A 50,774-nucleotide genomic window follows, 5' to 3' on the forward strand; every position below is an offset into this window, starting at 1 on the left:
GGCGTGTTGCGCGCCGTCGAAGGAGGGCGGGGGGCTGGCTCACAGCCCCACGTCGTGACAGCGAACACGGTGACCAGGACGAGGCGGAGCCGCGGGGTGCCCTGGCGCGCCACGGTGTCACGTTCCGAGCTGGCAGACGGGGCCCGCCGGTGAAGCCACGCACCGCCGGCTGCCCGGGCAGTCGCGGTCCGTCGCGCAGGGCACCGTGCAGGCTCCGCTGACGCAGCGCCCTCCGGGCAGCCCCAGCTCGTGGCAGCTCGCGTCGTCGGTGCAGGGCGCGTCCATCCGCCGCAGGGCATGGCAGCCCGCGAAGTTCGCGGCATCCGGCAGGCACCGTCCGGACTGGCAGGTGAAGCCCGGCGCGCACCGCGCCGGGCAATCGTCGTCCGGCAGGGCCTGGGTCGTGGGGTGGCAGTCGTCATCTTCGTCGCCGCCACAGCGGGCCACGCACGCGGCGCTTCCTTCGGGCAGCACCTCGCAGTGCGTCCCCGCGGCGCATTGCCAGTCGCCCGTGCAGGGCGCGCACAGGGGGCCGGGGCCCTCGCAGCGGTTGCCCCTGCACGTCAGGCCCGCGCCGCAGTGCGAGTTGCCGAAGCACTCCAGGCACTTCTTGTTCGGCGCGCACACCAGGCCTTCCACACAGCCAATCTCCTGGCAGCCCTGTTCGAGGAGCGACTCGTCCACCTCCAGGTCGACGTTGAGCTCCTTCTTCTCGCCAGGGCCCGCGCAGTCCTCGACCTGGGTGGCCGGAAAGCCCAGGGCCGTCACCGTCACCGAGTAGCAGCCGTCCGGAAGAGGCCCCACGCGCAGCCGCCCCTGCGCGTCCAGCAGCAGCCGCTGGAAGGGCGTGCCCGCCACGGACACCTCCGCCGCCGACAGCCGGAAGCCGTTGGTCGTCTTCACGCGCAGGTCGAGGAAGCCCGCGGGGGTGGGCGCCACCGGCCGCACCTGCACGGACTGGCCTCCCAGCACCCGCACCTGGACGCGGGCGGCCTTTTCGGCCGTGGCGACGATGAAGAGCTCCGCCATCCCCGTGGGGACGTCCTCCAGGGTGAAGCGCCCGTCCGCGTCGACATGGCTGCTCACGCCCGGCTGGGACACCAGCGACACCAGGGCCACCGCAGGGTCGCTCTCCGTGAGCTGCCCGTGCACGGTGCCCACCCGGAAGGGCGCGTTCTCCAGGTTGCCGCAGCCCGCGGCGCAGCAGGCCACGAGGGTGGCCACCGCGATGTGAAACGTTGAGCGCATCAAAAGCGATATCCCGCGCCGGCCCAGCCACCCGTGAAACCCACGGCCTGCCCCTGCCCATCCACAACGACATACGTCAGCATGAGCTGGGCCTGAGACATCAGCTCCAGCCGCTCACCCACCCGCCACACGATGCCGCCCACCACGCCGGGGCTGACGGTGAAGAAGCGCTGCCCGGTGACGGCAGCCTCTACGTCAAAGGACCGCCTGAGGTACAGGCCGGCCACACGCGGCCCCGCGAACAGCGTCAGCCGCTCCCAGCGCCACAGGTAGGGGAGGGCCGCGCCCGCGGAGACGGTGGTGTAGCGGAAGGGCACCTCGCTGCCCGGCGTCAGCCGCAGGGCCCGGTTGCCGGTGCTGAAGGCCACGTCGAAGAGCAGGCCGAAGTCCTGGAGCGGCCGGTCCTCCAGCCGCAGTGACAGGGCGACTTCGGGGGACAGGGGCAAGAGCTCGGTGCGGCTGCGGGCATCCGCGAAGCTGAACAGGCCGCCCAGCAGCGACAGCGAGCGCCGCGGGAAGGCCTCCGCCAGCAGGCGCTCCAGGGGCAGGCGGTCCCCCAGGCCCACCTCCACGTCGCGGCGCATGAGGACGGCGTCGCCCTTGGTCAGCTCCACCGTCCGCATGCCGGGCGTCACCGCCGCGCCGCCGGGCAGGTCCGTGCGCGCCTCGCCGTCCACCTTGAGCGTGAAGCCGTCCAGGCGCGGGTTGTAGGAGAACAGCTCGGGGCGGCCCGTCCGGGTGATGCTGCCGGAGAGCACCACGGGGTCCGCGCCCACCTCCAGGATTTCCGCCGACGGCCGCTGCCGCCCCTCGGTGAAGGCGAAGGTGCGGCGGCGTGCATGGTCATGCGCCTCGGTGGCCGTGACGGCGCCGTCACCATTGCGGTCCGCCGCGCCGCTCAAGCCGTCGATGAGGAAGTGGGTGTAGATGTCGTTGCGCAGGCTCTCGTCCTCGCGCGCCGTCTCGCCCCAGTCGCAGGCGGCGAACACCATGGACGCGCGCGACGACTCCTCCAGCGGCCGGGTGTAGAAGCCGGCCTTGATGCCCTCCAGCTCCGCCTTCAGCTCCTTGGGCAGCAACGACTTGCCGCTGCCGCTGTGGCAGGTGGCCAGCACCAGCATGCGGCGCCGGCTGGCCAGCCCGTCGAACTCCGCCTTCAGCGCGTCCATGCTCAGCGCCGTCTGGGGAATGTCCCGGTAGGCCGCGTCGCGGGTGACCAGGTAGCGCCGCAGCTCGCCCTTCGCGTCGCGCGCCAGCGTGCCGTGCGCGGAGAAGTAGACGACCACCACGTCGTCGGGCCGGTTCGCCTCCTTCTTGAGCCGCCGGAGCGCCCCGAGGATGGCCTCGCGGGTCGTCTCCTCGCGGCGGGTGAGCACGCGCACCTGGTCGAACCCGCCGCGCGCGGGGTCCCTCAGCGCGGCGCCCAAATCACGGGCGTCCTTGCCGGTGTAGCGCAGCCCCTTCCAGCGCGGATCGTCAAACGAGGCGATGCCCACCAGCAGGGCCATCCGGCGTGGCTTGTAGGCGCTGGACAGCGACGCTTCATCCAGCTTCAGCGGCACCAGTCCGCCCTTCTCCCCGGAGGAGGAGGGCGTCGCGCACGCGGCCAGACAGGCCAGCAGGATGGGAAGGAGGCGCCTCACGTGGAACCGTTCAGGGACGATTCTGGCTGCTTCTCACGCTCACGTCGAACCGGATGATGGCCAGCGGGCCCTGGGAGCCCGCACCGCTTCGCCCCGCCAACATTTCACCGACCGCCTCGGCGTCGGGCGGCGAACCGGCGGAGCCCACCAGCCACAGCGTCACCGGGCCGGCCTCGCCCGCGAGGCTCACGCCCGCGAGCCCCTGCGGCCCCTGCAGGTCATGGGTGCCCGCGACCAGGGGGAAGTGGCCCAGCAGCGCCGGCGCCGCGCCCTGCCGTTGCTCGAAGAGCAGGGCGGTGCCCGCCTCGGTGGCGTGGTAGCGCAGGAGCAACACCTCCGAATCCTTCACCGGGCTGCCCGGGTCCAGGCGCCGCAAGCCTCCCGCGCTGTCGCGTGCCACCACCGACAGCTCCAGGGGGATGCGCGCCAGGCGCCCCTTCTCACCCGTCCATTCCGCCGCGGTGCCTCCCTGGCTGGAGGGGGCCTCCGCCCGCATGCGGGGCAGCAACACCACTGCCAGCAGGCACGCGGCGAGCCCTCCGGCGACCATGCCCCAGCGCCCGGCCGCGGACCGAGGGGCTCGCAGCGCGCGCCGCACGCGGGCCAGCCCCACTTCATCCAGGGGCGGGGCGGACGCGCCGGGCGGCGCGAGCCCCAGCAGCAGCGCGTCCACGTGTCCGTCGAGCAGGCCCGGGCCCGGGTGCGCGGCGAGGAACGCCTCGCACGTCTCGCACGGGTGCGCCAGGTGTCCGGCGAAGTACGCCACGGCCTCGGGCTCTCGGCGGGAAAGGGCGCTCAGCGCGCCGTCGTCCAGGTGTTTCATGAACACTCACTCCCACCGGCCGGCGAGCACTCGCCGCAGCAGCTCGCGCTTGATTCGAGACCGGAACCGCTCCAGTCGCATCGTCACCGCGCTTTTTCCCACGCCCAGCTTCTCCGCGATCTCCCGCGCGGACAGCTCACCCTCCACGTAGAAGAGGTGCACCGTCCGCTTCTCCTCGCCCTCGGGCAGCTCCGCGATGAGCCGCCGGACCACCTCGATGTCACGCTCCAACTGCAGCGCCTCGGGAAGGTGGGGGACCGTCTCCGGTTCCGGGTCCGCCACGTCCTCCTCCAGCCGCCGGGTGCTGGACTTCCGCTCCAGCCGCGTCCGGGCCCGGTTTCGGGCAATGGACAGCAGCCACGACTCGAAGGCCCCCGGCTCCTTCAGCCGGGGGAGCGCCCGGAACGCCCGGACGAAGGTCTCCTGGATGACGTCCTCCACCTCATCCGCGTCCAGCTGGGAGAAGCCGCCCACCAGCCGTGTCACCAGGGGACGCGTGCGACGGTAGAGCTCGCTGTAGGCAGACGCCTGCCCTTGCGATGCCCGCCGCACCCACTCCGTCAGTCCCTCCGACGCACCCACCTGTCCTCCAGACCTTCGTGAACGCCCACCGGCCACGGGGCCGGCCGCTGCCATGTCGTCCCCCAGCGGGCAGGCGGGCGGGCTTCTTCCCGCTGGCACTCAGGGGGCCGGTGGGGAGAAGAATGCCTCCACGGCGGTTCATCTCCCTAAAGGACACTTCCATGCGCGTCATCAACTTCAATCCTGGCCCCGCGAGCCTCCCGCTTCCGGCGCTCGAGCGTGCCCGCGACGAGCTGCTCGACTTCGAGGGGTCCGGAATGTCGGTGATGGAACAGAGTCACCGGGGCCCGGAATACCTGGCGGTGCACGAGGCGGCGCTCGCCCTGATGGCCCGGCTCCTGGAGGTCCCCGCCACCCACCAGATTCTCTTCCTGTCGGGGAGCGCCTCCCACCAGTTCGCGCAGGTGCCCATGAACTTCCTGCCGCCCGGCGGCAGCGCGGACTACCTCATGACGGGGGTGTGGAGCGAGAAGGCCTTCGACGAGGCGAAGTACTACGGCGCCCCGAGGATGGCCGCCAGCACGGTGCGGCCCGACAAGCGCTACACGCGCATTCCGCGCCAGGACGAGCTGCGGCTGGACCCGAAGGCCGCCTACGTCCACCTGACGAGCAACAACACCATCTTCGGCACGCAGTGGCACGACTTCCCGGAGGTGGGGAGCGTTCCGCTGGTGGCCGACATGAGCTCGGACTTCCTCTGGCGGAAGTTCGACGTGCGGCCCTTCCGCTTCCTCTACGCCGGCGCGCAGAAGAACCTGGGCCCGTCGGGCGTGACGGTGGTGATTGCCGACAAGGACTACCTCGCCAGCGGGCGCAAGGACATCCCGAAGATCTTCCGCTACACGACGCACGCGGAGAACAACTCGCTCTACAACACGCCGCCGTCCTTCGCCGTCTACCTGGTGCGCAACGTGCTGGAGTGGATTGACTCCGTCGGCGGTCTGCCGCGGCTGGAGCAGTGGAACCGGGAGAAGGCGGCGCTGCTCTACGGGGCCGTGGACCGCAACCCGGACTTCTACCGCGCGCCGGTGGAGCGCGAGTCCCGTTCAGTGATGAACGCTGTCTTCCAGTTGCCCACGGAGGCGCTGGAGGCGGCCTTCGTCGCTGACGCGAAGCAGCAAGGCATGGTGGGCCTCAAGGGGCACCGGACGGCCGGAGGAATCCGCGTTTCCATGTACAACGCGGTGAGCGTGGAGAATGTGCGCACGCTGGTCGCCTTCATGGACCATTTCGTGAAGACGCGCGGGTAGGCTGCGTCCAATCGCACGGATTACCCACACCCGGAGGATTCATGAAAGCCACGCTGACCACCGTCGTGCTGTCCCTGATGCTCGCAGTCCCGGCCTTCGCCAAGGACGTCGCGGGGGTGAAGTACCCGGAGACGGCCACCGTCGCCGGCAAGGAGCTGAAGCTCAACGGCGTGGGCCTGCGCAGCAAGTTCGTGTTCAAGGTCTACACGGCGGGACTCTACCTGGAGACGCCGTCGAAGGACGGCGCGGCCATCATCAGCTCGGACCAGGTGAAGCGCGTGCGCATGTACATGCTGCGGGACCTGGACAAGAAGACCATCGTCGAGGCCATTGGCGACGGCTTCAAGAAGAACGCCGGCACCAAGCTGGCGGAGCTCCAGCCCAAGCTGGACACCTTCAACGCGGCCATCCCGGACGTGAAGAAGGGTGACGAGCTCATCCTCACCTACGTCCCCGGCCAGGGCACGCAGGTGTCCAGCAAGACGGGCAAGGAGATCTCCGTGGAGGGCAAGGACTTCGCCGACGCGCTGTTCTCCGTCTTCGTGGGCAAGAACCCGGTGGACGGCGGCCTGCGGGATGGGATGCTCGGCAAGGACTGAGTGTCGTCACGCGCGCGAGTCCGAAGCGCCGCGGCTGCCCCGTGTCTCCCCGGGAGGCACGGGGCGTCGCCGTTTCAGGGGCCGGAGGCAATGGTTCCGGGGCCCGTGCGTACACGAGGAAGACGGCCGGCCGCTGCGCGAGGGCGGGAGGTCTGATAGCAACCGGAGGGCACGAAGGAGGTCGTCATGGGTATCTGTACGTGGTTGGTGCTGGGTGGCATCGCGGGCTGGCTGGCCAGCATCATCAAGGGCACGAACGCCCGCATGGGCATGTTCGCCAACATCGCCACCGGCATCGTCGGGGCCATGATTGGTGGCTGGGTCTTCAGTCTGATGGGCGGCACCGGCGTGACGGGCTTCAACCTGTGGTCGCTGCTGGTGGCGACGGTGGGCTCCGTCATCCTCATCACCATCGTCCAAGTCATCCGGAAATGACGCCCGCCGCCCGCGTGCGCGCTCAGAAGAGACTGAGCTGCGGCGTGGGCGGCGGCTTGCGCTCCGGACGCCGGAAGGTGTCCGGAGCGTCCTCGGTGACGTAGGAGGCGCGGATGCCCACCTTGCGCGCCGACGTGTGGAAGAGGCGGTGGAGGGTCTCCGCGTAGAGGCCGTCACCGCGCATGCGGTGCTTGAAGCGGCTGTCGTTGAGCGCCCCGCCGCGGGTCTCCCGGATGCGGTGGAGCACCCGCTCCGCGCGCAGGGGAAGCTTCGCGCGCAGCCGCTCCGCGAAGACGTCCTGCACCGGGCCAGGCAGCCGCACCAGCGTGTGGTGCGCGCGGGTGGCGCCGGCCTCACGCGCCGCGGCCAGCACGCGGTGGATGTCCTCGTCGTTGAGGCCCGGAATGATGGGGGCCACCGACACCGCCACGTCGATGCCCGCCTCGGTGAGCCGGCGGATGGTCAGCAGCCGGCGCATGGGGGAGGCGGCATGGGGCTCCATGGCCCGGGCCAGCTCCGCGTTGTGGAAGGGGAGGCTGATGCTGACCCACAGGCGCGCGTCCCGGGCCAGCCGTTGGAGGACGTCCAGGTCCCGCTCGACGAGCACGCCCTTGGTGATGATGCCCACCGGGTTGCGGTAGTCCGCGCAGACCTCCAGGCAGGCGCGCGTCAGGCGCAGTGAGGCCTCCAGCGGCTGGTAGCAGTCGGTGACGCCGCTGAAGACGACGGTTTCACCCTTCCAGGAGGGCTTCTCGAAGGCCTCGCGGAGCAGCTCCGGCGCCCGGGGCTTCACCACCAGCTTCGTCTCGAAGTCGGTGCCCGCGCCCAGGTCCAGGTACTGGTGCGTGGGCCGCGCGTAGCAGTACGCGCAGGCGTGGAGGCAGCCCCGGTAGGGGTTGACGCTCCAGCTGAACCCCACGTCCGGGCTGTCGTTGTGGGACAGCACCTGCCGGCTGTGGTCCTCGAAGACCTCCAGCTTGGACGGCGGGATTTCGTCCAGGTACTCCACCGCGGTGCTCGCCCACGGGTTGGGCGGATTGTCGATGGGACGCGCCTTCATGGGCGCACCGTGGGCCTGAATGCACGTTCAGTCAAGGCCGGGCGGACGTGAAAAGGGGAACCCCCTGCAGAGGGCTCCCCCCGTACGCCATCCGGATGGCGGGGCTACGTGGCTCAGTACGTGGTGACGTAGAGGCGCTGGTTGCCGGTGAGCGTGCCGTTGTTGCGGACGTACAGGCGCGCACCGGGCCAGTTGCACATCAGGCTGCCGGTGATGGTCGCGCCCGCGGCGACGGTACCGGAGGTGGAGTTGCCACCGCAGTACGCGTAGTAGGGCGTCGAGTGAGTGCTGGACAGGTTCTCGATGATGAACGGCGTCGAGCCGAACAGCCACGTCGAGAAATCACGCGTCTGCATGGCGTCGATGGTCGCGTACTCCGCGGCCTGCGCCACATCGCCCAGCTCCGGCTGCTGCATGGCCTGCTCTTCCTCCGGCGTGTACTCCCCACCGCAGCCCACGGCGGCCAGAGACAGCAGACCCACAACTCCCAACGTATTGAACTTCTTCACGACTTCCCCCTCATTGCGAGTTGTCCCCGAATTGGGGACGTGCGCTGTGTATGAGGGTTTTTACGTATTGTAAATGGTGTGTTTTTGACACCCGGTGGGTTGGGATGGATTGCGTCGCCGGATGACGCATTGCGCCGCCTTCGGCATTCCTGGATGGCCCCGGCTCTGGGGGGGCCGGGCGCCGGAGGGGCACGGAGACAAATGCAGCGAACGGCAGACGGATAGGATTCATTGTCGCAGAAGGGCAGCGCATCCTCGCGTGAATCTTGGACTGGCACGTCATCGAGGTGGGGCGTGCGCACTCACGGAGCCGGCGTGGACGTGCTCGCCCCGCGGCTCACTCGCGCCTGCCATGATGCCTCTTCAATCCTGAGAATTGAGAGTCATTGCTCGAGCTGGCGCGGAGGCTTCGGCCTTCATGTCCAGGATGGATGTCGCGTGCCGTTCGTCGCGGCGGCATCTGGCGGAAATGCTGTTCAATGGCATGCGAGTTCCGGGATGGCATGCGTGTGTTTGAGCTGCATCTGGGGGCTCGTGCCTAGCTTGGTGTTGGCGGCCTCGTTTCGTTGTCTGCTTGTCACGCCGCCATCCCCCAGTACAAATCGAATGGAGCAAGACAATGAATGGCAGTCGAGTGGCCCCCGGTTGGCGATGGATGTTCATGGCCCTGACGTTCGGAGTGATGGGGGCGTGCGGGCCCCAGGTGGAGGGGGAGTCCCTTTCCTCCGAGGAGGCGCAGTCGGAGGTCGAGTGGACCTCGAACAAGGTGTCGAAGGCGAATGACCCCTACGCCAACGCGGTCGTCCCGAGCGGTGTCTTCGCGGTCATCAATCCCAACAATGCAGTGGGTCCGCCGGATGGAAACGTCGCCAGCTTCCTGGGCCTCCTGGGGGGCTCGCTGTTGCTGGACATGGGCGAGGGAGAAGAAGGCACGGGGCCCCTGCGGATCTACTACCGGGGGCTGTTGGTGGCGGTGATTGCCCAGGTGGAGTTCCTCGCCGCGGACATGAGCATCATCAGCACGGGACAGGCGAACCTCGTGGACCTGGGCATTGGTACGCACTCCGTGCTGGTGCCCTTCAGCGACGCGACGCCCTACCGGTACGTGCGGCTGCGTGGCGGGCTGGCCTCGCTGTTCAGCGTGGACGCCGTGGAGGACACGGGCTTCGGTGGCGGCGCCCTCTGTGGCAATGGCGAGCTGAACGCAGGGGAGCAGTGTGACGATGGCAACGTGGCGCCGGGAGACGGCTGTGGCGCGAGCTGCCAGGTGGAGCCGGGCTACACCTGCTCCGGAGCGCCCAGTGTCTGCACCGACGACGACGAATGCACGAATGGCACCGCGCAGTGCTCGGTGAACGCGAGCTGCACGAACACGCCGGGCAGCTACGTCTGTACCTGCTTGCCGGGCTACTCCGGCAATGGCTGGACGTGCGATGACATCGACGAGTGCGCGAACGGGACCGCGGTGTGCCTGCCGGGCCAGCTCTGCGTGAATACGCCTGGGAGCTACGAATGCGTGGGCGGCGCCTGTCAGCCGCCCGAGGTGCAGTGCGGCACGCAGTGCGTGGATTTGTCGTCGGATGCGTCCAACTGCGGCGCCTGCGGCAATGTCTGTGGCGGGGGGGACACCTGCTCGGCGGGCGTCTGCGTGGAGGATGGTCTCCGGCTGCAGATCGCCACGTCGTGGGCGCGCTTCGGCGATGGGGACCTCGTCGTCCGGACGCCCACGGGGAAGGTCATCCACGCCGGCAACCCTGGGCCCGACGCTGGGACGGACTTCGGAGCATTGGACCTGACTGCGTCATCTGGGTGGGGGCCGGAGCGGGTCATCTGGAACGCTGGCGCCATCCCGCCGACTGGCACGTACGACGTCTGCTTCAAGGCGGCCAGCTACTCGCCTCCGCCCAGCGTAATGGACCCCGTCTCGTATACCGTCACCGTGCTGCGGCTTGACCAGCCGTACCTCATCTACTGGGGCGCTGTCGTCAGCGCCGACACGGGGACTGACTGCTACCCGGGCCACCCGTCGCATGTCGCGTCCTTCACGTACCCCGGGGTGCCGTAGCTGACGTCATGCGTTGATGGCCTCCGGTCCCTCGCCGCGCCACGTGTCGCGGCGAGGGGCCTTCCCGGGCTGCCCGCGCTTCGCTTGGCATTGTCTATTGATTGAGGATGCGCTGAGATGTGCGGCTCCATTTTCCAAGGAGGCACACATGAAGGCGCGTCTGGTCATGTTGGTGGCTGGCATGTCGTTGGGATTGTTCGCCGCATGCGGGCCCGTGGAGGCCGAGCAGGAGTTGGCGCGGTCGGAGGCCTCGCTCGACTTCTGCGGGGATCATGTGTGCTCCGGGCGCGAGACCTCCCGCAGCTGTCCTCAGGACTGTGGGGTGCTCATCTTGTGCGGTGACGGTCTCTGCGACACTCGCACGGAGACTGCGGACACCTGTCCCGAGGACTGTGGCCTCCCCATCTGCGGGGATGGCGCTTGCAACGGCGCGGAGACGTCCAACACCTGTCCCCAGGACTGCGGCATACCCGCCTGGTGTGGAGATGGCATCTGCGGCGGCGGCGAGCACACCGCGAACTGCCCCGTGGACTGCGGCTCCGAGTGCGGCGACGGGGTCTGCAACGGGCGCGAGCTGCCCAGCACCTGTCCCCGGGACTGCTACCCCTCGGCCGACTGCGGTGACGGGGTCTGCGCTCCCTTCGAGGAGCTCACCTGCCCCCGGGATTGCTGAGCGGGTGGACGCTGCTCCGTCCTCGCCCCGTAGCTCGGGGGACTGCTCCTTCTGTTCGCGAGCATCCACCGAGCGCGGGGGGGATTGAGGCTATGCTGTCGCATCATGATCTGCCAAGTCTGTGCCCGGCTCCGCGACGTGGCCTCGGGTGCCATGTGTCAGGAGTGCGGTTCCCCTCTCGAGCCCGCCACCGCGCCGCAGCTCGACGCGCTCGTGAGGGAGACCCTGCGGCGGCACATCGAAGGCTGGCAGGCCAGCGCCGTCATTGATGGCGTCACCGCGGCCCGGCTCGCCGAGTCCCTGGCGCCTGCCGCGAACGACCTTCACGTCGGGACGCCGGCCGACCTCCCAACGCCGGTGGCCGTTCCTCTCGTGGACGCGGCGACGCGCGCGGAGGCCTGGGCCGACAGCGTCGCGAGCTCGCTTCGAAACGCGGGAGGCTCGCGGCTGTGGGGCTGGGGCGCGGCGCTCGCGAGCTCGCTGGACGAAGCCGCGAAGGAGGAGCGGGCGCGGAAGGAGCGCAAGCGCCGCGGGCACCCGCATGACCCGGAGGCGGGGGCGGATGACCTGGGGGCCGCGCTGGACTCCGGGCAGACGTTCTTCACCCGGGATTCGTCGAGCCCACTCGGCGGAGGGCTCGAGGCCGTCGTGGCGCTCGATGCCCAGCCGGACAGCGCGCCCCGGTTCCAGGAGTTCATCTGGTGGTTCCTCGGCGCGATGCTCGTGCTGGGCGGCTCGCTCATGGGCGTGCGCGAGGCCTGGCACGCGCTCGGAGGGGTTCCGCGCCAGCTCCTCGTCACGGGCGCCCTGTGGGGCTATCACGCGGGCTTCATCGGGTTGGGGGTGTTCCTGTCCCGGCGCTCCATGCCCGTCGGCCGGGTCCTCGCGGGCATCGGCCTCGCGTTGCTTCCCGTCTCCTTCATCGCGCTGTCATCGCTGTTCGCGCTGTCACCCGGGTTCGGCTCCGCGGTGGCGCTCGGTGTCGCCGCGCTGGGCCTGGTGCCGCTGCGGTCGGCGGGACGGCTGCTGCATGGCACGCCGGTGACGGCCCTGGCGGTGGCGCTCCTGCCCTCGCTGCTCGCCGGGCTGCCGCTGATGGTGCTGGACGACGCGCCCTGGCTGCGCGCGCTGTGTGCTTGCATGGGCGTGGTGGCACTGGGGGCCACGGCCTGGCGCGCACGCGGGCCGACTTCGGGAAACACGGCGCTCGTCGGCGCGAGCGCCGCGCTCTATGGCGCGCTGTGGCTCGCCGTCTTCGGCGTGGCGAGCGCGCCGTCGGGCTTCGACGCCTTGGAGCCGGGCAGCGCCCTGTTCGCGGGCTTCACGCTGTGGGCGCAGGCGCTGGCCACCGTCATCGCCGTGGCCGCGACCACCGACGCCGCGCGCGAGGCCCACCCACGCGTGAGCCCGGTGCTGGAGGTGGTCGCCTTCGCGGTGCTCGCCAGCGGCGCGCTCGCGGGGGCGCTGGGCGCGTTCGCCGTCCAGCCGGGAGGGGACTTCCAGGTCGACTTCGCCTCGGCGCTCGCGCCGCTCCTGGCGGCGGGGGTCTTCTTCCTGCTGGAGCCCCGGCGGCGGGCCCTGGTCCACCTCCTGGTGATGTCGACGCTGCTCGCCGGAGCCCTGTTCGCGCGCACACTGGCGCCCGCGGACCCGGGCTGGTGGGTGTTCGGCGGCACGGTGGCGGCCTCGGGCTTGATGCTCCTGGCGCGCTGGAGCGCCTTTCCCGGGCTGCGCATCCGCCTGCTCGCCTGGACCGTCCTCGGCGCGCTGGTGGCGATGCCTCTGGTGACCCAGGTGGGCTGCTCCGACTCGCCGTGGGCCCGGGTGATGACGGGGCTCGTCATCGCCGGGGCCGCGCACGTCGCTGGCGGCTGGCGCTGGCGGGGCCTGCACTACCTGGGCGGCGTGGGCCTCCTCTTCGGTGCGCTGGCCTGCGCCCAGGGGACTCCGGGCCTGGAGGGGAACTGGGGCCGCCTGGCCGTCTTCGCGCTCGTGAGCGGGCTCTACGGTGCCGTGGGACTCGTCCAGGCCGCCTGGGCCCGGCGGGGCTCGCGGCAAGACGGACTGCTGCCCCTGGATGACCTGTCCCTCGGCCTGGCCGCGGCGGGAGTCCTGCTGGCTGTGGACGCCGCCCCGGTGGCTCCGGACGTGCTGGTGTCTGCCTTGGGGCTGCCTGGCGGCGTGCTCGCCGCGCTGCCCACGGCCGTCATCACGGCCTGGCTGCTGCTGCGTGTCCGGCGGGACGGAAGCCGGCTCGTCGGGTTCCTGGCGGCCTCGGGATTCGCGCTCGCGGTGTCCCAGGTGGCGGGCACCGTCTCCGACTTCGCGTCCGCCCGAGCCGCCCTCGTCGCCGCGTCCCTGGCGCTCGGCTTCGCGGCCTTCGCGGCGCTTCGCGGACGCACGCCCGTCCCCGCTGACGCGGCGGGCGACGCTCCCAGCCCCTGGAGCAGGCGGGTGTTCGACCTCTTCCGGCTCCCGTTCGGGGCACGAGGGCTGCCGCTCTTCACGGATGGCTTCGCCACGGTGGCGCTGGTGCAGGTCTTCGTCGCCACGCTCACGCTGGCTGCGTGGATGTCCAGGCCCACGGACGCCGAGCGCGCCACGTGCCTGCTCGCGGCCGGTCTGCTCCTCCTGGTCGCGCTCGTGGCCTTCGTGTCGCGCGGCTTCGAGGCTTGGCACCTGCGCGGCTCGGTGGTGACGCTCGCGTCGCTGGGCTTGCTCATCGCGCTCACCGCCCTGGTCAACCGCGCGGGCCGACCGTCGCCGCCGGACGTCGCCGCCCTGCGGACCTCGCTCATCGGCGTCGCGCTCTGGGGCGTCGCGCTGGCGACACGGCGCTTCGGTCCTTGGGTCGCCAGGTTCCTGGAGAAGCCTCGTCACGGCACGCTCTACCACTGGGTTCCCCATCTGGGCGTGGCGGTGCTGGCCTGTGTGCTCCTGAAAGGCGCGCTCCTCGTCGGCCTGCCCCGTCCGTCCCGTGCGCTGGCCCTCATTCCGCCCCTGATGTTGCTGGGGCCCGCGATGCTGATGTTGCTGCTCTCGGTGTCCGCGCGCTCGGTGCGGCTCGCGAGCGTGGGGCTTTGGCTCGGCCTGCCTGGCGCGGCGCTCTGGGCCGCGAGGCAGTCGCTGCTCGGGCCCAGGCTCACGCCCGCGGGGTCGTCCGAAGGCATGTGGGTGCGCATCGGCGCCGAGTCTCTGCACTGGCTCGACAAGGCCGCGTGGCTCGCGCCAGGAGACACGGTGTTCCTGCTGTGGCAGCGGGCTTTCGCGGGCATCGCCGCCGCGGGGCTCGTCTACGCCGTGGCCTCGCTCCGGGGGCTGCCCGAGCCCTTCCAGCGCCTCTTGCGGCGCCACGTGGTCATCAGCGTGGGCGCGGTCTTCCTCGCGGCCCTCTTCCAGCCCGGGCTCACGGCGGCGGGCCTGGTCTGCATCACCGGCCTGGTGCTGTTCCTCGGTGGGGCCAGGGCGCAGGGACGCGGTGTGCTTGGCGCGAGCATCCTCCTGCTGGTCCACGCGCTGGCGCACCGCGTGGACATCTTCGAGGTGTGGCCCGGCCCGGTGCTCGCGCTGGTGGGGCTGGCGGTGGTGACGCTGGGGCCCTGGCTGGTCCGGCGCCGGGGGCTGCCCGAGAGCGCCGCGCGCGTGCGCATTCACCAGGCCATGGCCATCTACCTGCTGGCCGCGCTCGTGTACGCGCTGGCGACGAATGGCACGACGTCGTCGATACTCGCCGCGCTCAACCTCCTGGGGGAGATGCTGCTGAGCCTGGGCGGGAGCTGGATGACCTTCCCCGCGCTGCCCGTGACGCTGGCGCTCGTCGCCGCGTCGGTGCTCGTGGCGGCGTTCCAGTGGAAGGGCACGCTCGCCTCGCTCGTCGCGACGCTGGGGGCCTGGGTGGTGGGCGGCACTTTTGTCGCCTCGCTCATGGCCGTCCTCTCGATTCGCGCGGGCCGCGTCGGTCCGACGCTGCCTTATGGCCAGCTCTTCATCGTCCATGGCGCGGCCCTGTCCCTGGCCGCCTCGGTGGGCGTGCTGGCCCTCCATGCCGCCCAGGAGTGGGTGCGGAGGCGCCGGCCGGACGTCGCGGGCGGCCTGGCGTGGGGACGTGACACCGGGCTCGTGGTGAGTGGGCTGATGCTCGCGGCCCTGGCGGTGGGGGGCTCCGCCTCCGACAGCGCCCTCCCGCTGGCCGCCGCCTCCATCGGCACGCTGGTGTTGGTGGCGCTGCACTGCGCCTGGAGCCAGCACACCGGCCGGCACGTCTACTTCGTGCAGACCGCGGTGGTCGGGGTCTACGCCCTGGTGCGCAATCTGTATGCACCGGGCCTGCGCGCCGAGCACGACGCGCTCTTCGCGCTGGCCCTGGGCTTCATCCTGGTGGGCGTGACGGTGCTGGCCCGGCGGGCAGGCGTGCAGCCCGTGGAGGCGGCGACCCGGCGCTTCGCGGCGCTGCTGCCCATCGGGATGGCGCTGGTGCTGCCAGGCGAGGCGACGCAAGAGGCGGCGCTGCTCGCGGGTGGCTCCGGCCTCCTGTACGCGACGCTGGGGGCGGTGGAGCGCAGCCGGCTGTTCGGTGCGTTCGCCGCGGCGGCGTGCAACTTCGCGCTGCTCATCTCCGCGCTGGCGTTTGGGTTGGAGGGCCTGGAAATCTACCTGGCGCCCATGGGGTTGCTGTTGTTGATGCTGGGCCAGCTCTTCGCGGAGAGCCTGCCGCACGCCGCGCGCAACACGGTGCGCATCCTCGGGGGCATGTTGCTGTATGTGCCCGCGGCCGCGCGCATGGCGGTCCAGGTGGGTCAGTCTCCCGACGGCATGTATGCGCTCGTCTTTGGCGGGGTGTGCCTGCTCGGCGTCGTGGCGGGCATGGTGTTCCAGATTCGCGCCTACCTGGCGTTGGGGGCCCTGTTCCTCACGCTGGACGTCGCGGCCACGCTGCTCGACGCCGGGCTGAGGGACCACCGCATCGGCTTCGTGGTGATGACGCTTGCCGGACTCACGCTCATTGGCGGTCGTGTCCTGACGACGTTGAAGCGCCAGGAGTGGGCGCTGCTCGTGCATCGGGTCCGCGTCCAGCTTCGCGGCTGGGATTGAGCGCCCGCGCTCCCGCTCGCACGCTCTCCGCTCCCAAGAATCAAGAAGGCTGAGGCGTGCTGAGACGACGCTCTCAGCCTTTGTGTCCAGGGTGGGTGTCACCTGGCGTTCGTCGCGGCGCTACCTGGAGCAAAGGCTGTCCAATGGCACACGCGCCGGAGGGGCGGAATGCGTGTGTATAAAGCCGGGGCGGGCCTTCGTGCGTTCATTGTCTTGGCGGTCATCCGGTGTGGTTGTCTTCATGCCGGGCCACCAACCCCCAAGTCCAAGTGGAATGGAGCAAGACAATGAAGACCCGTCGAGTGACCCCCCTGTGGCGATGGCTGAGCGCGGCGCTGGCGTTCGGAATGATGGGGGCGTGTGGTCCTGAGTTGGAGCAGGAGTCCCTTGTCTCCGAAGAGGTGCCGGTGGACGCCGAGGCGGGAGCGGACGCCGTGTCCGCGATGGCGGGAGACCGGTACGCCGACGCCGTGGTCCAGCGCGGTGTCATCGCCGTGCTCAACCCGAACAACGCCGTGGGCGCGCCAGATGGGAACGCCGCCACCTTCCTGGGCCTCCTGGGAGGCTCCCTGTTGCTGGACATGGGCCTGGGCGAAGAGGGCACGGGGCCGCTGCGCATCTACTATCAGGGACTCTCGCTGGCGGTGATTGCCCAGGTGGAGTTCCTGCGCGCGGACATGAGCATCATCAGCACGGGGCAGGCGAACTTGCTGGACCTGGGGTTGGGGACGCACTCCACGCTGGTGCCTTTCAGCAGCGCCACGCCGTACCGCTACGTGCGGCTGCGGGGCGGGCTGGCCTCGCTGTACGGCTTGGACGCCGTGGAGGACACGGGCGGCGGCGCGGGCGCCACCTGCGGCGATGGCCGGGTGGGCACCTCGGAGCAGTGTGACGACGGCAACCGGGTGCCGGGGGATGGCTGTAGCAGCGCCTGTCACGTGGAGCCGGGCTACACCTGTCAGGGCACGCAGCCCAGCGTCTGCCATGACGTCAATGAGTGCATGAACGGCACCGCGCAGTGCTCGGTGAATGCGTTCTGCACGAACACGCCGGGGAGCTACACCTGCACCTGCCGACCGGGCTACTGGGGCAACGGCTGGACGTGCAATGACATTGATGAGTGCTCGAACGGGACTGCCGCGTGCAACCCCAGTCAGGTGTGTGTCAATACGCCAGGTGGCTTTGACTGCGTGGGGGGCTCCTGCCCGGCTCCCGGGGTGCAGTGTGGCGCGCAGTGCGTGGATGTGTCGTCGGACGAGCACAACTGCGGCGCTTGCGGCGTGGACTGTCCGGCGGCGAAGACCTGCTCGTCGGGGGTCTGCGTCCTGGGGTAGCCTGAGCCTCCGCTTCCCCGAACCGGGGGCCGCCTCCCTTTCAATACAAGAAAGGGAGGCGGGAGCGCCGCTGTCGTGGCGCGGCGCGCACCGGCTTCAATCGAGGCCGGCCGCTACCGCCTGATGCGCAGCGTGACGGAGGTGAATACCTCGACGCGCTTCCCATCTGACTGGACGAAGTGGCTGGTGTAGTCCACCGGTTGGATGAAGATGCCGCTCGCTTCGTGCTCGTTGTTGGATTTGGCGCTGAACCGCGCCAACTGCAGCGTCCCCAGGCAGATGCCCGTGCAGCCCACGGCCCTGGAGGCGCGGTAGACGAACACGGTGCCGCCCTCAATCTGGTTCGAGTTGGTGACGCGCGGCTTGGGCACGGTGATGAACAGCCGCTGCTCGGTGCCAGGGACCTCCCAGACCGCGCCCAGCGGGAGGTCGCTGGTGCTGTCTGCGTTGGCGCCCACGGGGCGGAGGGTGACGTCGATGGAGCCTCCGTTGTCGATGGCCGAGTTGATCTTGACGAGCTCCTCCTTCTTCGTCCAACCCAGCCAGTGGAGCTGCGGGAGGTTGTAGTTGTCCGACGCATTGCTGCCCATGTACGTGCTCGAGTCGCCGTAGGGGACTTGCTTGCCGGTCGTCGGGTCGCGCCGGTTGCCGTGCCCGAGTCCGAGGACATGCCCCGCCTCGTGGGCGTAGTCCCGGAACAGGTTGCCCTTCAGGAAGATGCGGCGCCCACCAGCGTTCGACGTGGAGCACATCCCGCTGGGCAGCGCGTAGACAGTCATGAACGCGTTGGATTGGGACTTCTGGATGGCCTGCTGTTTGGCCTTCCCGCAGTTGCTGCTCGTCACCTGTACGGTCTGCGAACCGGTGATCTCCAGGCTCACCTGGTTGCGAGACGCGGTGGCGTAGTAGTCGCTCAGGTTGCGGACGTTGTTTCGGATGGCGGTCAACGAAGGCGTCGTCCTGCCAGCCAGGGTCATCCGGACGACCCTGACGGTGAGCTTCTTGTTGATAGCGCCCAATCTGCTGTTGAAGTTCTGGACGCACGTCGGCTCATCGTCGGCGCAGGTGTAGCGGTACGGCGACGGGGGCGCCACGACGTCCTCGACCTGGAACGCGCGCACGTTGTCGTTCGCGCTGGTGCCGCTGGCGAACGTCGTCTCACAGAGGCTCGAGTCCGTCTCGACGGTGACCGAGTCGCCGCTGCAGCTCGTGCCCGCATGCAGCGTCACGCTCTTGCCGAGCGGCACGTCCACGTAGGACGCGCCGGTGGTCTCCGCGAGCGTGTAGCAGCCGTTGGCCTCGGCCTCCTGAATCACCTGGGCGTCACCGTTGCAACTGTCGCGCACGCGGACGAGCGGCGTGCGCGGGGCGAGGAGCTGCGCCCGCAGCGTGGACCAATTGGCCGCCGTGCAGTTTTCGGACTGCACCTCATCAAGGAAGAAGCCGTCCTCGAGCTCCGGGTGCTCGTAGGTCTGGCACGTCTCCCACAGCTCGCTCCAGTGCGCCCAGTCGCAGGTCCCCGTGTTGGCATAGGTCTCGACGCACGAGAGCGCCGCCTCGAGCTCCGGGGAGACGACCGCCTGGCGTGAGACAGCGACGGATGCCGCGCTGCCCGCGCCAGCGGACTGCGCGGGGGCCGGCGGCTGCTGCTCCTCCTCCGCGCCCTGGCATCCGGACACCAGTGTTCCGCACAACATCACAACTGCCATTGAGAGCTTTTGCATACGCCCCATCGCGCAGCCCGTGGCCGCGTGCTGTTCGTTTCGAAGGGTTTACCTGAATTTCATGAAAAATTGGACTTTGCGTGTGGTGTTTTCCGCGCATCGTGCGGATGGTCCCGGTTTGTGAGAATCCACGGTAGGGAGGGGCCTCTGCGGAGTCCTGTCTGTCGTAGGCTCTGCGTTGATGCCAAGCATGCCCACCACGCTCGAGCCTGGACTCTACGAAACACTCCTCAGTCTGGCCCTGCACGACCAGCTCGAGGCTTCGCGGCGCGAGGGCTGGTGGCTTGACGTACAGAAGTGCGACGCGGCCATGCTTCCCGAGGTGCTCGCCCGTCACGTCTACGTGATGGCACGCCGCGCGCTGGCCTCGGTGCCCGCGGACGAGGCCCAGGCCGAGAAGCAGGTTCGTCTCGCCAATGACCTCATCTCGTTGTTGAGCAAGGCGGGGAATGACGACACCGTGCTCATGACGGACCGGGTGCACGAGGAGGCTCACCTGCTGCGCGAGGCGCAGCGGGGCGGGAGCGCCCTCACGGCGCGGAGTCCAACGCTCCGGCCGCACCTCTCCCTCTCGGAGAGCGGGCTGCTGGTGAATGGCCGGCGCGACTACCAGGTGGGGCCCGAGCTCGCGCGGGAAATCGAGAGCGCCGACCGCATCGACCTCCTGTGCGCCTTCGTCCGCTTCGCGGGCCTGCGCCTGGTTCGCAAGCAGCTCGAGGACTTCGTGCGCCGCGGTGGCCGGCTGCGAGTCATCACCAGCGTGTACACGGGCTCCACAGAGCGGCGCGCGCTCGATGACCTGGTGAAGCTGGGCGCAGACGTGAAGGTCTCTTTCGAGACCGACCAGACACGCCTCCACGCCAAGGCCTGGCTCTTCCACCGCAAGACGGGCCTGCACACCGCCTACATCGGTTCATCCAACCTGACGCACAGCGCGCTGGTGGACGGCCTGGAGTGGAACGTGCGGGTGAGTCAGGCGGACAACGCCGGCATCCTCGAACGGGTTGGCGCGACGTTCGAGCAGTACTGGAGCGAGCCGGAGTTCGTCTCGTATGACCCCGAGCGTGATGGCGAGCGGCTCTCCACGGCCCTCGCCCGGGAGCGGGGCGGCTCCGGGGCGTCCTCGCTCGAGCGCCTCGTGGCGCTCAACATCGAGTTCGAACCCAAGCCCCACCAGCGGCAGATGCTCGAAGCGCTGGAGGCGGAGCGCCAGCACGGGCACCGGAAGAACCTCGTCGTCGCCGCGACGGGCACCGGGAAGACCTGGGTGGCTGCCTTTGACTACCGGCGGCTGCGCGCCCAAGGGCATGAGCGGCTCCTGTTCGTCGCGCACCGGGATGAAATCCTCCTGCAGAGCCAGCAGGTCTTCCAGTTGGTGCTGCGGGACGCCGCGTTCGGCGAGCGGCTCGTCGCGGGCGAGCGCCCGGTCCACGGAGGTCACCATGTCTTCGCCTCCGTGCAGTCCCTCCAGCGGCAGCTCGAGACGCTGGCACCGGACGCATATGATGTCGTGGTGGTGGACGAGTTCCACCATGCCGAGGCGCCCACGTACCGCAAGCTGCTGGAGCGCTTGACGCCGCGCATCCTGCTCGGCCTCACCGCGACTCCGGACCGGGGAGACGGTCAGTCCGTGCTGGGCTGGTTTGACGGCCGCATCGCCTGCGACGTCCGCCTCTGGCAGGCCCTTGAGCAGGGGCTGCTCTGCCCCTTCCAGTACTTCGGCGTGCACGACGGCACCGACCTCTCCTCGGTGACGTTCAAACGGGGCATGTACGCGAGGGGCGAGCTCGATGCCCTGTACACCGGCGATGACCTCCGGGCCCGGCGCATTCTTCAGGCCGTGGAAGAATACGTCCACGTCCCGCGGGCCATGCGCGCCCTGGGATTCTGCGTCGGCGTCACGCACGCGGAGGTCATGGCCCACCACTTCAACGCCGCGGGACTCAAGGCCGCGGCCCTGCATTCCGGCTCGCCGGACGGAGAGCGCAGAGAGGCCGTGGCGCGGCTGCGGCGCGGCGAGCTCCAGGCCCTCTTCACCGTGGACCTCTTCAACGAGGGCGTGGACATCCCGGAGGTCGACACGCTCCTCCTGCTCCGGCCCACGGAGAGCGCCACCATCTTCCTCCAGCAGCTGGGCCGCGGGCTGCGCTGGTCCCATGGCTCGGGCAAGAGCGTCCTCACGGTGCTCGACTTCATCGGTCAGGCACACAAGCGCTACCGCTTCGACGTGCGCTACCGGGCCATCGTCGGCGGGACGCGGCGGCAGTTGGAGGCCGAGCTGGAGCACGACTTCCCACGCCTGCCGCCTGGCTGTGCCATCCGCTTGGACAGGATTGCCCGCGAGCATGTCTTGCAGAACGTCAAGGCGGCGGTCTCCCAGGCGCGGCGCATGCTGGTCGAGGAGCTCAAGTCGCTGCCTCCCGAGACGCGCCTCCAGGCCTTCCTGGAAGCCACCGGTTATGAGCTGGAGGAGGTTTACGGCAGGCCCTCGGAGCGCAGCGCCTTCACGGCGCTGCGCCGCGACGCCGGCCATGAGCAACGCCCCGCGGGGCCGCACGAGGCCACGCTCTCCAAGGCCCTGGCGCGCATGCTTCATGTGGGAGACGAAGAGCGGCTGAGGCAGTGGCGTGCCTGGGTGACCTTGCCGGCACCTCCGCCCCCGGCGCCGCCCGGCAGCCGGGAGCAGCGCCTCCAATGGATGCTCTTTGCCGCCCTGGGCTTCCGGAGCCGCGCGGTGGCGGAGTGGCCGCAAGCGATGTCCGAGCTGTGGTCCTGCGCGGCCGTGCGCGAGGAGCTGCTGGAGTTGCTGGAGCTGCTCGAGGACCGGAGCCGCAGGGTGCACACGCCGCTGGACCCCGTCGGGGCCGCGCCCCTCGCGTGCCATGCGACCTATGGCCTCTACGAGATCATCGCCGCCTACGGGATGCTGGGGACGAAGGGGAGCCTGCGGGAAGTGCGAGAGGGCGTCCTGTGGGTGGACGCACACAAGACGGACCTGCTCTTCGTCACCCTCGACAAGTCGGACGCGGACTTCAAGCCCACCACCCGCTACGCGGACTATGCCGTGTCGCCCAGCCTGTTCCATTGGGAGTCGCAGAACGCCACGTCGTCCGCTTCGCCCACGGGCCGGCGGTACGTGGAGCACGTCCAGCGAGGCACGCGCGTCATCCTCTTCGTGCGCGAGCGGAGGAAGGACGACCGTGGCGAGTCGATGCCCTACCTGTGTCTGGGACAGGTCCGCTACGTGAGCCACGAAGCCGAGCGGCCCATGCGCATCCTCTGGACGCTGGAGCGGCCCATGCCGGCGGACTTCTTCCAGGCCACGAAGGTGGCCGCCGGATAGGCCGCGCAGGTGCGGGCGCCGGGTGAAGCAACCGGCCGCTCAGCGCTTCTTCGCGGCCTCGTCAATCACCTCTTGCTTGGAGAGGGGCTTGAGCGAGCCGTCCGGCAGCCCCTGGAAGTAGTCGAACGCGTGAATGGTGCCCTTGACCAGGTACTCGAGGTCTCGCGCCGAGTTCACCATCGCGCGCTCACGGAACGTGTACGCGGGCTTCTCGGGGTCCACGCCGACCAGGGGCATGATGGCGCGCTCCTCGGCGGTGGGCTTCCAGAGCGGCTGCGGACGTGGCTCGGAGCGCAGCACGGCGGTCTCGTCGAAGCCGGGCCTGGTGCTCGTCCGGAGGTCCCGCTGGATGTCGAACTGGTCGAGCACCACGCCGCTCTTGGGGTCCTTCGCGGGGTTGGTGACGATGAGGTCCTTGCCGTAGAGCGGGTTGTCGACCCGGGGCCCCGTGGCCTTGCCGTCCACGCCCACCGGCGGACCGCTGAAGGACGTATACGGCGTCTTCGCCTTGACGGACTTCTCGCCATCGACGTGGTCGGAGGCGCTGATGGTGGGGCTGTCGCCCGCGGGCTGGAGCTTGCCCTGCTTGTCGATGGCGGACTTCGGGGTCCCATACCCCGGCTGGACGGCGTCGAACGCGAAGTTCTCACGGCGCGACAGCGGAACATCCAGCTTGATACGAGGCATGGACGCGTTGTTGCCGCCATCGCGACGGTCCATGGCGTCCATGATGTCGCTCATCAGGTCCAGGCTGTTGTTCCGCGCCCGTGTCTCGCTGGCAATCTGGGACGGGCTCGGGGCCTTGGTGGAGTGATGGGCGACCTGCTGCAACACCCGGGTCGGTGCCCCGTGGCCCCCGGAGCGGGACGCTCCTCGCGCGCCCTGCTTCAACAACGTCGTCGTCGCCTTCGTGATGGTACCCATGATGTAGACCCCCCCAGGTCTGGAGCATGAGGTGTGTTCCTTCATGCTTTTGTAGGAATTGTCCTTCATCAGCGCGTGGAGTTGCGTGGGGGAGGGCGATTCTGGCGCGGGCGCAGCGGTGCCCCGTTCGAGGCCTCCGTCACGCGCGGGCATGCGCTGAATGCGAAGCGTCGAAGGCTTCGCCCACCAAGAACCGCTGCGCGGCGCGCCCGGACGCAGGCCACCCGGCACGCCGCGTGGCGACAGCGCACAAGGCACCGCCGCTGCTGCGCAACGCCTCGCTCGCGCTCATCGAAGCCGCGCGCAAAGGGTAGGGGCAGGCCCCGAGTCCATCCCGTACAGGACGGCGCCTCCGTGGGTTTGCGTCCGTTCGGAGGACTAAAGACAGAGCAGCTCGACCGACTTGATTCGCACCGCGCCATCGACGTTCGGATCGTTCGTCTGGTCGCCGATGGCGATGGTGCCGGTCGTCGTGAAGTTGCTCCGCGTGAGCTTCGCGACACCATCGATGCTCACCGTCGCCACCTTCGCCGCATCCACCGCGAGCTCGTAGACATGATACGCGCCGTCCGTCACGGAGAACGCCGCGGACTGCGTGTCATCCGCCCAGCCGATCGCCGCGCTGTCGAGGTAGATCATCTGCGAACGATCCAAGGCGTTGCCAGCCACCGGCGTGAAGCTCCCCAGGATGGCCGCTCCGCTGTCGAGCGAGTTGTGGGGGCTCACCGATTCGACCTGCATCGTCACCTGGAGCTTGAACGGCTTCGTCCCATCGAGCGTGTTCGCCCGCGCGATGAGCAGTTTGCCGCTCGTCCGCGCGCCGCTGTCCGTCGACGTCGCGAGGCGAACGGAGTCCTCGCTGTAAGTGAGCGTGTTCGGCGTCTGCGCGACTGTCGTCCAGCCTTGCTCCGTGAGGTCCTCGCCGCCGCGCAGCAGCGGAATGCTGGCGCGCGCCGTCCAGCTCGCCGTCGCCGCCGCCGGCTGGCACGTTTCGCAGGGGTTCTCCGGGTTCACCGCCCCCTCGGCGTAGAGGATGCCGTCAATGAAGCACTGCGGGCTGCACAGGCCGTTCGAGCAAACCTGTCCCGGGCTGCATTGCGTCCCGTCCGTGCGCTGCGTCCACGTGCTCGCGGAGGTTTCCGGCGCGCACTGCTCGCACGAATTCGCCGCGTTCACTGCCCCGGAGGCAACCTGCTGGTCGTCAATCTGACAGACCGCGATGCAGACGCTACCCTCACAGGCCTCTTGGGTCGCGCAGGCCTGGTTGCAACCACCGCAGTGCGCCGGGTCGGTCTCGATGCTCGTACAGGCGCCGCCGCACAGCGCGAAGCCGACGCTGTCGCACGGCTCTGGCACAGACGCGTCAGGTGGATCGACGGGAGTGGGGGAGGCGTCCTTGCCGCAAGCAGCGACGAAGCCGAGCACGACGATGCAGGAGAGCGCGATAGCGCGAAGGGAGGTCATGGCGTCTGCCACCTTACGCGCCCCTGAGGTGCCGGCAATGGCGATGCGCTGGCTCCCCAGCGAAGCGGTGGTTTCCCCACGCGACGGGCGTGCGTGGACGTGCTACCCCAGGGCCATGTCTCGCGCTCCCCGAACCGACGCCTCACCCGAGGGGCCGTCCGCCTCCGTCTCTCCGTCCGAGCTGTCGCCGGACTCCGCCTTCACCTGGCACTCCGAGAGCGCGGTGCCCGCGCCTGCTCGGCTGTCTCCCGTGAATGACCGCCTCAGCGCGGATACGGCACTCAAGCGGGTGCGCCGAGGCGAGTTCCTGCTGTACTCCGGTGACTTCCACAACGCCAAGCAGCTCCTCGGCGCGCTGAGCCGGCGGCTCCAGCAGCCCGCGAAGGCGCGCTCGCCGCTGGAGGCCTTCCGTGCCGAGCGCAAGGCACGGCAGCTCGAACACGAGACGCTGTCACGCATCGTCGTATCCCTCGACCGCGACTACCGGCTCGGGCTCGCGCGGGCGCCGGACACTTCGCTGACATGCCAGCAGGTGTGGGGGGCTCCCACGACGGACACCACCGTGGTCCCGCTCAAGCAGCTCCTGGGCATGCTCGGGGCGGCGGAGTGGCGTCGCAAGGGGCTCGCCGTTCCTGGCCTCACGGGGCTGCTTCACCCGCACTACGGCGTCTACCTTCCGACCCGCACGGACTATGTGGAGCTGCTGCTCTCCCTCACGGAGGTGAAGGGCAAGCGCGTGTTTGACATTGGCACGGGCACCGGCGTGCTCTCGTTCATCCTCCTCCAGCGGGGCGCGGCGTCCGTGCAGGCGACGGACTGTGACTCGCGCGCCGTGGCCTGTTCCCGGGAGAACGCGGAGCAGCTCGGGCTCGGCAAGCGCTTCCAGGTGGCGGAGGCCGACCTGTTCCCGAAGGGCACGGCGGACCTCGTGGTGTGCAACCCACCCTGGATTCCCGAGCCGCCCAAGAACCGGGTGGACCGCGCGGTGTTCGACGAGGACAGCCAGTTCCTGCGGCGCTTTCTCGAAGGACTCCCCGCCTCGCTGGCGCCTGGCGGCGTGGGCCTGCTGCTCCTCTCGGACCTCGCGGTGCTGCTCGGTCTGCGCTCACCCGGGTGGCTCGAAGCGGAGTTCGAACGGTGCGGCCTGGCGGTGGAGTGGGCCCGGTCGACCCCGGCGCGGCACTCGAAAGCGAAGGACACGTCGGACCCGCTGCACATGGCGCGCTCGCGCGAGCGGACCACGCTCTACTGCTTGAAGCCGGTGACCTGAAGGAATCACCCGTGCCCGGTGAGGGGAACGGTGGGCTTTGTTGTTGAGAGAGGTGACGGCGAATGGACGCCGTCACGCCCCTCAGGAGCTCCACTTTGAGAGTCCTCGGTTCCTCCCTCACCATGGCGGTCGCCAGCGCCTTCCTCCTCACGAACGCCGTCCCCGCGCATGCGGCGAAGGTGCCCACCGAACCGCGCGAGCTTGCCCGCGTCAACGGGGAGGGTGGCAGCTACGTCGTCTGGCTCGAGTCGCCCAACGGAGAGGTGGACGTCGCCGTCGCGACGGCCTATCCGCACCGCCCCGTCGTGGCCCCCCGCTTCATGCAGACGCACACGCCGTCTGAAATCTTCCTCGCCGTGGTAGCCTGGCGCCAGGCCATGCCCGAGTTGCTCGAAAGCGAGCAACTGCTCTCGGTGGAGGAAGAGACGCGGGTGCTCCTCCAGCGCGAGAACGCGGACGAACTCGCCGGCGTGAACCTGGACTTCCCCCGCGAAGTTCAATCCCTGGCGCACCCCCGGCAACTGCACCACCTCCTGCTTCAAGTGCTCGGGGGGAAGCTGCACCTGAGCGGGGCTTCACCGGCCATATCCGTCATGGCATGTGCCTGAGCGCGTCACGCCCACCGCTGCCGTCTTCGAGACTACCGGACACGTCGCGCAACACGCGCGGAAGGTGACGGTTGAAGGCCAACAGAAGCAGAGAAGCTCCACCGTGGCCTGGACGGTATGGGTCCGTCACGGAGTAACGTCACGGCCCCACGCGCGCTGCTTCGGTCATTCCGTCCCATGAAATCCACCTTCGTGACGTCGCTTGTTGCCGTGCTCGGACTCGCCTGTACCGCCCCAAGAACCGCCGAGGACGGCCACTGGTACTCCAACTCCGTTCAGGAGCAGGGCGATGATCGGGTTGGCGAGTACGTCTCAGGGCAGTGGTCCTTCAAGACGGCTTCGTATTGGATTGAAGGCCCCGAGGGACTCATCCTCATCGACACGCAGCTCGTGCCCACCGCGCTTCGAAAGAAGATTCGCCTCGCGGAGAACAGGACGGGCAAGAAGGTGAAGCTGGCCATCGTCCTGCATCCGAATCCCGACCGCTTCAACGGCACGGCGTGGGTGAAGGGCCTCGGCGTCCCCGTCGTCACCTCCGCGCAGGTGCTCGCCCGCATCCCGGAGACGCATGCCCGCTGGTGGCCCGTCTTCTTCGAGAAGTACGCCATCTCCCTCTACCCGCGCATGCTCACCCTCCCCGACAGCTTCGGCGGCAGCACCACGGAATTGAGCGCGGGCGGTGTCACTGTGAAGGCGCACGTGCTCGGCGCGGGGTGTAGTCCAGCCCACGTCGCCGTCGAGTGGGAGGGACACCTGTTCGTGGGTGACCTCGTGGCCCACGGCAGTCACAGCTGGTTCGACAACGGAAACACCGAGGCGTGGCTCCAACGCCTGGACGAGCTGAGCGCGCTGAAGCCGAAATGGGTCCACCCGGGCCACGGGCGCCCCGGTGGCCCCGAACTCATCGACCAGCAGCGCGAGTACCTCCGCGCCGTCATCGACGCCGTCGCCGCGGAGCACCCGCGGGGCGCATACACGCAGGAGGCCTTCACGCGAATCATGGACGCGGTGGTCCACCGCCATCCGGAGCGTGAGTTCCCCCACTTCCTGCGGCTGCTCCTCGGCGCGGAGTGGGCACGGCAGGCAGCCCCGCCATCCTCCGTCCACTGACGAAGCCCGGAGCGGAAGGGCTTCGAAGCCCTCAGAGTCCTTGGGGCCTCGGGGCCAGGGGCCGCCCAACCCTCCCAGCCGGTAGCAGGGAGTCCCAAGGGGTTTGCCGCACCCGTGCGTGCCGCAAGGTCCGAGGCCCGCGTGGCTCCGCGCGCTGCCGCAGGTTACTGCGCCTTCGGTGGTGGCGGCGCCAGCAGGACGCCCCACATGAAGTCGAACTGCACCGAGCCGTCGAGCACGGCGGGGATGGGCCTGCCGGTCGGGTTGTAGGGGAGCATCGCCTGGGCCGCCGGGTTCGTCGTGCCGTTGGCACCGAAGGACGCGTAGACGTGGCAGGCAATGCAGGACGAGGCGGCCACGGTCCCATTCCCCACGATTCGCTCGATGACCGAATTGCCCAGCGCGTAGGGCGTGCCGTCGGGGGAGGTGTAGTCCACCATCGTCGACTTCAGGCAGTAGTTGTCCCAGACGGGCGAAAGCTTCGCAGCGGCCATCACGGCCTTGAGCTGAGCCGTCTTGTCGCAGGCGCCGTACTGCGTGTTGACGGCCGCCCGGTTCGTCGAGACGGCCGGGTTCGTCGCGCCGAAGGTGTCGTAGCAGCCGATGTCGTCGCAGCGGCCAGGAAGGCGCCGATTGGACGGTGCCGCTGCTACTTGCTGTCGAGGATGAAGACGCCGTCCCAATCCTCGGGAGGGGGCGCCGTGAGCAGGGCCTCGCATCTGGCGGCGAACCGTGCCGAAGGCACGTCCTCCGGCGAGGCGAGGAACGCGGCGCGGGCCTCGGCGAAGCGGCGGGCCCGGTAGAGCGCGAGCCCCTCGGCGAAGCGCGCCAGGTGCGGTGGAGGCGGCGTGCCCGCCGGGCCCACCAGCTCGAAGACGCGGACCGGCCGCTGCTTGCCCTTGACGCGCAGCAGGTCCAGCTCTCGCGCCAGCACCACGCCCCGGGCGGCGGCGAGCGTCTCCTCGGCCACCAACGTGCGGGTGCCGTAGACCTTGGCCGCGCCCTCCAGGCGCGAGGCCAGGTTCACCGTGTCGCCGATGACGGTGTAGTCCTGGCCTGCGCTGGAGCCGATGTTGCCGGCCACGCCCTGCCCGGTGTTGATGCCGATGCGGCAGTCCAGCGGGGGCAGCCCTCGCGCCGTGAAGCCGGGGGCGAGCCGCTCCACCACCGCCACCAGCTCCAGCGCGGTGAGGCACGCGCGCGCCGCGTGGTCCTCCTGCGGCAGCGGCGCGTTCCAGAAGCACATGATGGCGTCGCCGATGAACTTGTCGAGCGTCGCGCCGTGCTTCGTCAGCACGCCGGTGGCCTGCTCGAAGTAGGTGTTGAGGACGGCGACGAGGTCCTCAGGGCTCATCTGCTCGCTCATGGCGGTGAAGCCCACCAGGTCGCTGAAGAGCACGGTGAGCATCTTCCGCTCGCCGCCCGGCGCGGCCTTCTCCGGGTGCTTGAGGAGCTCGTCCACCACCTGGGGCGCGAGGTAGCGCTTGAACAGGCCCTTTATCTGGTCCCGCTGCCGCAGGCCGATGACCATCTCGTTGAAGGACTGCGCCACCCGGCCCACCTCGTCCGAGCCGCGCACGGGCACCTCGACGGTGAGGTCCCCCAGGCGCACGCGGCCGGCCGCGGCCTCCAACTGTACCAACGGCGAGGCCATGCTCCGCGCCATGAAGACGGCCGCCGCCAGCGCGAGCAGCGCCACGCCCACGGCGGTGGGGATGAGCCAGCGCTGGAAGCGCTGGAGGATGGGGTTGATCTCCGCGTCGAAGTCGCGCAGCACGAACACCTGGCCGATGCGAGTCCCATCCACGCCGCTCAGCTCACCCCCGCGCGCCAGGTAGTGCGTGCCTTCGATGTACACGTCGTGGGCCTGCCCGGACCGCATGCCGTCGCCGTCGAAGAGCGAGCCCACGGGGAGCTGCGCGGCCAGGGCGCCGTCCTCCGTGCGCACGACGAAGCGGGCGCGGGTGTCCCCCATGTGCGGCCCGGGGGCCCGGGGCGCCAGGGGTTCCTCCAGCAGCACGTCCCGCACCCACTGTCCGGACAGCACCACGCCCACCTGGTCCCGCCGCGAGCCGTAGGCGGGCTGCGCATGGACGAGCAGGAGGTCCCCTTCGCGGAGCGCCTCGGGAGGAACGAAGACGAAGGGCAGGGCGCGCAGCTGCGCGGGAGACCAGAGCGCGGAGGTGGGGCCGCGCTGGAGCGACGTGGAGAGCAGGGGGACGTCGACCGGGCCTTCGCTCAGTTGCTCTGGTGCCGCGCGCGTGTAGACGAGCCGCCCGCTGGCGTTGAAGAAGGCCCAGGGCAGCGGGCCCTCGCGGCTCCAGCCGAAGGCCTCGGTGTCCGCCGAGTCGATGACCTCGCGGGCGCTGATGATGCCGTCCGTCTCCGAGCTCGCGTCGCCCAGCCCCGCCTCGGCGTCGACGGAGTTCACCGACAGCGACATCTCCTTGAAGGAGCGGTCCAGCGTGCGCGCCTCGGCCACGTCGCGGATGCGCTCCTGGCTGGCGCGGGCGAGCTGCTCGAAGGCCTCCAGCGTCCGCTCCAAGTCACTGGCGATCTTCTCCTTCGCCGCCGCCTCCACGGCGAGGTTGGTGAGCAGCAGCGCGGTGACGAGCGCCGCGCCCGCGAGCGCCATGAAGGCGAGGATGAGCTTCTGGGTGAGCGTCACGGGCAGCGCTCAGCGATTCTTGTCGGAGTAGTCGGGCCGAGGGGTGTACTTCTTGCCGCGCTTGTCCAGGTGGGTGTCATCGGTGCGCGTCTCCACGAGCGTCAGCGTGGCCGTGCTGGCGCGGCCCGCCTCCACGACGACCTCCGCGCGGGCGATGTCGCTCTTCTCGTCCCGCCGGTGCACCGCGAAGAGGGGGTAGCGCCCGGGGGGGACGCCGCGCAGCACGAAGCGCCCGTCCCTGTCCGTCACCGCGAAGGCGCGGTTGGGGACCACCACCAGCGTGGCCACCATCTGCTCGTGGATGTCGCAGTAGACGTCGATGATGCCCGTCTTCTTGAACGTCTCCACGTACTTCTCGCCGGGCCGGTTCTTGCCCGCGTCGAACTTGCGGGCCACCGAGCGCGAGAAGACGTTGTGCAGCACCACGTCCTTGTTCAGGAACTCCACCTTCTGCCCGGCGACGACGGGCAGCACGCCCGGGGTGAACGCCTTGTTGGCCTGGCTCATCACGGCCACCTCGGCGGGGGGCTCCTCCGTGTAGCCGGTGAGGTAGACGACGATGCCGGAGCGGTCCGCCTTCGGCCGCGGCTCGCCGTCCGCGCCGATGACGGAGACGCGCACCTCTCCCTGGACGCTGCCCGGCTCCGCCGACGCGAGCGGCGCGGCCACCAGGAGCGCCAGCAGCAGGGATTTCAGAGCGCGACTGCCCATATGAGCCTCGGCATGAAGCGGGGGGTTTCGGGGGCCACGGCCGTCAACCCGAACAGGGTGCCGGCCGTTATCCACATCCGGCCGAACGTCCACGCCACGCTCGGCCCGACGAAGAGGTGCGGGTCCTGGTTCGCGTCCTTCAGGCCGAACTCCCCGAAGGACTCGAGCGACACCTGCAGCTCGTCTTCGATGACGGGGTAGGCCACCCCGACGGAGTACGTCCCGAGGATTCGGGTCGGCCCCTCGTCGCCGCGCAGCGAGGGGAAGCCCACCTGCGCGCCCAGGTCGACCGTCGTCCGGAGGCCGTTGTCCCACTGGTACGAGCCGACGAGGTCCACGTCCACGCGCGAGGGCTCGGGCGTGTTGATGGCCTGGTGCCACACCGCGCGCACGAGCGGCTGGAAGGCGCCGTCATCCCCCCGGGGGAAGAGCCGGTAGCGGAAGTCCGCCTCGAAGGACTCGAGCTGGGTGTCGGTCTGGTTGGCGCGCACCTGGAAGGGAATCGCGAGCTCCAGGTGCTGGCTCAGCCCGATGACGGGCCCCCACCATATCCAGTACACCGAGGGCCGGTCGGGGGCGCTGGGCGCGCGGCTGCGGGCCCACAGCCACTGCTCGAGCTCGACGTCCCCCTTGGGGACGATTTCGGTGTCAAAGGTCCAGATGAAGGGGCGACGCCCCGCCTGCGCGGGAGCGGCCCACGTCAGCCCCGCGATGCATGCCACCACTGTCACCCAGTGGGCTGTGCGCATTCGGCCTCCCCACCCCCGTCTCGGGGGGTGACTGTGCGGTTGACTATCGCACCTTTCTGATCGTGAACAGCGGCAGGAAGACGTGGACCAGCGGGCCGATGCCGACGGCATAGAGCACCGTGCCGAGGCCGACCGATCCGCCCAGCGCCCAACCGACGGCGACGACGGTCAGTTCGATGGCGGTCCTCACCCATTTCACCGGCCAGCCGGTGCGCGCCACGATACCGGTCATCAGGCCGTCGCGCGGACCGGGGCCCAGCCCCACGCCGATATAGGCGCCGCTGGCCACACCGTTCAGCACGATTCCCGAACCCAGAAATACGGCTCGGATCGGCAGGCCCAGGTCCACCGGGAGCCATTCCAGACTGAAACTCGCGGCCGTGCCGATGACCAGCACATTGGCCACGGTGCCGATTCCCGGCCTCTGGCGCAGGGGAATCCACAGCAGCAGCACGGCCATGCCAATCAGATTGACCACCAAGCCGAAGCCGATTCCGGCCGGAGCGGCGAAGCGCTCGAACACGCCCTGGTTCAAGACGTCCCACGGATCCAGCCCCAGCTCGGCGCGGACGATCAGGGCAATGGACAGTCCATAGAGGACGAGGCCGAAGAACAGTTGGATCAGACGACGGGTCATCCAGTCGATTTGCGCCAAACTGGCCGCTTGAAAAAGGGCCAGTCATGCCATTCTGGCCTGATGCCGCGCCGCTCCATCGGTCCCGTCTCCCTGATGCGTCATCTCGGCGCCTGGCGCACGCCGGGGGCGGGCGCCGCCTATCGGCAACTGGCCGGGGCGGTCCGACTTCTGATTTTGGACGGGAGACTGCCGCTGGCAGCCCGGCTGCCAGGCGAGCGGGAAATGGCGCAGGCGCTGGGTTTGAGCCGTACGACCGTGTCGACGGCCTACGGGCGACTGCGGGATGACGGCTTTCTGACGGGCGGCCAGGGAGCGGCGGCGCGCACCAGCCTGCCGGCCGGACCGGGTCCGCGCCGGGCGTCCGAGGTCGAATCGGCGGCGGCGGGAATGATCGACCTGACCGCCGCCGTGCTGCCGGCTGATCCCAATGTCCACGCCGCCTATGTCCGCGCCCTGGAGCGGTTGCCGGCGAGTCTGCCCGGTCACGGCTATGAGGCGGCCGGTCTGGAAGAAGTGCGCGAGGCGGTGGCGGCGGGCTACCGGCGGCGGGGGCTGCCGACGTCGCCGGGGCAGATCCTGATCACCCACGGCGCCCACAATGGGCTCGTCCAGCTGTTGCGGCTGACGGTGCGACCCGGCGATCCGGTGGTGTTCGACCACCCCACCTATCCGCAGGCCATCGACGCCATCCTGGCGGTGGGCGGGCGCCCGGTGCCGGTCGCCCTGCCGGACGGCGACGAGGCGGAGGGCTGGGATCTGGAGGGCCTTGTCTCGGCCTGCAAAAGCAGCGCCGCCGCCATGGCCTATCTGGTGCTGGACCACCACAATCCAACGGGTCGGATGATGCTCGCGCCGGACCGCGCCCGGTTGCTGGCGGCGTTGAAGGGCTGCGAGACCCTTCTGGTTCTGGACGAGACCCTGGTCGAGCTGACGCTGAGCGGTCCAACCGCGCTGAGCGCCTCGGCCGTGGACTCGCCGCGCATCGTACGGCTGGGATCGATGTCCAAGAGTGTGTGGGGCGGGCTCCGCATCGGCTGGATCCGCGCCGACCGGGCTGTGATCCAGCGGCTGGCCCAGAGCCGGGCCAGTTTCGACCTGGGGACGCCGATCCTGGAGCAGCTGGCGGCGGTCGAGCTGTTGAACGATGGCGGCGCGGCCTTGGCGGCGCGCCTGCCGTTGCTGCGCGCGCGGCGGGATCATCTGCGGGCGCTCCTTGCGGAGTGTCTGCCGAACTGGGGCTGTCACTGCCCAGTCGGCGGCCTGTCGATCTGGGCGCGACTGCCGGCGCCGATCAGCTCCGCACTGACGGTCCAGGCGGCCGAGCAGGGGCTGCGTCTGGCCGCGGGGCCCCGCTTCGGCGTGGACGGCGCCTTCGAACGCCGCCTGCGCCTGCCTTACACCCTGCCCGAGGCTGATCTTAACGAGGCGGTCGAACGGCTGGTTCGCGCCGCGGAGATGGTCGGTCGAACGGCGAAGCCCGCTCTCGCCGCGGCGCGGGGGCGGCCGGTCGCGGTCTACTGACCGCCCACGCTTTTCGGAGTCGATGTCGTTGCTGCAAGGCGTCCCGAAGCCCGCGAACACGAAGGCCGGTAGTCCCGAGTTTCCTCAAGAACTACCGGCCTTTATGCGTGAGCGGCGGAAGGGATACGAACCCTCGACCCCGAGCTTGGGAAGCGCGGCCTCGACCCGTCCAGGCGTTATCAGCCATTCGCAAACCCTCGGAGTCCTTGGGGATTCGGGGCCCGGTGCAGTCCAACCATCCCAGCCGGTCGCAGGGAATCGCAAGGAGTTTGCTGCACCCGTGCTGCAAGGTCCGACTCCTGCGCGGCTCTGCGCACTGCCGGGCGGGGCGGAGCGCCCGCTCACCGTGCGGGAGGTGGCGGAGCGGTTGGCCATCTGCACCGCTACCGTCTACCGGTTGTGCGAGCGGGGCGAACTGGCTCACGTCCGGGTCAGCAACGCCATCCGCGTCCGACCAGCGGACGTGGACGCCTTCATTGCCCGAGGTCAAGGCTGACCTGGCAGTTCCCGGTTCCCGGCCCTATGGCGGGAACCGGAATCTTCTGAGTACTGCGCCCGAGAGAGAGCCCCTCGCCTGCCCGGACCATTCGCGATCGTTTGCTTTGGGGAGAGCGGTTGTTGATGGCTCCGGTTCGGCTCGTGCAAGTGGCGCACTTCAGGGCGCGGTCAACTCGCACTTACCGAACGAGATGCCACCGCGCCCGTGGTCTTCAATGAAGTCCAGATTGCGGAACACCTGGAGGTTGAACTGGGCAATGTAGCGAATGAGCCTCGTGGCCACCAGGATGAGGTGCGAGTCCTGGTGGCCACGAGTGCCCACGGAATCGGGGCAGGCTCCCTACGTCCTTGAACCCGCAACGGCCACGTGACTTCTGGGCATGCCCTTACCGAGGGAGCTGGTCCAGCGCGTGGAGCAACTGCGCCACGGACGGGCGCTTTTTGTAGTCCTGGTCCGCGTGCGCCCAGCGAACCTCCCCCTCCGTGATGATAAACGCAGCGGATACCGCGAGCATGTGGTGGTCCCGACCCGACGCGGCCTCAATGTCGAGCCCCATGTTCTTCAGCCTCGCGAACTCCGCGTCGTCAACGTGGCGCACGACCCGAAAGGCGCGGTGCGCAACCAGGTCGGGGTCGGAGAGCACGGGAAACGGAATCTCGTAGGTGGCGCGGGTCTTCGCCGCCTCTTCGATTCGGTCAACGCTGAGCGCAACCGGTGTCACTCCCCGGCGGCGGAACTCCGGGAAGGCGGTCGTCAGCTCGCGAATCTGGAAGTTGCAGAAAGGGCACCAGCCGCCTCGGTAGAAGATGACCAACAGCGGGCCGCGCGACCCCAGTTCACGGAGGCTCACCTGGCGGCCCTCGGCGTCGGAGAGCGACACGTCGGGCAGGGCGGCACCGACGGGTAGTCCAATTCCCTCCGGCAGCGTGCCGAGTTGGTCGGCGGCAGGATGGGTGTAGGCCTTGGTCGGCGGCCCGGCGCTGGCGGCACCCGTGGCCGCTGCGGGGGGGGAGGTTGGCTTGGGTTCCTCACGCTTGCAACCGCTGACTCCCGCGGACAGGAGGACTCCGGCGACGAGGGGCGCCAGGGTGTGGAGGGGGCTCTTCATTTGCGCTCCGGAGGTGTCATGTCACTGAACCGTTTCATGAGTTCGTCCTTGAGGGCGGGCGGCACGACTCCCTTGACAGGCTGCCTGGCGTGCGGACCGTCGCCTTCATTTCCGTGGAGAACTCCGTGGGTTGTTGGCGGGGGGGGTAGATGGCGTCTACGCCCGGTTCACATACGCTTCGAGTATGGCACGAAGCTTCGCGCGCGCCCGGTGTAGCAGCGCGCGCTGAGCGGAGCGTCACCACCGGCTGTTGATTCAGGGGAGCGCGGCAATGGGCTTGCCCCGATTCCGTGGCTCTCCCGCACTTTATGTGATGGGTAGTCTCAGGCGGCGAGCAGCACGCGGCGACGCAGCAAGTTGAAGCTGGCGCGGCCGAACATCTGGCGCTTGAGGAACTTGAGCTTCGTGATTTGGCCCTCTGCCTGGGCGTTGCTCCAGGGAGTGGTTAGGGCCCAAGCGGAGATTACCTGTCCGGATCTTGAGCGCGGAGGCCGATTTTCCGGCTTCGGAGCGCCTACCAGGGTTGGGTAATTGGTGCTCGGGCCCTTAGCGCCGCCCGGACGGCATCGCCGTCCTGCTCAAGCCCCTGCGCGAAGGTCTCCACCGTGCGTACGCCGCACGTGCGCGCTTCGGCCAGCCACTGCTCGAAGGTGGCGCACGAGGAGATTGGCTCGGCACCGTGCGTGACGCCGCGTTCGCGTACCAACTCACAGAAGCGACGTGCCAGCGCCAGGACGCGAGCCGCTTCCGCATCCTGCTCGAGACGAGCCAGGGGGGCTGCCTCCGTGGCCGCGAGCGCAGACTGCGGCTGGACGCAAAGCCAGGCCAATTGCTTCGGCGAGGGGAGACTCCCGTTGGGGCGCGGGTTCGTGGGATTCGGGGCGTTACCGCAGCGCGTACGGGGCGTCGAGCGCGCTGGGGCCGTGCGCCGAGTCTGCAGCCAGCGATGGACCTGCCGCGACGTGCCTCCGAAGCCTCTGGCACGAATCTCCCGCCAGAGGGCGAGCGCGTTCGCGCACCCGGTGGCATGCCGCTGCTCCAGGTACTGCAGAAAGGGGTCGAGAATGCTCGGGCCAGGTACTCGGACAGCACGCTCCGGAAAGGTTTCCGCGCGGGCATACTTGCGCACCGTGGCCCGCGCCAGCTTCAGGGTGCGGCTGATTCTCAGCAAGGGCTCTCCGGCCAGGTGCAGACGGCGTACCTCTTCGTACGCGGCGACCCGGCGGGCCCGGCTCTCCTCGCCAGCGCGCTCCTCGCTCCGAGTACGAGGGAAACTGGCGTGACGGCGCACGGGGGAGGACTCCACCCCCGGTACTTCGGGGAGCGCCCGAAGGCGTGCGTGAGCCCCCGTCAGCCAGCGCTCCACCATCTGCCGTGCATTGAGCAGCAGGTGCCAGCGGTCTGCCACCTGCTGGGCATCGGGAGCACCGAGGGCCGCCGCACGTGAGTACTCCGTCGAGCGGTCTCTGGCGATGAGTTCGACGCCTGGATGTTGACGCAGCCATGCGGCGACAGTCGGTGCCGAGCGGTCGGGCAGCAAGTCGACGACGCGGTGCGCCTCCAGGTCGACGAGGATGGAGCCGTAGGTGCGGCCTTTGCGCAGGGCCCAGTCATCCACTCCGAGCATCCGCGGCGTGGTGTAGGCAGGCAGAGGGGCCCGGTGCATCAGGCGCAGGAGCGTGTCGGGACTCGTTGGCATGGCGAGCGGCGAAAGCAGCCTGGCTCCCGCTTCTGCTCCAGCCGTCATGCCTACCGCGCACTGCGCCGCAGCGAGCCGACGCGTACGCCGGGCACGTGGGGCGAGCAGGCCGGGCAGTCGCTCCGCGAAGGTGCGCCGAACGCACTTCGTGTTTCGACAGGAGAAGCGTCGCACATGCAGATGAAGCTGAACGGAGCGCCCGGCGGCGGGCAGGTCGGCCGGACGCCGGACGTAGGTGCTGTGCGGGGTGTCACTGTGCGTCTTGCAGGAGGGACAGCGCGCACCTCTCCTCTCTGGGCGTGCCACGACGACAGCTCCCGCAGAACTGTGACGTGTCACGCGCTCTATCCGACAACCAGGAATCGAGTACAACTCTCTCATTCCCAGTAGTACTCGCCGCGGCGGCACCCTGCCGACACCGTCTGCTCCCTCGCTCGCGAATCACATGACGTGCGGGAGAGCCGATTCCGTGGACACCTCGCGGGCCCCTGACGCAGTCGTGTTAACGTCGCCCTCGAAACGGACGACTCCTTGGGTGTCCCGGTGCTCATTTCGCAGGGGCTTCCGGGGCCCGCGCATGAGGGTGTTCCCGCACCCTCTGCGCACCTTTCGTCCCCGTCCTCCTGTCCGCCCACTTCATCAGCGGGCGCGGCGCTCCAGTTTCTCGCCGATGATGGGCGGGCATTGCCACCCCATCACGTAACTGGTTCGATTTCGGGGCTCGCTCCATCAACCAGCGTGAGCGTCAACAGTCTCACCCGGACACGCCTGCACCGCCTCGATCAATCGCTTCGCGAGGTTGGCGACGTCACCTGAAGCGCGTCGGACTCTCGTCCCCTGCCGCTGCATCGCCACGGAGGGCGCGGGTGCCACCGCCGAGAACGCGCGCTCCACCGCCGCCTTCACCAGGCGTTGCTGCTCCACCAGGTACTCGTGGAGCAGTCGTTCACTCTTCGATTCCAGCGTCGCAGGGGTTTTCGTGTGCATCCGCCACGGGTTGCACACCGCGACGACGGCCTCAACACCACCCCTGAACGATTACGTGTTCAGATGCGCGACACGAGTCGACGCGCACCCGCGCGCAAGCAGCAACAGCGCAGCAATTCCCAAGGCTTTCGTGCAGCCCCAGGCCAGTCGATAGGACACTGACAGGCGATAAGCGACACGGCAGCCGGGGGTAACGACCTCAGTCATCCAAAGTGCAAACACAAGCCTCTGAGGTCTACACACGTTCATGGCTTGGCATGGCGGTTCTCGAGGACCTTGTTTGGAAGTCCTAAGTGCAAGTGCCATGGCAGTACTACGTGCCATGAGCGGGCGACGCCCTGTGGGTTGCCCGTAGGACTCCTCGCTTTGGGCGAACCCCATTGACGGGCGGAAAAGCGCACGCGCGGAACGGTCGGAAGCCATTGCGCAGTGCGGGGTGGACTATTGAGAGGCCCCACGAATACGACTGCTCACTCACTCGCTTGATCGACGTAAGGCGCGAGGAACAGCTGCGGCGACAACATTAACAGGCATGAAGCCGTTTACACCCACCGAGGGGTATCTTCGACCATTTCGTGTGGCCATCCTGACCACATTCATCACCCTGCGACGCAATTACCCAGATGATTAATAGACTTGAGTTCGCATTCACGCTCGACTACGTACGCCACCCCATTCACAGGAGACTCAGATGACCAACCCAGTCCGCTTCGCATTCACCCAACCAAGCTCGCCGGGCGTTGAGTTCATTATCGAGTTGACGGACGAGAATACGATTTCCCATGCACGAAAGATTCTCTCGGGAGAAGAGAAGGACGAGATTCACGTTCATGGACGCATCATCAAGAGGTCCCAGCCGTACAACCCGAAGTTTTCATTCCATCTGGACCCGAGCACCATCCGGTTCTTCGCGATGGCCATTGAGGTCTGCGACGCGAACATGGTGTACGTGGAGGACCACCTGGATGAGGCGGGCGGCGCGTTCCTGCCGGGGGGCCACTGGTGCCCATGGGACTCCAAGCTGACGCGCGAGGTGACTTGAGGTAAGAAAGCTGCCGGGCGGCTGCGGGTGAGTACGTAGTTCACGGCGTCGCGAAGTCCCAGCCCAACCGCGCCGATTCCGCAGCCACCCACTATCAGTTCGCCAGCCTCGCAACGGCGAACCCGGCCCCAAGCCCGGCAAGCCGGGCCACGAAGGCGACCGTATTAGGGCCCGAGCACCAATTACCCAACCCTGGTAGGCGCTCCGAAGCCGGAAAATCGGCCTCCGCGCTCAAGATCCGGACAGGTAATCTCCGCTTGGGCCCTTAAAGAACACGTCCCCCGCCTGCTGGCGTAACGATTCGTTCTCGGCGCGCAGCCGCGCAGTCTCCGGCGCGGTCTGAATGCAGCGGGTCTCCGACAGCCAGCAGCCGCCCTCAACCTCGACGTCTGTCGTGCCTCCATCCGGAAAGAGCTGTGCGCGCTCGACGCTCACGGCCTCCGAGCCCGACGCGGGAAGCGCGAGCAGCGCAGCCATCACGAGCGCGCCGAGCTTCACTCGTCGCCCCGGGAGGCGAACTGCCCAAGCACGGCGATCGCCGCAGCCTTCTCCGCGTATCCGCTGCACGAGCCCCGTCTTCCGTGGGACGGACGGACGCCGCATGCTGGCGGCGTGAACGGGACGCTTTCAGCGCGGCGACGACTGCTTGCGTATTCCGGCGAAGGTGAGCACCCATTCCAGCGCAAGCCGAGCCGCCGTACCGGCCATGGCGAGCAGTCGGAGCGTCAGCGACGCTGGACGTTCGTTCACTTCGCCTGCTTGCGCCCCTTGGTCAAATTCGCGTCTGCCTTGCGGATGGACGCGTCGGCCAGGCGGAGCCGGTGGGCGTTGTGGACAAGTCGGTCGAGGATGGCGTCGGTGGCAATGCGTAGGGCGGTGGCCAGCAGCGAGGGCGCCGCCAGGCAGCGGAAGAAGACTTCCTTGGGCACCATGGCCCAACTCCAACTGCCGGGTGTCCACCCGCTCCGCCTCGGCGACGAAGAGGCGGCGCTTGAGTAACTCCAACCGCAGCCTCTCGTGCGAGGCTTTCAGCACGTCCCGCTCCCTCTCCAACTGCGCGGCGCGCTGCCTCTCGGCGCTCAACAGCGCCTCGAGCTCGGCGATGCGCGCCTGAGAGCCAGTGGGACGCGCGAGACGTGGCGCGCTTCCTCAAGGTGCGCCGCTCGTGGGTATACCAGAAGGCCGAGGCGGGCCTGTTGCCGTGCCTGCGTGTCGGCGGGCTCGTGCGCTTCGAACCGGAGGCAGTGCGCGCGTGGGCGCGGGGGGACCGCTCGCCTCCTGCCTGCATCCTTCCGCTCCCCCGGAAGCCCAACTCATAGGATGTGCTGCCACTTGTGTTACACTGACCCGATGAAGAGAGATTCGACCTTGAACCTTCGGTTGCCGGTGGCGGTAAAGGAGGCCCTTGCCGAGGCTGCGGAGAAGGACCTCCGCACCTCCTCCGGCATGGCAGTTCACATCCTGGCCGAGTGGCTGACGGCGCGGGGCTATCTCGCGCGCCCGGAGGCCACACCCGCGAAGCCTGCCCGGCGGAAGGGAGCACGGTAGCCATGGCGAGCGTCTACGAGAAGGCGGGCAAGTGGTATCTGCGCTTCAAGGATGCAGAGGGCCGGTGGCGCGACAAGGCGACCCATGCGCGCACGAAGACCGAGGCCCGGCGCATCGCGGGAGAGCTGGAGCGGAAGGCCGAGCGGGAGCGGCTCGGACTGGAACCGCGCACGTATGCGGACGGCGGGGGCGCGCTAACGGTTGAGGAGGTGGTGCGCTGGTATTGCGACGCATACCTCAAGGACCGGCCGTCCTATGAGCCCACCCTGCGAGCGCTCCGGCTGCATATCGCGCCCGAGATTGGCCACTTGCTCGTAGGTGAGTTGACCATCGCGAGGATTGAGACGTGGTTGCAGGGCAAGGCTCAAGCGCTGGGCCCGCAGAGCCTGAATCACCTCCGGGGCTATCTGGTCCGCGCCTTCAACAAGGCCCGCAAGGCGGGCAAGTGGGCTGGCGAGAATCCCGCCCTGTTGGTGGACACCCGGCGCGTTCCTCGGCGGCAGTACGACTACCTGCGAGCGGAGGAGGTTCCGCGCCTCCTGGCTGCACTGAGCCCGGACCTGCGCCCCTTGTTCGGGGTGGCCATCTATACCGGCCTGCGCAAGGGCGAGTTGCTCGCGCTCCGAAAGGAGGACGTGGACCTTGAGGCGCGACGCCTGACGGTTGCGCGCTCCCATGACCGGGACACCACCAAGGGGAACCGCGCGGACGTGATTCCGATAGCGGAGGAGGCCGTTGCGTACTTCCAGCAGGCCAGCGCGGACTCACCCTCCGGGCTGCTCTTCCCGGCCCCGGACGGCTCCATGCGCCGTCGGGACTTCAAGGCCCAGGCCATCCTCCAGCGGGCTCTGGGGCGGGCCGGCATCGTCAGCGGATGGAAACTCGTCTGTCGCCGCAAGGGATGTGGCTTTCAGGAGGAGTCGGACGAGGCCGAGGCGAAGCGGTGTCCGCGCTGCGACATGCGCCTCTGGGCGAAGCCGAAGCCGCGCCGGTTGCGCTTCCACGACCTGCGCGGGACCTGCGCCTCGTTGCTCATCCAGTCCGGGGCAAGCCCGGCAGCGGTGGCGAGCGTCCTGCGGCACTCGGACCCGAACCTCACCATGCGGCGCTACGCCCATATGGACCCGGCCTACCTGCGTGAGGAAATCAACAAGCTGTCCTTCGCGCCTGTCCCCCTGCATCCGCCGGAGGTGCGGCAGGCGCGAGCCGGGGAGGGGAGCGGAGGGAGCGGCTTCGCGCCGTTTGCTGCACCCTTGCTGCAAGGCATCCCGAAGCCCGCAAACACGAAGGCCGGTAGTCCCGAGTTTCCTCAAGAACTACCGGCCTTTATGAGTGAGCGGCGGAAGGGATTCGAACCCTCGACCCCGAGCTTGGGAAGCTCGTGCTCTACCAACTGAGCTACCACCGCGGGCGAAGCAGGGCGCAAGGTACGGGCCGCCCCGTGGCTTGTCAACGGGAAGTGCGGTGCTACTCCGACTCCTCGACGGTGAGCTGGTACGCGTCCTGGAAGTTGGACTCGCGGTTGCGCGCGTCGCGGACCTCGAAGAGGTAGACGCCCGGCTCGGCGCTGTAGCGGATGCGCTCCGGCTGGTCCCCCTTGGCCCGGTCCGCCGTCTGCACGAGCGACAGCTTCCCGTCCGGCTGCACGCGGTGCAGGTACAGCCCCACGTCGACCTTCAGGATGCCCAGCAGCGTGGCCCGGATGGGCGTGCGCACCGGCCGGTCCGACAGGTCCAGCCGGAAGAAGTCCGTGTCCTTGACTGGATACACCGTGCCCCGCATCGGCTGCCCCAGCGTCAGGTCCTGCGCCCGGTCCGCGGTGTTGTTGGGCTCGCGCTCCTCGCCGCCGTTGTCCGGCACCGTGGTGACGGTGATGCGGTAGGGCTGCTCGGCGTTCTCGAAGTCCTTCACCCACTTGCCGTCCACCTTGCGCGACGCGCCCTCCACCCGGAAGTAGCAGGCGCCGTCGCAGGCGACGTTGTTGAGGCGCTCGGGCTCCTTGATGGCGCCGTCGTTGGCGCGCAGCAGCACCGTCTCCTTGCCGGACTCTTCCTCCGGGGGCTCCACCACGGAGAGCACCAGGTCCAGCCGCTCCACCCCGGTCAGCTCCACCTTCGCCAGCACCGGCTCGGACGTCTTCAGGACGAAGTGGTCCACGTCGCCCTTGGGCGCCAGGAAGCCCTCTCGGTAGCCCCCGGCCGTGAGGCTCGTGGCCTTGTGGAGCTCGTCGTTCGGCTCCAGCTCCGCGCTGGCGCCGGCCTCTTCCTGCGACACGGTGAGCGTGTACGGCATGGTCGTGTTGAAGGTCCGGCGGGCCTCCTTGCCGGTGCCCACCCAGCTCGTCTTCACCACCACGTAGACGACCCGGTCCATGGCGCGCACGCCGATGTTGCGCAGCGACAGCGTCTCGCCCTCCTTGCCGCGCAGGGTGAAGAGCGGCGCCTCCGCCGCGGACAACACCGACAGCTCCGGCCGCACGCCGTCCACGCCGGTCAGCTCGATTTTCAGCGCCACCGAGGGCGGCTCGGGGGGCACGTCCGGCTCGGAGGGCGCGGGCACCGCCGTGCCCGCGTCCAGCGCGCGCGCAATGGCCTCGCCCACCGCCTGGCTCCCCACCGGCGGCGGCTCGCTGCCCGCGAAGGTGCCCTCCATGGCGGGGGAGGGCGGGGCCTCGTCGCGCCCGAAGCCCTCCACACCGCCCTGCATGCCCTCCTGAGCCATGAGGTCGGACGCCCCGTCCCCCTCCGGACCTCGGGGTGCCGCGCCTTCCTCCTCCTCGAAGCCGTTGCCGCCCTGGTCCTGCCTCGCGCCGGGGTTGCCCTGTCCGTCCCGCGCGCCAGCGCCGTTCATGCCCTGTGCGCCGGCGAGGCCTCCGCCCAGCGCGTCGTCCTGCCCCTGGGAGGCGCCTGGGCCTCCAGCGCCGGGCCGCGTGCTGCCCATCCCTTGGGGCGCAGCGCCGCCCCCCGTGGGCGGCGTGCCTTGCGATGGCGACTCACCAAAGGGCGCGGTCGCTGGGTCCTCCGCCGTGCCACCCGGGCCCGGGCCTTCCGGGTTCGACGGTTGCGCCGGGTCCGGCAGCTCGATGCGGTACCAGTCCTCGTCGCCGGCATGGCCCAGGAAGGCCGTCACCGTCTGGCCCAGGGGCAGGTTCACCGCGTCCACGGCGCGGTCGTTGGGCTCGCGCTCCTCGCCGTCCTCGGGCGCGCGCATGCGGACCTCAAGCGTGTACGCACCGCCCACGCCCTTGCGGGTGGGCACCACGCGGAGGAAGCGCTCGTTCTCCACGAAGAGGTTGGGGAAGCGCTCCGGCTTGCCCTCGCCCTCGCTGTTGATGCCCACCAGGCGGTTGCGGTCGCGGTCATACACCTCCAGGGTGATGTCCCCGCCGGGCAGGCCGGACACGGTGACTTCCGCGATGCGCGGCGCGCCGGGCGCCAGCCGGTACCAGTCCTCGTCCGCCTTGTTCGGCTGCGCGGTGAGCTCCGCGCTCACCGTGCTGTTGCGGGTGAGGTCCAGGGCCTGGTCGGGCCTGTCGTTGGGCTCCTGCTCCGTGAGCGCGGCCGGCCCCGTCTCCACCGGACCCGCGTCCGGAGCCTCCGGCGCCTTGTCTTCCTTGCAGCCGGCCAGCATCAGCCCCAGCACACAGGCCCACCCCCAGCGTCTCATCACGGTCTCCTCCAGCACAAACCGCCATCCTTCCCGTCGGGGACGGAGTGTCAAGCACCCCAACATCCGCGAGGCCGCTTTCATCCGCACCCGCCCGGCCGCTCCGTGCGTGCTCGGACTGGAGCCGCGCGCGCGAGGCGATCAAAGATGCGAGGACATGCGACGCCTGCTCCTCGCCTCCCTCTTGTCCGCCACGGCGGCCTCCGCCGCATCCACTGTCCCGCCAGGCTACGTCCAGGCCTCCGATTGGCTCGACCGCACCCGCCAGCCGGAGCGCTACGGGCCCCTCAACGTGCTCGACGGCCGCGACTCCACCGCGTGGTGCGTCAGCGCGGAGGGGCCCGCGTCCTTCACGTTCGGCTTCAAGGACATCGTCACCGTGGACGAGGTCCGCGTGTACACGGGGGACGGCTCGGACCGGGCCGCGTTCAAGGCCCGCGCCCGGGCGCGGAAGCTCACGCTGACCGGCATCAAGGAAGCACGCAGCGTCAGCGTGGAGGACAAGCGGGGGCTCCAGGCGGTGCCCCTCAAGCCAGGACTTCGGGGCGCCCGCTTCACGCTGGAGGTGTCGGAGCGCTTCCCGGGCGCCAAGGACGACGCGCCCGTCTGCGTCACCGACATCGTCTTCTACTCCAGGGGGAAGGCGCTCAACGGCACCTGGCTGGCGCCCAAGCTGCGCTACAACGCCCGGCTGGCGCCGCTGCTGGGCACCTGGTTCGGTGGCCTGAAGGGCGCACCGCACCGCTTCCTGTCCTTCTACCTGGACGGCACCTACAGCCTCACCGAGGAGCCCTTGGAGGGCGAGGTGTCCACGACAGTCAGCGGCGCCTACACGCTGTCCGGGGAGAAGCTGTCCCTGGACGTCCCCCCGCACGGGCGGGTGACGGTGCGTTTCCCGCGAGGGGACTCCGAAGGGACACGTCCGCCAGAGGCTTCGCTGGCGTTCGACGGGCCCGTCGCCGAGGCGTGGGGCGAGGAGTTCCGCGGCCAGCGGTGAGCTGACGCGAGGGCTGCCGCCCGCCTGGCTTCCCGGGAGGCGAGGCGGTTCGCCCTAGAGGATGGCCATCTTCCGCTTCACGCTGAAGTGGCGGAAGAACGCGATGATTTCCTCGACCGCGATCTTCACGTCGGTGGCGTCCTGGAATTCGGATTCCAGGAAGATGCCGCCGCAGGACTCGCAGGTGTCGTAGTGCAGCGGGTGCTGCCGGTCGCCACCGTCCACGCGGACGAGGTCGACCTGGCACTCGGGGCACTGACCGGTCAGTGCCTCCGCATCTACCTTGCCGCCCTGGCTCTCCAGCCCGGGGAGGTTGTTGTGGAGCAGGACCCGGTTGAGGTCCGCGACGTCAATCCAGAGGCCGCCGCAATCTCCACACTTTCGCAACGTCTGATCATCCCCCTCGAGATCGGACATCTCGACGTTGCAGCTGGGGCAATCCATGGGGCGGTTCCATTCTCCTGTTGGGGGGGAGTGGTGTGCTCCCCAGTCGATTGGAGAATGATAGGTCGCGCGAAATTTCGGATGCAACCCGCCTTGCGCCTTCTGTTGGCAACGCGCCGTCCCGTCGCCCCCCAGCCCCTCGGCCCTAGGCCTTCTCGCGGCGGATGTCCGCACCCAGGCCGCTCAACTTGCGCTCCAGGCGCTCGTAGCCTCGGTCCAGGTGGTAGACGCGGCTGACGTCGGTGCGGCCCTCCGCCCGCAGGCCCGCCAGGATGAGTGACGCGCTCGCCCTCAGGTCCGTTGCCATGACGGGCGCGCCGCTCAGGCCCTTCACGCCCTTCACCACCGCTGTGTGCCCCTGGATGGTGATGTCCGCGCCCAGCCGGTGCAGCTCCGGCACGTGCATGAAGCGGTTCTCGAAGATGTTTTCGTTGATGACGGACGTCCCCTGACTGACGGACATGAGGGCCATCAACTGGGCCTGCATGTCGGTGGGGAACCCCGGGTGCTCCGTGGTGGTGATGTTCACCGCTTCCAGTCGCTGGGGCGCCTTGCAGCGCAGGCCGCCGCCCTCGGCGGTGAGGGTGCACCCGGCCTCGCGCAGCTTCTCCACCATCGCGTCCATGTGCTCGGGCACCACGCGCTTCACCAGCACGTCGCCGCCGGAGATGGCCGCCGCCACCAGCAGGGTGCCAGCCTCGATGCGGTCGGGGAGGATGGCGTGCTCCACCGGCTTCAGTCCGTCCACGCCTTGAATGGTGATGATGGACGTGCCCGCGCCCTCGATGCGCGCCCCCATCTTGTTGAGCACCTTGGCCAGCTCCTCGACCTCGGGCTCGCGGGCGCAGTTCTCCATGACGGTGCGGCCCTTGGCCAGCACCGCCGCCATCATCACGTTCTCCGTGCCGGTGACGGTGATGACGTCGAAGTTGACGGTGCCGCCCTTGAGCTGCTTCGCCGTGGCCTCCACGTAGCCTTCCGTGAGGTGGATGTCCGCGCCCAGCGCCTTCAGCCCCTTGAGGTGCTGGTCGATGGGCCGCGCGCCAATGGCGCACCCGCCCGGCATGGACACCCGCGCCCGGCCGAAGCGGGCGACGAGCGGCCCCAGCACCAGCACGCTGGCGCGCATCGTCTTCACCAGCTCGTAGGGCGCCTCCGGGGTGATGTGGCCGTTGACGCCCACCTGGCAGACGTCCGACGTCTCGGCGTCGCGCTCCGCGTCGCAGCCCATGGTGCGCAGCACCTTGAGCATGGTGGCGACGTCCGCCAGGTCCGGCACGTTGCGGTAGGTGGAGGTGCCGTCGGCCAGCAGCGCCGAGGCGAGGATGGGCAGCGCCGCGTTCTTCGCGCCCGAGGCCTGCACTTCGCCGTGCAGCGCCCGGCCGCCCTTGATGACGATCTTGTCCATGGTTCCCTGCGTCTTCAGCCCTGTGGCTCGCTGGCCACGGGCTGTGTCCCAAAAGCCATCCGTTCCCGCCGCTCCAGGTCCTTCTCCACCCGCGCGTCCGCGTAACCCGCGGCGCGCAGGAGCTCCAGGACGGCGGGGCCCTGGTCCTCACCAATCTCCATTGCAAGGAGGCCGCCAGGCTCCAACCACTGGCGCGCGCCCGTCACCACCCGGCGCACCGCCACCAGTCCGTCCGGCCCGCCGTCCAGCGCCAGCTTCGGCTCGCGCCGCACCTCGGCGGACAGGCCGGCAATCTCCTCGGAGGCGATGTACGGCGGGTTGGAGACCACCACCTGGAAGCGCTCGCCCGCGGGCACCGGGGCGAACAGGTCCCCCTGCAGCACCGTCACCCGGTCCGCCACGCCCAGCGCCTGGGCGTTCTCCCGCGCCAGCGCGCAGGCGTCCGGCGACAGGTCCGTGGCGATGACGGTGGCCTGGGGCCGCTCGGCCGCCAGGCTGATGGCGATGCAGCCGGAGCCGGTGCACACGTCCAGCGCGCGGCCGGGCGCGTCCTTGGGGAGCAGGCGCAGCGCCGCCTCCACCAGCAGCTCCGTCTCCGGGCGCGGAATCAGCACCCGGGCGTCCACCTTGAAGGGGCGGTTGTAGAACTCGCGCACACCCGTCAGGTACTGCGTGGGCTCGCCCGCCATGCGCCGCTCGATGAGGGCACGGTAGGCGCCCAGCTCCTCCTTGGAGAGCGGGCGGTCCAGGTCCACGTACAGCCGGACGCGGCTGAGCCCGAGCACATGCGACAGGAGGATCTCCGCGGTGAGCCGCGGGGCATCCACCTGTCGCTTCTCGAAGTGCTGCGTCGTCCAGGTGAGGACCTTGCGGATGGTCCAGGGGTCGCTGCTCATGCGGAGGGCTTCGGGCCGCCGGCCGTCTGCGCCTTGAGCGCTTCGGCCTGGTAGTAGGTCCGGCAGGCGGTGATGACGTCGTCCACGTTGCCGGCCATGACGCCCGGCAGGTTGTGCACGGTGAGGCCAATGCGGTGGTCCGTCAGCCGGTCCTGCGGGAAGTTGTAGGTGCGGATCTTCTCGCTGCGGTCGCCGGTGCCCACCTGGGCGCGGCGCGCGGAGTCGCGCTCGTTGCGGATGCGCTCCTGCTCGATTTCGTAGAGCTTCGCTCGCAGCATGCGCATGGCCATGGTGCGGTTCTTCAGCTGGCTCTTCTCCTGCTGGCACTTCACCACGATGCCCGTCGGGTGGTGGATGAGGCGCACCGCGGAGTCCGTGGTGTTGACGCTCTGGCCGCCCGAGCCCGTGGAGCGCATCACCTGCATCTCGATGTCCGCCGGGTTCACCTGCACGTCCACGTCCTCCGCCTCCGGCATCACCGACACCGTGATCGTGGACGTGTGGATGCGGCCCTGCGTCTCCGTGGCCGGCACCCGCTGCACGCGGTGGACGCCGGACTCGTACTTCATGTTGCTGAAGACGGCGTCGCCGGACAGCGTCACCGTGGCGTCCTTCACGCCGCCCGCGTTGCCCGGGCTCATGTCCAGGATGTCCGCCTTCCAGCCCCGGCGGTCCGCGTAGCGGAGGTACATCTGCATGACCTCCTCGGCGAACAGGGCGGCCTCGTCACCGCCCGCGCCCGCGCGAATCTCCAGGATGACGTTCTTCTCGTCATTCGGATCCTTGGGCAGGAGGAGAATCTTGAGGCTGGCCTCCATCTCGTCGCGCTGTTCCTTCAGGCCAGGCAGCGACTCGCGGGCGAAGGCCTTCTCGTCGGCGTCGCTGCTGCCGAGCCAGGCTTCGACCTCGTTGAGGTCGGCGAGCACCTTGCGGTAGGCCCGGAAGGCCTCGACCAGCTTCTCCAGGCCCGCGCGCTCCTTGGACACCTTCTGGAGCCTCGCCGTGTCGGCGAGTACGTCTGGGTTCGACAGGTCGGCGGTCAGTCGTTCGAACCGGCGCTCGACGTCTTCGAGTTTGTCAATCATCGTCGTTCCGGGGGGTATTGCCCCTTTGCCGGCCCTCTGGCAAGGGCGGGCGGAGTCAAGAAATTCCTTGGACGCTTGGGCGGGAGCATGAAAAAAGGGCCGCCCTCACCGCGCTCAGCGGTCGGTTTCACATCACCTACACGGAGTCCTTCCACATGCCCGCCCAGAAGGGAAATCGTTCCAAGAAGAAGGTCGCCAACCGCGCCAAGGGCCGGAAGGCCCAGCTGAAGCGCCGCCGCAGCCGCGCCAAGAAGGGCCAGTCCAACAACAAGGTCTAGTGCGTTGGCTACTCCCTCCTCTGTCGTCAGGGGGAGGGAGGCGGACGGGCCCACGGCTCCAGCTCGGGCAGCATCCGCTCCACGCCTTCTGAAGACTCCGCCAGCAGCCGCAGCACCGCCTCCGCCGCCTCGCCCGTGACGGGCACCGGCTGGAAGGGCAGCTCCGGGAAGCGGTCGGTCCTCAAGGGCAGAATCTCGCTGGACAGGTAGCCGCCGTCGGGCCCGAAGTGGCCCTTCCACAAGGCGCCGCGCTTGTCGCGAGGGTTCCAGTTCCCTCCGAAGACGAAGTTCCCCAGCGAGTAGACGACCGGTCTGCCCTGGTACAGCTCCATGGCCTGGAGGACGTGAGGGTGGGCGCCCAGCACACCCGCGGCGCCCGCGTCGATGGCGGCGTGGGCCAGGCGGACCTGGTAGGGCTCCGGGGTGTAGGTGCCTTCGCGCCCCCAGTGGAAGTAGGGCAGGACGAGGTCCGCCTGGGCCCGGGCCGCGGCGATGTCCTCCTGGAGCATCCGCGTCATGACGGCCTCGTCGGAGAAGTGGCCGGCGACCCCAGGGGTCGTCTCCGTGGCGAAGACGCCGGGCGGTTCGATGTTGCGCGTGCCCAGGAAGAAGTAGCCCAGCAGCGCCACCCGCTGGCCGCCCACGGTGACGATTGCGGGGCGCCGGGCCTCCGCCAGGTTCCGGCCCGCGCCGAAGTAGGGGATGCGCGCCGCGTCCAGGGTGTCCAGCGTGTCGAGCAGGCCCTGGGCGCCGTAGTCCATCAGGTGGTTGTTGGCCAGGCTCACCACGTCCACGCCGCCGGCGGTGAGGATGCCCACCAGCGCCGGCTTCGCGCGGAAGTTGAAGTTCTTGGGCAGCTTCTCGCCGCGCTCGGTGAAGGGGCACTCCAGGTTGACGACGAACAGGTCGGCGGCGTCCGTCAGGGGCTTCACCTCCTGGAACCCGTAGGCCAGCAGGGCGTCCTGGGGGCGGCCCTTGGCGGTCTCCGCGTCGTGGTGTGTCTGGTAGTTGTGGCCCAGCGTCACGTCGCCGCCCACGATGATGGACACGGCGCGGGCCTGGGGCGCGGCCACCGG

General features: G+C 69.3%; 42 protein-coding genes, 1 tRNA gene and 2 pseudogenes. 18 read left to right on the forward strand and 27 right to left on the reverse strand.

Going from position 1 to position 50,774, the window contains the following annotated elements:
- Nucleotides 1-117: 117 nt before the first annotated feature.
- The 4 genes from G4D87_RS01450 to G4D87_RS01465 are packed head-to-tail and all read right to left on the reverse strand — an operon-like array spanning nt 118 to nt 4,296.
- Nucleotides 118-1,248 carry a carboxypeptidase-like regulatory domain-containing protein gene (locus G4D87_RS01450; RefSeq protein ID WP_163777590.1) on the reverse strand — a complete coding sequence of 377 codons (1,131 nt, stop codon included), beginning with the start codon at nt 1,246-1,248 and terminating at the stop codon, nt 118-120.
- Nucleotides 1,248-2,891: a caspase family protein gene (locus G4D87_RS01455; RefSeq protein ID WP_163777593.1), complete on the reverse strand. Its 1,644-nt coding sequence runs from the start codon at nt 2,889-2,891 to the stop codon at nt 1,248-1,250. Before G4D87_RS01455 ends, G4D87_RS01450 begins: the two co-directional genes overlap by 1 nt.
- Nucleotides 2,892-2,901: 10 nt before the next feature.
- Nucleotides 2,902-3,714: a hypothetical protein gene (locus G4D87_RS01460; RefSeq protein ID WP_205507370.1), complete on the reverse strand. Its 813-nt coding sequence runs from the start codon at nt 3,712-3,714 to the stop codon at nt 2,902-2,904.
- A gap of 6 nt (nt 3,715-3,720) precedes the next feature.
- Nucleotides 3,721-4,296, reverse strand: a complete 576-nt coding sequence (locus G4D87_RS01465) for an RNA polymerase sigma factor (protein ID WP_176410237.1) — start codon at nt 4,294-4,296, stop codon at nt 3,721-3,723.
- A gap of 161 nt (nt 4,297-4,457) precedes the next feature.
- Between G4D87_RS01465 and serC the strand changes: the two genes are divergently transcribed.
- From serC to G4D87_RS01480, 3 genes are all read left to right on the forward strand, one after another.
- Nucleotides 4,458-5,546, forward strand: coding sequence for a 3-phosphoserine/phosphohydroxythreonine transaminase (gene serC / locus G4D87_RS01470; RefSeq protein WP_163777604.1), 1,089 nt, complete (start codon nt 4,458-4,460; stop codon nt 5,544-5,546).
- A gap of 41 nt (nt 5,547-5,587) precedes the next feature.
- On the forward strand, nt 5,588-6,145 hold the full coding sequence (locus G4D87_RS01475) for a chalcone isomerase family protein (protein ID WP_163777609.1): 558 nt from the start codon (nt 5,588-5,590) through the stop codon (nt 6,143-6,145).
- A gap of 186 nt (nt 6,146-6,331) precedes the next feature.
- Entirely contained in the window at nt 6,332-6,580 is a 249-nt protein-coding gene (locus G4D87_RS01480; protein WP_163777611.1) for a GlsB/YeaQ/YmgE family stress response membrane protein, read from the forward strand.
- Nucleotides 6,581-6,602: 22 nt separating this feature from the next.
- Here G4D87_RS01480 and G4D87_RS01485 read toward each other — a convergent pair whose 3' ends face one another.
- Both G4D87_RS01485 and G4D87_RS01490 read right to left on the reverse strand, forming a co-directional pair.
- Nucleotides 6,603-7,640 carry a PA0069 family radical SAM protein gene (locus tag G4D87_RS01485; RefSeq protein ID WP_163777614.1) on the reverse strand — a complete coding sequence of 346 codons (1,038 nt, stop codon included), beginning with the start codon at nt 7,638-7,640 and terminating at the stop codon, nt 6,603-6,605.
- A 113-nt stretch (nt 7,641-7,753) separates the two neighbouring features.
- Entirely contained in the window at nt 7,754-8,149 is a 396-nt protein-coding gene (locus tag G4D87_RS01490) for a hypothetical protein (protein ID WP_163777617.1), read from the reverse strand.
- A 619-nt stretch (nt 8,150-8,768) separates the two neighbouring features.
- On the opposite strand from G4D87_RS01490, the gene G4D87_RS01495 reads away from it, so the two are divergent.
- From G4D87_RS01495 to G4D87_RS01510, 4 genes are all read left to right on the forward strand, one after another.
- The gene (locus tag G4D87_RS01495; protein WP_163777620.1) at nt 8,769-10,214 is read left to right on the forward strand and encodes an EGF domain-containing protein; all 1,446 of its coding nucleotides are present in this window, start codon (nt 8,769-8,771) and stop codon (nt 10,212-10,214) included.
- A 148-nt stretch (nt 10,215-10,362) separates the two neighbouring features.
- Nucleotides 10,363-10,887 (forward strand): hypothetical protein, encoded by a 525-nt coding sequence (locus G4D87_RS01500; RefSeq protein ID WP_163777623.1) that lies wholly within the window; start codon nt 10,363-10,365, stop codon nt 10,885-10,887.
- A 105-nt stretch (nt 10,888-10,992) separates the two neighbouring features.
- Nucleotides 10,993-15,978, forward strand: a complete 4,986-nt coding sequence (locus G4D87_RS01505) for a hypothetical protein (protein WP_163777626.1) — start codon at nt 10,993-10,995, stop codon at nt 15,976-15,978.
- Between the two features lie 287 nt (nt 15,979-16,265).
- Nucleotides 16,266-17,312, forward strand: a complete 1,047-nt coding sequence (locus G4D87_RS01510) for an EGF domain-containing protein (RefSeq protein WP_205507371.1) — start codon at nt 16,266-16,268, stop codon at nt 17,310-17,312.
- A 113-nt stretch (nt 17,313-17,425) separates the two neighbouring features.
- Here G4D87_RS01510 and G4D87_RS01515 read toward each other — a convergent pair whose 3' ends face one another.
- Nucleotides 17,426-19,021 (reverse strand): hypothetical protein, encoded by a 1,596-nt coding sequence (locus G4D87_RS01515; RefSeq protein ID WP_240357932.1) that lies wholly within the window; start codon nt 19,019-19,021, stop codon nt 17,426-17,428.
- Between the two features lie 205 nt (nt 19,022-19,226).
- Between G4D87_RS01515 and G4D87_RS01520 the strand changes: the two genes are divergently transcribed.
- Entirely contained in the window at nt 19,227-22,379 is a 3,153-nt protein-coding gene (locus G4D87_RS01520; protein WP_163777629.1) for a DEAD/DEAH box helicase, read from the forward strand.
- A gap of 39 nt (nt 22,380-22,418) precedes the next feature.
- On the opposite strand, the gene G4D87_RS01525 is transcribed toward G4D87_RS01520, so the two are convergent.
- Nucleotides 22,419-23,303 (reverse strand): hypothetical protein, encoded by an 885-nt coding sequence (locus G4D87_RS01525; protein ID WP_163777633.1) that lies wholly within the window; start codon nt 23,301-23,303, stop codon nt 22,419-22,421.
- Nucleotides 23,304-23,681: 378 nt separating this feature from the next.
- Nucleotides 23,682-24,767: a hypothetical protein gene (locus G4D87_RS01530; RefSeq protein ID WP_163777636.1), complete on the reverse strand. Its 1,086-nt coding sequence runs from the start codon at nt 24,765-24,767 to the stop codon at nt 23,682-23,684.
- Nucleotides 24,768-24,882: 115 nt separating this feature from the next.
- Between G4D87_RS01530 and G4D87_RS01535 the strand changes: the two genes are divergently transcribed.
- From G4D87_RS01535 to G4D87_RS01545, 3 genes are all read left to right on the forward strand, one after another.
- A complete protein-coding gene (locus G4D87_RS01535) occupies nt 24,883-26,037 on the forward strand; it encodes a 50S ribosomal protein L11 methyltransferase (RefSeq protein WP_163777638.1) in 1,155 nt (384 codons plus the stop codon).
- Between the two features lie 122 nt (nt 26,038-26,159).
- Nucleotides 26,160-26,645: a hypothetical protein gene (locus G4D87_RS01540; RefSeq protein WP_163777640.1), complete on the forward strand. Its 486-nt coding sequence runs from the start codon at nt 26,160-26,162 to the stop codon at nt 26,643-26,645.
- A gap of 177 nt (nt 26,646-26,822) precedes the next feature.
- Complete coding sequence (locus tag G4D87_RS01545) at nt 26,823-27,755, forward strand: MBL fold metallo-hydrolase (protein ID WP_163777642.1); 933 nt, start codon at nt 26,823-26,825, stop codon at nt 27,753-27,755.
- Between the two features lie 164 nt (nt 27,756-27,919).
- Here G4D87_RS01545 and G4D87_RS01550 read toward each other — a convergent pair whose 3' ends face one another.
- Genes G4D87_RS01550 through yczE form a run of 5 tightly spaced genes read right to left on the reverse strand, consistent with a single transcriptional unit; the run spans nt 27,920 to nt 32,538 of the window.
- Nucleotides 27,920-28,438: a hypothetical protein gene (locus G4D87_RS01550; RefSeq protein WP_163777643.1), complete on the reverse strand. Its 519-nt coding sequence runs from the start codon at nt 28,436-28,438 to the stop codon at nt 27,920-27,922.
- Nucleotides 28,405-30,423, reverse strand: a complete 2,019-nt coding sequence (locus G4D87_RS01555) for an adenylate/guanylate cyclase domain-containing protein (RefSeq protein ID WP_163777645.1) — start codon at nt 30,421-30,423, stop codon at nt 28,405-28,407. The genes G4D87_RS01550 and G4D87_RS01555 overlap by 34 nt, the downstream gene beginning before the upstream one ends.
- 9 nt (nt 30,424-30,432) lie before the next feature.
- A complete protein-coding gene (locus tag G4D87_RS01560) occupies nt 30,433-31,134 on the reverse strand; it encodes a carboxypeptidase regulatory-like domain-containing protein (RefSeq protein ID WP_163777647.1) in 702 nt (233 codons plus the stop codon).
- Nucleotides 31,116-31,883 carry a hypothetical protein gene (locus G4D87_RS01565; protein WP_163777649.1) on the reverse strand — a complete coding sequence of 256 codons (768 nt, stop codon included), beginning with the start codon at nt 31,881-31,883 and terminating at the stop codon, nt 31,116-31,118. Before G4D87_RS01565 ends, G4D87_RS01560 begins: the two co-directional genes overlap by 19 nt.
- A gap of 43 nt (nt 31,884-31,926) precedes the next feature.
- The gene (yczE, locus tag G4D87_RS01570) at nt 31,927-32,538 is read right to left on the reverse strand and encodes a membrane protein YczE (RefSeq protein WP_205507372.1); all 612 of its coding nucleotides are present in this window, start codon (nt 32,536-32,538) and stop codon (nt 31,927-31,929) included.
- 9 nt (nt 32,539-32,547) lie between these two features.
- Between yczE and yczR the strand changes: the two genes are divergently transcribed.
- Nucleotides 32,548-34,041, forward strand: a complete 1,494-nt coding sequence (gene yczR / locus G4D87_RS01575) for a MocR-like transcription factor YczR (RefSeq protein ID WP_205507373.1) — start codon at nt 32,548-32,550, stop codon at nt 34,039-34,041.
- 280 nt (nt 34,042-34,321) lie between these two features.
- Nucleotides 34,322-34,537, forward strand: coding sequence for a helix-turn-helix domain-containing protein (locus tag G4D87_RS39180; RefSeq protein WP_240357933.1), 216 nt, complete (start codon nt 34,322-34,324; stop codon nt 34,535-34,537).
- A 159-nt stretch (nt 34,538-34,696) separates the two neighbouring features.
- On the opposite strand, the gene G4D87_RS01585 is transcribed toward G4D87_RS39180, so the two are convergent.
- From G4D87_RS01585 to G4D87_RS01600, 4 genes and pseudogenes are all read right to left on the reverse strand, one after another.
- Entirely contained in the window at nt 34,697-34,861 is a 165-nt protein-coding gene (locus tag G4D87_RS01585; RefSeq protein WP_163777655.1) for a hypothetical protein, read from the reverse strand.
- Between the two features lie 64 nt (nt 34,862-34,925).
- Nucleotides 34,926-35,648 carry a peroxiredoxin-like family protein gene (locus tag G4D87_RS01590; protein WP_163777657.1) on the reverse strand — a complete coding sequence of 241 codons (723 nt, stop codon included), beginning with the start codon at nt 35,646-35,648 and terminating at the stop codon, nt 34,926-34,928.
- Between the two features lie 323 nt (nt 35,649-35,971).
- A pseudogene (locus tag G4D87_RS01595) lies at nt 35,972-37,728 on the reverse strand (ISL3 family transposase).
- 348 nt (nt 37,729-38,076) lie between these two features.
- Nucleotides 38,077-38,334, reverse strand: coding sequence for a hypothetical protein (locus G4D87_RS01600; protein WP_240357934.1), 258 nt, complete (start codon nt 38,332-38,334; stop codon nt 38,077-38,079).
- Nucleotides 38,335-39,025: 691 nt separating this feature from the next.
- Between G4D87_RS01600 and G4D87_RS01605 the strand changes: the two genes are divergently transcribed.
- The gene (locus tag G4D87_RS01605) at nt 39,026-39,376 is read left to right on the forward strand and encodes a BP74-related protein (protein ID WP_163777661.1); all 351 of its coding nucleotides are present in this window, start codon (nt 39,026-39,028) and stop codon (nt 39,374-39,376) included.
- A 231-nt stretch (nt 39,377-39,607) separates the two neighbouring features.
- Here G4D87_RS01605 and G4D87_RS01610 read toward each other — a convergent pair whose 3' ends face one another.
- Together G4D87_RS01610 and G4D87_RS39185 are read right to left on the reverse strand one after the other, a co-directional pair.
- Nucleotides 39,608-39,874: a hypothetical protein gene (locus tag G4D87_RS01610; protein WP_163777664.1), complete on the reverse strand. Its 267-nt coding sequence runs from the start codon at nt 39,872-39,874 to the stop codon at nt 39,608-39,610.
- Nucleotides 39,875-40,122: 248 nt separating this feature from the next.
- Nucleotides 40,123-40,308, reverse strand: coding sequence for an ATP-binding protein (locus G4D87_RS39185; protein ID WP_240357936.1), 186 nt, complete (start codon nt 40,306-40,308; stop codon nt 40,123-40,125).
- Nucleotides 40,309-40,512: 204 nt separating this feature from the next.
- On the opposite strand from G4D87_RS39185, the gene G4D87_RS01620 reads away from it, so the two are divergent.
- Together G4D87_RS01620 and G4D87_RS40195 are read left to right on the forward strand one after the other, a co-directional pair.
- The gene (locus tag G4D87_RS01620) at nt 40,513-40,695 is read left to right on the forward strand and encodes a helix-turn-helix domain-containing protein (RefSeq protein WP_163777667.1); all 183 of its coding nucleotides are present in this window, start codon (nt 40,513-40,515) and stop codon (nt 40,693-40,695) included.
- A 231-nt stretch (nt 40,696-40,926) separates the two neighbouring features.
- Nucleotides 40,927-42,036 (forward strand): annotated as a pseudogene (locus G4D87_RS40195) (tyrosine-type recombinase/integrase); the annotation flags it as partial.
- 223 nt (nt 42,037-42,259) lie between these two features.
- Here G4D87_RS40195 and G4D87_RS01630 read toward each other — a convergent pair.
- Together G4D87_RS01630 and G4D87_RS01635 are read right to left on the reverse strand one after the other, a co-directional pair.
- A tRNA-Gly gene (locus G4D87_RS01630) sits at nt 42,260-42,332 on the reverse strand.
- A gap of 59 nt (nt 42,333-42,391) precedes the next feature.
- On the reverse strand, nt 42,392-44,590 hold the full coding sequence (locus tag G4D87_RS01635; RefSeq protein WP_176411863.1) for an ABC transporter substrate-binding protein: 2,199 nt from the start codon (nt 44,588-44,590) through the stop codon (nt 42,392-42,394).
- Between the two features lie 157 nt (nt 44,591-44,747).
- Here G4D87_RS01635 and G4D87_RS01640 point away from each other — a divergent pair, with 157 nt between their 5' ends.
- Complete coding sequence (locus G4D87_RS01640; RefSeq protein WP_240357937.1) at nt 44,748-45,587, forward strand: NADase-type glycan-binding domain-containing protein; 840 nt, start codon at nt 44,748-44,750, stop codon at nt 45,585-45,587.
- Between the two features lie 54 nt (nt 45,588-45,641).
- Here the strand turns inward: G4D87_RS01640 and G4D87_RS01645 are convergent, their stop codons facing one another.
- The 4 genes from G4D87_RS01645 to prfA form a co-directional block, all read right to left on the reverse strand.
- The gene (locus G4D87_RS01645) at nt 45,642-46,031 is read right to left on the reverse strand and encodes a zf-TFIIB domain-containing protein (RefSeq protein WP_163777674.1); all 390 of its coding nucleotides are present in this window, start codon (nt 46,029-46,031) and stop codon (nt 45,642-45,644) included.
- A gap of 145 nt (nt 46,032-46,176) precedes the next feature.
- Nucleotides 46,177-47,439: a UDP-N-acetylglucosamine 1-carboxyvinyltransferase gene (murA, locus tag G4D87_RS01650; RefSeq protein ID WP_163777677.1), complete on the reverse strand. Its 1,263-nt coding sequence runs from the start codon at nt 47,437-47,439 to the stop codon at nt 46,177-46,179.
- Nucleotides 47,440-47,453: 14 nt separating this feature from the next.
- Nucleotides 47,454-48,335 (reverse strand): peptide chain release factor N(5)-glutamine methyltransferase, encoded by an 882-nt coding sequence (prmC, locus tag G4D87_RS01655; protein ID WP_163777680.1) that lies wholly within the window; start codon nt 48,333-48,335, stop codon nt 47,454-47,456.
- Nucleotides 48,332-49,420 (reverse strand): peptide chain release factor 1, encoded by a 1,089-nt coding sequence (gene prfA, locus G4D87_RS01660; protein WP_163777683.1) that lies wholly within the window; start codon nt 49,418-49,420, stop codon nt 48,332-48,334. The genes prmC and prfA overlap by 4 nt, the downstream gene beginning before the upstream one ends.
- Nucleotides 49,421-49,575: 155 nt before the next feature.
- On the opposite strand from prfA, the gene G4D87_RS39905 reads away from it, so the two are divergent.
- Nucleotides 49,576-49,698 carry a hypothetical protein gene (locus tag G4D87_RS39905; RefSeq protein ID WP_013941470.1) on the forward strand — a complete coding sequence of 41 codons (123 nt, stop codon included), beginning with the start codon at nt 49,576-49,578 and terminating at the stop codon, nt 49,696-49,698.
- Nucleotides 49,699-49,724: 26 nt separating this feature from the next.
- On the opposite strand, the gene G4D87_RS01665 is transcribed toward G4D87_RS39905, so the two are convergent.
- Nucleotides 49,725-50,774, reverse strand: a 1,050-nt coding sequence (locus G4D87_RS01665) for a CapA family protein (protein WP_163777685.1), incomplete at its 5' end; no start/stop codon positions are given.

Source organism: Myxococcus vastator (assembly GCF_010894475.1).
Lineage (GTDB): Bacteria > Myxococcota > Myxococcia > Myxococcales > Myxococcaceae > Myxococcus > Myxococcus vastator.

What these genes read in the sequence shown, in the direction of transcription:
- G4D87_RS01450 (WP_163777590.1), bottom strand. Translation starts at nt 1,248, where the DNA reads ATGCGCTCAACGTTTCACATCGCGGTGGCCACCCTCGTGGCCTGCTGC.
- G4D87_RS01460 (WP_205507370.1), bottom strand. Translation starts at nt 3,714, where the DNA reads ATGAAACACCTGGACGACGGCGCGCTGAGCGCCCTTTCCCGCCGAGAG.
- serC (WP_163777604.1), top strand. Translation starts at nt 4,458, where the DNA reads ATGCGCGTCATCAACTTCAATCCTGGCCCCGCGAGCCTCCCGCTTCCG.
- G4D87_RS01475 (WP_163777609.1), top strand. Translation starts at nt 5,588, where the DNA reads ATGAAAGCCACGCTGACCACCGTCGTGCTGTCCCTGATGCTCGCAGTC.
- G4D87_RS01480 (WP_163777611.1), top strand. Translation starts at nt 6,332, where the DNA reads ATGGGTATCTGTACGTGGTTGGTGCTGGGTGGCATCGCGGGCTGGCTG.
- G4D87_RS01485 (WP_163777614.1), bottom strand. Translation starts at nt 7,640, where the DNA reads ATGAAGGCGCGTCCCATCGACAATCCGCCCAACCCGTGGGCGAGCACC.
- G4D87_RS01495 (WP_163777620.1), top strand. Translation starts at nt 8,769, where the DNA reads ATGAATGGCAGTCGAGTGGCCCCCGGTTGGCGATGGATGTTCATGGCC.
- G4D87_RS01500 (WP_163777623.1), top strand. Translation starts at nt 10,363, where the DNA reads ATGAAGGCGCGTCTGGTCATGTTGGTGGCTGGCATGTCGTTGGGATTG.
- G4D87_RS01505 (WP_163777626.1), top strand. Translation starts at nt 10,993, where the DNA reads ATGATCTGCCAAGTCTGTGCCCGGCTCCGCGACGTGGCCTCGGGTGCC.
- G4D87_RS01510 (WP_205507371.1), top strand. Translation starts at nt 16,266, where the DNA reads ATGAAGACCCGTCGAGTGACCCCCCTGTGGCGATGGCTGAGCGCGGCG.
- G4D87_RS01515 (WP_240357932.1), bottom strand. Translation starts at nt 19,021, where the DNA reads ATGGCAGTTGTGATGTTGTGCGGAACACTGGTGTCCGGATGCCAGGGC.
- G4D87_RS01520 (WP_163777629.1), top strand. Translation starts at nt 19,227, where the DNA reads ATGCCCACCACGCTCGAGCCTGGACTCTACGAAACACTCCTCAGTCTG.
- G4D87_RS01525 (WP_163777633.1), bottom strand. Translation starts at nt 23,303, where the DNA reads ATGGGTACCATCACGAAGGCGACGACGACGTTGTTGAAGCAGGGCGCG.
- G4D87_RS01530 (WP_163777636.1), bottom strand. Translation starts at nt 24,767, where the DNA reads ATGACCTCCCTTCGCGCTATCGCGCTCTCCTGCATCGTCGTGCTCGGC.
- G4D87_RS01535 (WP_163777638.1), top strand. Translation starts at nt 24,883, where the DNA reads ATGTCTCGCGCTCCCCGAACCGACGCCTCACCCGAGGGGCCGTCCGCC.
- G4D87_RS01540 (WP_163777640.1), top strand. Translation starts at nt 26,160, where the DNA reads ATGGCGGTCGCCAGCGCCTTCCTCCTCACGAACGCCGTCCCCGCGCAT.
- G4D87_RS01545 (WP_163777642.1), top strand. Translation starts at nt 26,823, where the DNA reads ATGAAATCCACCTTCGTGACGTCGCTTGTTGCCGTGCTCGGACTCGCC.
- G4D87_RS01560 (WP_163777647.1), bottom strand. Translation starts at nt 31,134, where the DNA reads ATGGGCAGTCGCGCTCTGAAATCCCTGCTGCTGGCGCTCCTGGTGGCC.
- G4D87_RS01565 (WP_163777649.1), bottom strand. Translation starts at nt 31,883, where the DNA reads ATGCGCACAGCCCACTGGGTGACAGTGGTGGCATGCATCGCGGGGCTG.
- G4D87_RS01590 (WP_163777657.1), bottom strand. Translation starts at nt 35,648, where the DNA reads ATGAAGAGCCCCCTCCACACCCTGGCGCCCCTCGTCGCCGGAGTCCTC.
- G4D87_RS01600 (WP_240357934.1), bottom strand. Translation starts at nt 38,334, where the DNA reads ATGCACACGAAAACCCCTGCGACGCTGGAATCGAAGAGTGAACGACTG.
- G4D87_RS01605 (WP_163777661.1), top strand. Translation starts at nt 39,026, where the DNA reads ATGACCAACCCAGTCCGCTTCGCATTCACCCAACCAAGCTCGCCGGGC.
- G4D87_RS39185 (WP_240357936.1), bottom strand. Translation starts at nt 40,308, where the DNA reads ATGGTGCCCAAGGAAGTCTTCTTCCGCTGCCTGGCGGCGCCCTCGCTG.
- G4D87_RS01635 (WP_176411863.1), bottom strand. Translation starts at nt 44,590, where the DNA reads ATGAGACGCTGGGGGTGGGCCTGTGTGCTGGGGCTGATGCTGGCCGGC.
- G4D87_RS01640 (WP_240357937.1), top strand. Translation starts at nt 44,748, where the DNA reads ATGCGACGCCTGCTCCTCGCCTCCCTCTTGTCCGCCACGGCGGCCTCC.
- G4D87_RS01645 (WP_163777674.1), bottom strand. Translation starts at nt 46,031, where the DNA reads ATGGATTGCCCCAGCTGCAACGTCGAGATGTCCGATCTCGAGGGGGAT.
- murA (WP_163777677.1), bottom strand. Translation starts at nt 47,439, where the DNA reads ATGGACAAGATCGTCATCAAGGGCGGCCGGGCGCTGCACGGCGAAGTG.
- prmC (WP_163777680.1), bottom strand. Translation starts at nt 48,335, where the DNA reads ATGAGCAGCGACCCCTGGACCATCCGCAAGGTCCTCACCTGGACGACG.
- prfA (WP_163777683.1), bottom strand. Translation starts at nt 49,420, where the DNA reads ATGATTGACAAACTCGAAGACGTCGAGCGCCGGTTCGAACGACTGACC.
- G4D87_RS39905 (WP_013941470.1), top strand. Translation starts at nt 49,576, where the DNA reads ATGCCCGCCCAGAAGGGAAATCGTTCCAAGAAGAAGGTCGCCAACCGC.